The sequence below is a fragment of the Olivibacter sp. 47 genome (genome assembly GCF_030372825.1).
GTDB lineage: Bacteria > Bacteroidota > Bacteroidia > Sphingobacteriales > Sphingobacteriaceae > Olivibacter > Olivibacter oleidegradans.
Map to the genome: position 1 here is coordinate 3,279,499 of NZ_JAUCNR010000001.1, position 56,301 is coordinate 3,335,799.

Sequence of the window (56,301 nt, forward strand, 5' to 3'; positions counted from 1 at the left end):
TCATCATACCGTGAATGATCAAAGTGATCGTTTACTATTTCCCCAAATGCGGTACCACAAAGATATGCCTTTACAGCGTGTAGATTGGGACACTGCACTTGAACGCACGGCCGCAGTATTTAAAACGTTCATAAAAAAGTATGGTCCAAACAGTGTTGCCTTTTATGCGTCAGGCCAATTTCTAACCGAAGAATATTATGTGCTGAATAAATTAGTGAAAGGCTTTATTGGAACCAATAACATTGACACTAACTCGAGACTATGCATGAGTAGCGCCGTTGCGGCTTATAAAATGACGTTAGGTGAAGACAGTGTACCGGTGTGTTATGATGATATCGAGTTAAGTGATTGCATTTTGGTTGCAGGGGCGAATCCCGCATGGTGTCACCCCATCATTTGGCGTAGAGTTGAGAAACACAAAGCCGGCAATCCAGCTGTTAAAATTATTGTCATAGATCCGCGTGTTACTGATAGTTGCGCTATAGCCGATCTGCATTTGCAGATACAACCAGGTACAGATGTTACACTATTCCATGTCATTGCAAAACTCCTCATCGAGGCGGGCAAAGTGGATTGGAACTTTATTGAGTCGCATACTGACGGTTTTGAAGAATTAAGGGACCTAGTTTTGACAATTTCCGTCAGTGAGGCATCGGATATATGTGGTATCAGTGAAGACTATATCTATAGGGCCGCTGAGTACATTGGATCTGCCAATGCATTTTTAAGTATGTGGACAATGGGCTTGAATCAAAGCGTCGTGGGGGTCGATAAAAACGTCAGTTTACTGAACTTACACCTACTGACAGGTACAATCGGGAAACCTGGCTCCGGTCCTTTATCGCTTACCGGCCAACCGAATGCTATGGGTGGACGGGAAGTAGGTGGTTTAGCTAATTTACTTCCGGCACACAGGGATCTAAATAATCCGCAACACAGAGAAGATTTGCAGGTCTTTTGGGGAGGAAAAACAATTGATTCAAAGCCCGGGCTTACCGCTACTCAAATGTTCGATGCGCTCAATGAAGGTACATTGAAGGCTATTTGGATTAGTTGCACGAACCCGCTAATCAGCTTGCCGGACGTGCGGAAAGCAGAGCAAGCTCTCAAAAATGCGAAATTTGTAGTAGTACAGGAAATAAGTAGTAAATCGGAAACACTTGCGTATGCAGATGTGATTTTACCTGCTGCCGCTTGGAGCGAAAAGGAAGGAACAATGACTAACTCCGAGCGTCGCATTACTTACCTCCCCAAGGTAAATAGGCCTCCAGGTGAAGCCTTATCTGACCAAGAGATATTTTGCCGATTTGCAAAAAAAATGCAGTTCAAAGGATTTGATTTCCCTGATGCTGAAGCTGTTTATCTAGAACATGCCCAATTAACAAAAGGAATGAATATCGATATCAGCGAATTGACTTATGATATCTTAAGGAGCAATAGAAGTATCCAGTGGCCATACACAGAACAAAAGTCAACACCCCGCCTTTTCACAGACCTTAAGTTCTATACCAATAATAAACGAGCAAAAATTTATGCTGCATCAACCTCATTAGGAAGTGAAAAGCCCGACGACGATTATCCCTTTATTCTCACGACAGGAAGAATACGCGACCAATGGCATACAAGAAGCAAAACCGGAAAAGTAAACAAATTAAACCAGCACATAGCTCGGGCTTACCTCAGTATACATCCTGATGATGCGCGAGAATTGGGATTAAGGGAAAACGATATTGCTCATGTAAAGTCGCGTAGAGGAGAAACAAGTGTGCCTTGTAAACTAGATAAAGGGATAAAAAAAGGTGTGGTTTTCTTGCCAATGCATTGGGGAAAAATATTGAACAGTGACCTTAATCGAACCAACAATTTAACGAATAATCTATTAGATCCCATTTCAAAAGAACCGGATTTTAAATTTTGCGCCGTTCGTATTGAGAAATTTTTCAAACCAAAGCAACGCATTGTGATCGTTGGAGCCGGAGCCGGGGCATTTGGTTTTATTAAATCTTATCGTGAAAAAAATCAGATCGACGAAATTATCGTTTTCAGCAAGGAAAACACCTCATTCTATAATAGGGTTATGTTACCGGATTACATTAGCGGTGAACAAAACTGGGAGCAGTTGTTGAAGATGAGCGAAGAGGAAGAGAAAGATTACAGAATAACACTTCTTAAAGGGATAACCGTCACGGGGATAGATCGTGAATCAAAAAAGGTAACAGATTCGAGAGGTGTAAAAACACGCTATGATATACTTATTTTAGCAACTGGAAGTAGACCAACGCTCCCCAAGGGGGTTCCGCTTTTGCAGGGAATATTTACGATGCGTAGCCGCTCCGATGCAGATGAATTCAAAAGCTATTTACCACCAAATGGACATGTTGTTATTGTAGGAGGTGGACTGTTAGGGCTGGAAATGGCAGCATCGTTGCGAAGTATACACCTAAGCGTCACGATTGTTCAACGTGTGTCCCGTTTCCTAAATAGGCAACTTGATACACTGGGGAGCCAGTTATTACATGAAGAAATGGTCGATCAAGGCTGCGACATTTATTATGAAGATGAAATTCAACTATACTACGGGAGCAAGTATTTAACGGGTGTGGGCTTAAAAAGCGGACGGAAGATTGATTGCGACGCCCTTATATTCGCAATAGGTACCACACCTAATATTGAATTAGCAAAAGATTGCGGCTTGACCTATAAACGTGGAATAACCGTAAATGGGCGCATGGAAACGAATGATCCCGCTATATTCGCCATTGGAGAGATTGCAGAATACGAGGATACGCTATACGGTATCACAGCCGCTGCCGAGCAGCAGGCGAACGTCGTAGCCGACTATCTAAATGGCGATGTTGCGCGTATCTACCAGGGTAGTTTATTTATGAACATCATCAAAATTCACGGCTTTCATCTATGCAGTATTGGCCTGCCAACCGCGCCGAGCGGGCAGCCAGGCTATGAGGAAGTGACTTTTACAGATCGGGCCCAGCGCTATTATAAAAAATGTGTTATCTACCAAGACCGCTTGGTCGGTACTATACTGATAGGTGACAAATCGGAATTTTTGGAGTACAAAGATTTAATAGAAAAGAAATTAGAACTGGGTGAACAAAGACTGAAGTTATTGCGAAGCGGAAAAACGGCAGAAACGGTAATTGGTAAATTAGTTTGTAGTTGTAATAATGTTGGCGAAGGCAATCTAAAACAGAAAATCAACGAAGGAAGCCGGGATTTGAATTCGCTATGTACTAACTCAGGTGCCGGATCAGGCTGTGGATCGTGTAAGCCGGAGGTAAAGAGGATACTCTCCGAGGTGCTTGAAATGCACGCAATAATATAAAACAAATGAAAGCAAAGGAACAATATATCGTCAAAATAAACTTGCCGGGAGGAATCATTTCTGCCGGCAATTTATTGCGTGTTCTTAAAGTTCTCCAAGAACTCGGAATCGAGACCGTTAGTTTCGGTAATCGCCAACAATTACTTTTTAGCGCTGCTACTGAACATTTGCATCATCTCCGGCTCAATATCCCCAACACCATCATGGAGGTAAATGGAGATGATTATCCAAACATCGTCAGTTCGTACGTTACAGAGGAAGTCTTTGCTCCTATCGGATGGTTAAGGGAAGGTGTTTACAAGGACATCTTGGATTCGTTCAATTATCATCCCAGATTGAAAATTAATATCGTTGATCGCCATCAAAACCTGATTCCTTTTTTTACCGGGAATTTTAACTTCATTTCTTCGGATATTAGCAACCACTGGTATTTACACGTTCGTTTTCCGAAAACAAATAAAATCTATCCTTGGCCTTCTCTTATTTATTCAGCTGATATCGCGGAGATAAGTCGTCTATTGGAGCTTATTATCATGGATAACGATCATCTTTTTTATAATAAGCCGAATGCAGATGGGGATCAGCTTGTGCAAATGCTAAACAGAATGGCGGATTTTCATACGCAGTACTATGATCTTCCCATGACGCACACCGATTTTCATCTTCCTTTTTATGAGGGGATCAATTATTATGGTGAACATAAGCTTTGGTTAGGCATATACAGAAGGTGGGAAAATTTTTTTGTAGACTTTTTAATCGAGATCTGTACCTTGTGCATGGATTGTAGAATAGGCCAGTTATATACAACACCTTGGAAAACAATTTTGATAAAGAATATCCTTCCATCCTACAGGATTCGATGGAGTGTGTTGTTAAACAAATATCGTATCAATGTACGGCATGCCTCCAATGAGTTAAATTGGCAACTGGAAGATCGTTCAGACGAGGCAAAAGAGCTAAAGTGGTTGCTGGTAAAGGCATTTGAAGAGGCTGATCTCCGGACGTCGAAACTTTGCTTTGCTATTAAAATCAGTAAGCAGACAGGACTTTTTGGTTCCATTATCATACAAAAAGAAATTTCGGAAGAAACGTTATATCATGTAATGCATACATCTAACTTCAACCCGAATTCCAAAGAATTTGTTAATTATGGAAGTGCCGGTGATATAAAAGAATTAGGTGAACTTCTGATCCGATTGTGTAATGTCTATTATGAGATGCATAGTACATTACGGCTTTCTGTTACTCCAAAAAAGGAAGTAAATAGTAAAAAGAACGATGCTCCTGCGCAAATTTATCAATGTAAGCACTGCTTTACCCGATATGATCCCTTATATGGTGACTCGATAAATTCGATTAGTCCGGGAACCTCATTTGATTTGTTAGTAGATTATAATTGTCCGACTTGTGACGCGCGTAAGGCGGAGTTTGAACGCGTCTTTTAATAATGAACTAAATAAGGAGTCAACAAGAAGATCGGACGTATATAGAAGCCCAATCACTGCAAGTGATCGGGCCTAGAGCTGAATAAAATACTTATTTGCTTTCGTTTTTCTTAGCGGTAACTTCGTTACGAATATCTTGCGCTAAGGTTTTTGTTTGCTGTAATGCTCCACGTAATCTAGTACCCGCAGCCTTGTTTCCCTTTTCATAGAAAGCTACCGCATCTTGTTCTGCTGCAGCAATCAATTCCTTTAATTCATTGAATTTTTGCATTTTTGCTTAATATTTAAACAGAAACAACCATTGTTTCTGCAAGGCTGCGAAAGTAGGCAAAAAAAGCATATTCTCTAAATATTGCATAAAGAACTTTAAATTAAGTCAAAGAAAAGTTGTTTACTGGTTGACGTAATCCATTAATGAAAATTTTACTGATTTCCTTTTGCTTTTCTACGATTTCTTCCGGATTGTAACAGTCGCTCAATGTCATCCTGCAAACTCGCGCGTTAGCACCTAAATTTAGTCCGTACAATAGTTCAGCATATAGTGTCGCAATGGATTGTAATGGAAAATCTTTGAGCTCACCGCTTCTAAGCCCCCTCCTTAAAATGAGGGTAAGCTGCTTTACGTCTGCGGATTTAATCATTGTCAAAACAGATTCGGGTAAACCCGAGTACACCCCATCATAACCATAAATCAGTTGTGTGTGGTTATACTTACCCCTCGTTCTTTCTCTTATTTCCAGGAGCTTATAAATTGAAGGTAAAACACGCATACCCTTGGGGATAAGCCGATTAATCTGTTCGCGTTCCTCTTGCAAAGTATGTTTTACAATTTCGGCAATTAGCTCGATTTTGTTTGAGAAATAAAGCGTCATTGTTGCGCTCGAGATACCAACGGTTTGTATAATTTCAGCCATTGTTGTCTTGGCAACGCCGTAGTGATTAAAACGTTCAACAGCTGTATCGATAATTCTCTCCCGAATGTTTTTATTGTAAATCATATCTCTATTCTCTTTTAAAGTTTACTCAAATATCTTACAGTTTGAACAGACTATAAAGGCTCTTTTGACGCTATTTTTAGTCTAAAAGACGCCTAAATTGACTATATTCTGAATGAGGTCGGTGCCAATCCTACCTGTTTTTTAAAGAATTTTCCGAAAGTGGATTGATCGGCAAAATTCAATGATTGAGCAATTTCACTAATACTTAACTTAGGATCAGCCAGTAGCATTTTTGCTTCTTTTATTACGGCCTCGTCAATAAAAAAACCAGGTGTTTTTCCGGTAACCTGTTTAACTGTTTTGCTTAAATATTTACGTGTGATAAATAATAAGTTTGCATAAAACTGAACTCCCCTCTCCTTTTTGTAATATTTTGATACTTCTTTAAAAAAAAGAAGCACCAGATTCTCTTTGCGACGAAGCTTTATCTGTGTTCCAACCTTATTCCGATGGTAGGCTTGAGTCAGTTCATATATAAATTGTGAAAACGTATTGGTTAAGACCTCTTCTTGGAACAAATGATCGGATTTTGGATAATTAATTTGCTTCAACCGTTTTAGTAGCCAGTCTAATGTTGTCAATTCGTCTGCTCCTACCGCTATGATGGGAGATGGCTCAGGTGCGAAAATTTCGAGAATCTGCGGATGGCTGTAATGAAGACCCAGACTTAAGAAAAAATCGGGACAGAATGCAATACCAATGGCTTCACTCTTTGGCAGAATGGCAGACACCTCAATCAAAGCGGATGGAGGAATAACACATAACTCACCTGCTGTTGCGTGATATTCCTTTCGATTCAGCTTAAAGTAAATTTCGCCTGCTTTGACGACGAAAATATAGAAAAATTCACTTCTTATGGGACTGTTCAACATAACAGCTTCATGTAAATCTTGCATTTCATGTACAGAGAAACGAAACTTGAATGAATCTAACTCATCAAGAACTGCAGTCGAGGACTGGTGAAATAAGGACAATTCTTTTTCCATAATCGGTAACCTAATAAAAAACATTGCAATTTAACTATTTGACTTTTCAAATAAAATAGTCAGATTAAAAAAATTATCTTTACTGCTTTAGTCAGTCCATTGTCAGACATGCTCTTCAAAAAATGATTTTCACTGGATATAAAAAAGTTGTTGATTAATATTGTAAGAAGTCGAACGAAACGAAAGCTATGGAAGCAATTGTAGATTATTACAAAACGGTACTCGATACAGGAACTAAGCTTCTTTTATTAAACTTGATAGTTTTAGTGCTTAGCGTTTTTTTTCTTACGGTAAAAAAAACGCCGTTTTCATTTGGTTTTATACTTATAATCGTACTTTTTTCATTTCTGTTTGCCGGTATCGGAATAGGATTTTACAAAGATGCGTTAAAGAAAGTTAGTCAAGAAACAAAAGAGATCATCCGTTACGATATGGAGATAAGGAAGGCAGAAGTTTTCCGCAAAGAGAGTAGAACGAGGGTAGTTATTGAAATGTGTGTTGCTGTATTGGCCTTATTTTTATTACTACGCGCCAAACCGGAATCCGGAAAACAGGGGGTTGCTATTGCATTGATTTTATGTGGTGCGCTGATGTTTGTTTTTGATATTTATGTCTCGTCCCGATTAACCGATCATATTGCCGATCTAAAAATTCTTAAGCACAATTCGACAATTAATGAAAAATGAAGCAGATAGTTGGATTCAGCCCGATCTAGCTATTTTTTTTATCGTTCAACAAGCGATTTACAGCCTCTGCAAATGAACCTGCAGGGGTGACTTTTCCTAAGTTAACGAAGAAAATTTCATCTGCATTTTCAATCGTATTTAATCGATGTGCTATAATAACTAAAGTAGTATGCGCTGGCAGTTTTCTCAGGATTTTCTCGAGCAATCGTTCTGTAATCGTATCAATATTGGCTGTCGCTTCATCTAGTATAAGAATGTCAGGATTTCTGAGTACCGCACGAATGAATGCGATCACCTGTTTTTGCCCCAAGCTGATACCATCTTCCTGGGATGTAATAGGCGTATCCAAGCCGCTCTCAAAAACAGCAATTAAGTCTTCTAATCCTCGATCCTTGATCAATTCATGTAACGCTGTGCTGTCATAAGTCGCATACAGTTCATTTCCATAAAGAATATTTTCGCCTACCGTGCCGGTAAACAAAAACGGCTCTTGCAGAATAAAGCCAATTTTTTTTGACCGCTCTGAAGAACTGTATGCTCTAATGTCCTGACCATCGAGAAAAACGTGTCCCTCTGTGGGGTCATATAAACGTGCCATTAGGGATGCTGTAGTCGTTTTCCCACCTCCCGTTGGTCCTACTAGTGCATACGTCTTTCCACGTAATAGTTTAAAATTGATATCATGCAAAATTTCCTTGCCATTTGGGTAAGAGAAGTAGACATTGTTAAACTCCAATAAACAGTCTTTCGAATTAGTGCCAGTGCTTGGTATTACGTTTAAATTGGTTTCCAACGATAATATCCGAGCTATTCGGTCCCAACCAGCCATGGCAACCTGAAAACTTGACCACAAAGAGGCCAGTTGTCGCAATGGATTGTAAAAATTAACTACATAAGCGAGATAGCTTACTAATAGTCCAATCGTTAATTCGTTCACGCTAATCAGATAGATTCCGTATGTTAAGACAATTAGCTGTGCTATGCTAGAAAAAAAACTATAAATAGGCAAGAAGATGTTGTTAGCTAAACCCGCTCGGAAGGCGGTGCGATAGTTTTGTTGATTGACTTCTTGAAACCTTTTTTTATAGTAGTCACGACGGTTAAAGGCAATGATAACTTTAAAGTTCCCTAAACTTTCCTGTATTTCCGCACTCATATCCCCTGCTGCTCTCAGGCTTTCCGCATTCCGTTTTTTTACCCAGGGAGATACAACTTTGGTAAAAATGAGAATGAATAAGGCTGGTGCTAAAGCGGCTAAGCCCAACTGAATATTAATGATCAGCAGAAAGACGCCGGCACCAAACATAATGACCATGCTACTGATAAACTGCGTGAGGGCCTGAGAGAAAAACTGATTAAGTTTATCGGTATCGTTGTTAATGCGGGAGATTAGATCGCCTGCTTTATTCTGATTAAAGAAGGCTATCGGTAATTGTAGCAACTTGTTGAATACAGCATTACGTAGCGTGAATAGTAATCGCTGCCCAACACCGCCCATAAGTTTTGTTTGAAGGTAACTGGTTAAGAGCAGTATGAGGTACATAATCAGCAAAATACCCGAAAACAGTAGTACTCCAGGGTACTGTTTTGTTACCACATAATGATCAATCGTATACCCAATAAAGAATGGACTCAGTAGATTCAGAAAGGAATTCATTAACATAGCCAAAAAAGCCAATATCAGTTTCCCTCGCTCATGCATAACCAGACCAAAAATGCCTTTGAAAGCGGCCATGGACGATTCCCGCTTACCGGATCCACTTTCATCATGTAAGTTATAGTTCATAATCGCTCGTACTTTGCTGTGAGGTAAAAATCTGTACATACTCGGGACTTGAGCGCATTAATTCTTGGTGTTTTCCGATGGCGATAATTTCACCTTCCATTAACAGTATAATTTGATCATAATGCTCGGCGGTTGTGACTTTCTGTGTGACGGAGATCAACGTTAAATTTGGATAGTTTTCGTTGATATTTCTCAATATATTTTTCTCCGTTAAACTATCTACACGTGCTGTAAAATCGTCTAAAAGTAATATCTGAGGATGGAGCGATAATGCTCTTGCTAACATGATGCGCTGTTTCTGCCCACCTGACAGATCCGAACCTCTTTCTGATAGCATGGTGTCCAGCTTATTCGGCAGACTATTTACGAATTCATTCAGCTCAGCAGTTTTAACGGCCATTTGCAAGTACTCATTAATTACGGTCTTGTTGAAGGCGATGTTTTCGCGAATACTCATATTAAACAGAATACTGTCTTGAAAAACAAAACCTACTTCATCATGAAAATACGTTTCTTCGTATTCTTCTATTGAATGCCCATTGAATGTGATCGTTCCTGCATCTTGCTTTGAGAGCCCCATTAACAAATAAAGCAGTTGCGTCTTTCCTGCGGCAGTGGGGCCAATAATAGCTGTTTTTGATCCCGGCTTTAAGCAAAATGAAATATCTTTTAGTATCGGTTTCTGCTCAATATTTAGGTAGACAGATTGGAAACAAATCTCTCCATTTACGCCTTCTTTTAGATTGCCGTTTTTCTTATTCGTAGGCGCCTCCAAAACCGTTCGTATCCGATCATAAGAAGCCGTAGCCTGTGCAATCACGTTACTCATGAATCCAATTACTAAAATTGAAAAATAAGAAGCGCTAAATAACTATTAAAGGCAGCAAAATCACCAAGACTCATACTTGTGGTGATAACAAAATGCCCTCCTAGTAACAAAATAATCAAACCTGCCATATTGGCGGTAAATACGATAACCGGAATTAGACTTGCAAAAAGCTTTAAAATAGAAAGTCCATAATGCTTCGCTTGCTGATTACTAGCTAAGAATTTATCATACTCGAGTTGTTGGGAATTGACAACTCTTATAATTGCAGCGCCCAAAATGCTTTCGTTGATTGTTTTGTTCAATCGATCGATTACACTCCTACTTTGGATAAAAAGTACCCGTACTTTTCGGAGTATCCAAAAGAATGTTCCGCCGATAATCGGTATAATGGCGATAACCGCCAGTGCCAATTCCCACTTTATAGTAAACAATAAAATGCTAACGCCTATTATAATAAAAATTGAGGAGGCGATGGAGACAACCGCCTGGGCAATGAACAACTTAATTGAATCAACGTCGGCGGTAAGGTTTGTCAGCAATTTTGATGGATTAGCAGCCTTAATATAAGAAAAATCCTGCGCGGCAATTTTTTCTGTTATTTGCCTTCGTAAATCTCTTGCGACACGTTCAGAGGTAAAGGTTTGTATGATGATCTGCAAATAAGAGAAGATGAAAACAATGAAAACCACCAAGCCGAAACGTATAAATGTTTGGTAGTAAGAAAAACTTTGATTGTTATAAGCATCAATACCTTCACCTATTATTTTGGGAATCCATAGGTTTAAACCGTTACTTATCAAAGCGAGAAGCATCAATAATAAGAGCAAAAGCCTATATGGCTTAAGTAAAGTTAGGAGACTTGTCTTTTTTCCGGTGTTCATTAATTCTATCTATGATAGATTTATTCTCCTTATGCTAGTTTACTTGAGGAGTCAGCCATATCTTCCGTATATGACGTGCGTTTGTATCTGCCTGCTCATTAGGAATTAAAAGCCTTGTATGATCAGAAGTATATTGTATACCGGCTAACCCAAAGTAATAATCGTATGGAATGGGTTCCGTTCCCTGAACATACCTGATGAGAAATTGTTTAATTTCAGGATAACTTAATTTCTCTATTTCATCAAATAATTGGTCATCATTAAAATAGCTATTTTTTCCAAAACGTATTCCAAGGTCATGAGTTAGGTTTTTCAAACCGTATCCGCCGTCTGATAGATGTAAAAGATAGATGTCTAGACAAGCGGCAATCAATGCTCCCTTTTGATAGACGTTACCATATTGATTGGCATAAGTGCTTGCCGCGTGTTTACTTAGTTCTGTGAATGACAACTTATCATTGTAATTTTTTCGAGAATCAACAATTTTTTCCGATAATTTATCTAAAAACTCCTGCTCAGAGTTAAGGCCATACTTAACCTGCACATGATGAGCTGTATATTCAGTAGTGCCTTCGTATAGCCATAAATGCTTAGATAGGGCAACATGGCTGTAATTAAACTCTTTAACTTCCTTCGATGCTATAGTTAAAGGGGTTATTATATGAAAAAATTCGTGTGACGACACGTCTGTCACAATTTTTTTTAATTGATTGGCCGGCAACTCCGGAAGGTAGTAAAATGATGATGTGGTATGTTCCAAAGCCCCTGCAAGTCCCGGTTTAAATGAGTGTTTTATCTTTGGGTCTTTAAAATAATACAGAAACGCGTAACGGTCAGCTGGAAGCTTACCTCCTAAATAGCCTTTTGCCGCCCTAAGTAAATCGCCAAGCCAGGATATAATCTCTTTTGCATGAATTTGTTTATTGGGAGAATAAACTGAAACTAATACGTCGCAATTGCCTACTTTCAATGATGCAGTATCAGCAATTCCATACATAATGGGTGTATCATAAAGATCGTCAATGTTTTCCATTTTAAACACATCTTGCTGAATATTTGATGATATGGGCAGGCTACTTGACGATGCAAAGAAATTATTGGGCTTATCAATGGTTATTTGAACGGGAATCTTCGTATGATGTTCTAAATATCCAAAAAAGCCCGGAGCATTGATTATGACGTTTCTCCCTTCTTCAATGTTTGTAGCAGCCATTGGATAAATATCATGTGGTGTATCAGCATCAAAAATGTCATTTACGGTGTATTTTATTGTATGCAAACGTCTAGCTTTTGATATTTTCCACTGATTGTCATTAAGTCGTGCAACGCGAAGTTTTTTACCCCGTCTGTCAAATGCCGCTACATTTGAGATAAATTTGCCATAATCACTTATTGCGTAGGTGCCTGGAATAATCTTTGGAAAAGAAAATATGACTTCTTTATCTTGTGATTTCGGTGGAATGAGAGAAACCTCGACTTTATCCTCCTTCGTCTGATTAAGATTAACAGCATATTGATAGTGTTGTGCGAGTGATTGTTTTATAGGATGAAAAAACAAAAAACAACTGAAAAAAAATACTTTAACGATTACCGCTATTTTGTTCATGTGATTGACGCATTAAATTTTTCTTTGGAGTAATATTACCATCGAATGTTACAACTTAGGCAGCCTAAAGCTTACCTTGGAAAATGAATATTTAAGGGTTATCCGTCGTTAAGTCCATCGCGGTATCTATTTCCCGACCAGTGTTTTCTTTCAGTATCACACAAGTTACCAAGCCAATTAATACCATAGCCATACTGAAAGGAAAAATATAGTTCATCCCCAGTCCTTTAGCTACTAAGCCTATTAAAGGGCCGGTCACACCTAACGAAATGTCGATGAATAAGCCATAAGCCCCTAAAGCTGATCCTTTGTTGGATGCAGAGGCACGACTTACCGCCTCTACTCCTAGAGCAGGAAAGATCAGCGAGAACCCTAAACCGGTAAATGATGCTCCTAACACAGCAATATGAGGATTCGTAGCTAACCAAAGAATTAGCAAGCCCATACTCTCTACAGCCATACTTACAATAGCGACCCGAAGCCCTCCAAATCGATTTATACTTTTTGCAAATAACAATCGACCTAAAACAAAGAATAAACTGAATGCCGTGATACAGATAGCCGCTTGATTCCATCTATTAAAGGCATAATAGAGTGTGATGAACGTAGATAGCGTACCAAATCCCATTCCGGCTAAGGCCAATCCACTTCCATATGGGCTAACTGTACGTAGCACCTTCAAAAATGGTTTTCGGGGAGTATCCTGATCACCTTTAAGTGCAGGTTTTCTAACAGCTGTAAGGAGGCCTATTATTGCGGTCGCTATGGTTAAGGCGCCTAAGCTCCAATTGCCAACATAACCGGCCATCCAGACTCCCAAAGGAGCCCCAATAGCCATCGAACTGTAGTTGGCGATGCCATTATAAGAAATAGCCGTTGCTGTATGCTTCTCTCCGGTTCTAAGCATGGCCCAGTTAACGGGGCTAGCTCCTACCATGCCCTCTCCACATCCGGTTACTAATCTGGATATGATAAGAATAGATAGACTTAAGAGCGGTTTATCCGCTAAGGTAAAAGATGTTATTAAGAGAATGCCGGTAAGTAGGAAACAAATCATGCTAGCAATTACAGCAGGTTTCGGCCCCCGGTTGTCGACAATATGGCCTGCGTATGCACGCATAAGAAAAGTCATTATATATTGTATACTGATAACCGCTCCCGCTATCACGGTATTGAAACCCAGTTGTTGATGGATAAATATCGGTAATACGGCCAATGTTAGTCCGATCGAAAAATATCCATAGAAAGTCAGCAGTACATAATTTGCAATAATAAAAGAAGGCTTTTGGGACAAGCTCTTAAGGGAAGAATGATTCATAACACAAAATAGTCAATAGCTCAAGCTCCGTGCAAAAGTAAAAGTTTTTTGATCAAAACAGGGTCCTAGTTACCGAAATAGCTAATTATGACATCCATATGTAAAATACTTGTTGCCGTTTCCTTTGTCGGATACTCCTGCGGGGAGAAGGTTTCGCATAGGGCTACTGATTTTGTCAAGTACAAAAGCCCCCCTCCCACGTTGGAGAGGAAGGCCACTGTTTCGGCTGGATACCGGTTATTAAAAAATAAAGGTAGCCAAACCTCAGTATATTACTAACAGCTTAAAAACGCGAATGTTTCGTAGATGCCCAATCAATAATTGCGAGAAATCTAAACCTTGTGAAGATTTATTCGTTACTCTAAAAAAGCAATAAGTTATGGATAGTATCAATAAGCAACAAGAAGAAAGTAATAAAAAAGATTTACACGGAAAAGAGGCTATTGAAAAGGTTAAAGAGCTGGTAAATATAGCCGAGGCTTGTTTTTTTTGCACAGACTTGAATAAAGTAGGCGTTCCTTTATCTATTAGGCCGATGGCGGTGCAAAAAGTTGATGATGATGGAAACCTTTGGTTCTTAAGTGCAAGCGATAGTCATAAAAATGAAGAGGTTCAAAGAGATCCTTTCGTACATTTACTTTTTCAAGGCTCAAAATATGCCGACTTTTTGAATATTTATGGTTTAGCTTCCATTGTTAACGACAGAGAGAAAATTAATGAACTTTGGAATCCCTTACTGAAAACCTGGTTTACGGAAGGAAAAGACGACCCGCGAATAAGGGTTATCAAAGTTGAGCCTACAGAAGCGTATTATTGGGATAATAAACATGGTAATGCTGTGGCATTTGTGAAGCAGTCAGTCGGCTCAATTCTAGGTAAAACGCTGGACGACTCGATTGAAGGAAAGTTGGATCTTTAGAACAAAAGAGCGATGGGTTCCAAACAGAGGAGAAATCAATGTTGTTTAATGCGGTAATCCTTTATTTGCATTTTTATTTTTCCTGTTTTGGTTTCCATCGCTCTCATTTTCTTTCGATCGATTTTTGTGTCCTTTCCCATAAAGTTAAACGGTATTTTGAGTCGTTCGATAGCAAACGTTGTTTCGACATAATTAGGAAGTATATCTTTATTACTGGCGTAGCTCATTAATAGTATATAAGAACCGTCTTTCCGTGTATTTATTTCTGATTCCACGATACGTTTCGCTTGAACATCCATATATAGCGTAGCCATTGCTAAATCGGAGCGTTTGTCGGTGGGAATCACATTAACTACTTTCAAAAGCAAACCCTTTCTTTTCTCCGTACCCCGGTCGACGGTTATAAACGGATATTTAAAAATCTCCGACATTGAAAAATCCAACCCACGCTTTGGTAGCATAACGAAATCCGTTGAGGAAAATCCCATCTTTTCCCCTTTCGAATAAGTTATTTTTGCAGATTTAGTGGGCATACGAATGAATGGTACATCTAAATCAAAGATCACGGTTGCAGAGAATTGTTGAACGGCATCCATCCTCTTTTTTATGGTCAGCAGATCTGTGTCTATTTCTTGGCCAAAAATAGGTTTGACTAACCATAAGAAAAACAATACAAAAATAACGCGAATCATCCGATATCTTTTTTATTAAAAATGTATGTGCCGATTAAGACCATTAACAAACTGTACAATATGAGCAAAAAGTTGTTGCCAATAATACGTGTCCAGTCAAGTTCATATACAAAAAGCTGTTGCCATGTATCTATCAGTTTTGGAAAAAACAAATTATTGAAACTTGCATTGCCAAAGTCTACCTTTAAAAGTAGATTTGTAATAACAAGAAATAGTGCAGATACAAGCCATGTCTTTGAAGAATCCTTTATCAGGATAGCAAGGGTCATGCTTGTAACATTGTAGAAAATCATAGCAATTGCACCTGAAATAAATGAAAAGCATATTCGTCTAAAAGCATCTCCCGATTCGAAAAAATTTAAGGTGTTAATATAAACGATTAAATCTCCTTTACCGAAAATTGCATAAGCAAAGGCGAAAGTCGTTAACATCATAAAAGTAATCACAAGGATTGTAAACAAGATAGCCATTGCATATTTGACTAAAATGAACTGCTTTTTTCTAACTGCCTGCAACATAACAGACTGCAGTGTTCCGTCTTTATATTCATCAGTAAGAAAACCAGACGTAATTATCATGAGAATTAATGGCACATTGAACCAAAGTGAATTAAGAACGATGTACATAATGAGGTTACCGTTCAGTAATGAACCCTCAAAATAAAATGATTGCTTTAATGACTCTAGAAGCAAATCCAAGACCGTGCTTCCCTGATAGTACGCGATGAGCAGAATCAGCAATTCTATTAATATAATGGCTCCCAAAGCATAATAGGTTTTGCTTTGCTTCACAATTTTCAACAATTCGGCACTGAAAAGTGATTTCATCATAGAGTTCCCTTTATTAATTGTTCCAGGGTTAAATCCGGAATACAAGCTGTGACTTGTACTCCTTCACTTAACAATTCGTTCAACAAACCGGTAATTTCCCCGCTATTGCAAACTACTTTCACTTCATTAACGCCAAAGACGGTCTGATACTTCCTAAGTACTTCGGAAGATTCGATATTATTTGCTAATATTGAATAGCTATAAATGTATTTACTGATTAAATGTTTTGTAGTACCTGAATTTACAATTTTCCCATTGTCCATTATATATAACGAGTGACAACACCTACTTAACTCACTCATGAGATGAGAAGATAAAAGAATGGCAATTTTTTCATATTGGGCTAACGATAGAATAAGGTCAATAAGAGATGCCACACCGAAAGGGTCTAGCCCGGAAAAAGGTTCGTCCAAAATCAAACAGCCCGGATTGTTTACCAGCGCAATAGCAATGCCTAGCCGCTGTTTCATTCCTAGGGAAAAATTACCTACAGGATCTTTTCGATCTGTAGGTAGGCCTACTTTTAAAGGTAATCCCGAATGCTGTCGGGATCAGCTTTGGCACCTTGTATGCCGGCAAATATTTTCAAATTATCATAGGCGTTCAGATAGTTATATAAGCCAGGTCTCTCAATGATGGCACCAATAGATTTGGATCGAGGTGATTGAAGAATTATTTCACCGCTATCAGCCCTGATCAAACCGGTTAATATTTTAAAAAGTGTAGTTTTCCCGGCACCATTACGTCCCAACAACCCGCAAATCTCCCCTGGGGCAACCTGTATACTGACATTATCTAGTGCAATTTTTGAGCGATAAGATTTAGACAGATTCTTTCCTATAAGCATTATAGACCATGTTTTTATTCAATGTATTACCTAAGTCGCGGAAGTTGAAACGCGGTTCATAATACTTCTCCATAAATGTACGCGACCAGAAATATCTTTTAAACAGGAAGAACGGATCACGTACCATAAACTGAGGTATGAAATGAAACCACTTAATTCCTATTTTATTATAATAAACCTCTACCTGGTTCCGAAGACCTAATTCAGCAGCAGCAACAAGTACTGCATTTCGCTGACATTTGGAGCCGCTGTAGTGTCTGGCTAATTTAGGGGTAAAACCGTGTACATAGAGATGGTCTTTTATTCTTTTGTAATTTTGAAATCTCGACCAAGCGTCCATAATAACTAAAAAAACATGGCTAAAAGCAAATAAAAGGCACCCCAACCAAAATAACGTTTGAATAATACCTCCCTCTATATAAGCACTTTTCAATTTTAACCAATAGAAATACGATTCAAGTAGAAAAAGAAAAACTGAGCAATGTAACAAAACGCCGACATTCCAATAAGAAAGCAGCCAGCTAGGCTGTTTAGGTAACGAATTCTGATTTAACATGTTACATTAATTAAACTCTTCACAAATCTTTAGCTGGGATCAAACTATAAGCACTACGCATTGCAGCATATGACAGGGGCATCAAAATTACACAAACTCCTTTACTTCTGCTTTTAGTTAAGTTTTTCAAACATAGATAAATTTGCTTTTTTTCACAAGCATTCACTTTTTTTGTGTTCAAGTTGTTTCTGTAAAACCATGTATACCCAGATTAAAGCTCCTGTGGATCAATACGGAAAACTAACTTTCCCCATAGATACAGCGGGTAAACCACCCATCTGTTCAAAATGGGTCTGCCTCCCTGCAACGGCTTCGTTAGCCAATAATGCAAACAGGACGGCCTCTTTTGCATCGGGATTAATTCCCAGCTCTTTCGTCGTTCTTGCTTTTTTGTTTAAGAGTCGCTCAATTTGATCTACCAACAAAGGGTTGTACATACCGCCCCCACTAAGGTATAACGTATAGTTCTCGCCTTTTTTTATGGATGAAATGATTGCCTGTGCAATACCTTCTGCCGAAAACTGTACAAGCGTTGCCATGATATCATAATCATTCAAACCTTGCTGCTCTGAACGTTCAATTGCCCGATTTAAATAAGCCAAACTAAAAAGCTCTGGCCCCGTGGTTTTCGGAAAAGGGGCTCTAAAAAAGTCGTTGTCCAATAAAGCTTTCAAAAGGCCTTCATTGATCTTTCCGGCAGAAGCTATCGTCGCGTCTTTATCATAATATCTTCCAGGAAATTTAAGCTGAATATATTGATCCATTAATGTATTACCGGGGCCTACATCCGTCGAAAAGCCGCTTTCCGAAAAGTTGGCTGGTAAGTAAGTGAAGTTTGCGATCCCCCCTATATTAAGCATAATTCTATTCTCTTTCGGGTGAGAGAAGATCAAATAATCCCCATACACAGCTAATGGGGCACCTTCCCCACCACCTGCAATATGTTTTTGTCGAAAATCACTAATGGTGATAATACCGGTATTTACTGCTAAATGATCTGCATCGCCTATTTGGAGCGTGGCGTTGCCATACTTTTGATTTCCATGCATATGCTTCGGTGCGTGAAAAATAGTTTGACCATGGCTGGCAATAATATCAATGTCGTCAGCTTCAAGCTGCCATTCTTTTAAACAAGCAGAGACGAGCGAAGCATAATAGCGGCCGATATAAGCGTTTAACAAGGTGATTTTCTCTAAGTCGACCATCTTCTTTGCAAACACTGATTTTAAGTCTTCTTTAAAAGCAGTGTCATAATCCTTTGTTACAAAATGCAACACCTTCACCTGAGTTTCCGGTCCGTAACCTTTGAATTGACACAACGCAATATCGAGCCCATCAAAGGAAGTTCCTGACATAAGGCCAATAATATTTCGTTCTTCTTTAGCCGCTATTTTATAGAGTTTCTCGATATTTTTATTCATAAAGCCATAGAAACTGATCCAAGGAAACGAATATAGAATTTTCGTGATAAATTTTGCAAGTAACCGGAAGAAAGACAAAGCATCACGTCGAAATGTTATAAAATGTTAATTCTGCTCCGCTTTTTTGTATTAGTTATCAATAGGTTATAAACTTGTCATAAAATCACCTTACTGCTAAAAATGAGGAACCATGAATAGGTTGTTAATCCTTTTTATCCTTTGTTTCCAACTTCACCCACTTGCTTATGCGCAACCAAGTAAACAGCAAAAACGAAATTTGATGGCTTTCAGCAAATTGTTTGGATATGTTAGGTATTTTTATCCGGCCGACGAACTGCAAAACGATTCTTGTTGGAATGCAATAGCCATATACGGAATACAGCGTATGCTCACGGTAAAGAACGACAAGGGTTTAATAGCGGAACTGCGTGCTTTATTTTGCCCACTTGTGCCCCAAGCTAAAATTGATTTCTCAGACAAAATCGATAGCTTTACGTTAACAGATACGGTCAATAATTGTAAAGATCGATTAGTTTATTGGCAGCATCAGGGCTTCGGCCTAAATTCAAACATGTCCGTCCCTTTTAGAAGTATACGGGTAAACAGTAAAATAGAATACGACCAAAACAAAAGCCCCTTAAGTTACTTTTCGGTTACAAAAGTACTTCAATTGGAGAAATACAAAGGGAAGCCTTTTGTATTCACCTTGGATATTACAGCTAAACCGACGTCGGACAATTATAAAGACAATTTATTTGCAGGCCCTTGTTTATCGTCGGAAGACCTAGAGGAACTAAATACAGAACGAAAAGCAATTGCTGAAGTGAAAGAAAGTTTCATATTTCGTGGAACGATCGACAGAAACTTACCCCTTATACAATTTGGATGTTACATTGATCCATCCGTCGAAAATGTACAAATAAATAGTCCGCAACTATTTATACATAATTCCGACAACAAGTTAATTCCTATAGATCTCGATTTAGCAGAATTAATTGATTTTTCAGGGGATTTAAATATTGAACGTACGAAATATGCGTTTATGATAGGAAAAGTACGTCATGAGCCGCTCTTTAATAGGGAAATTAAGGCAGGTGAAGTAATAAGGAAGGAGCTAGTGTCTGATATCAGTGTCCTTATTCCGCTTTCATTATATAGTAATGGTATACATACCTACCCGGTTGTTGACAGCGCTACGCTTGACCGATTTCAAAAGAAGGCAAGCGTAAAGTTCTTAGGTCAGGATGAAAAAGCAATTGAAACACGACTAGCTTGTCTTATTCAAGCATGGAACGTACTCAAGCATTCCTTCCCTTACTGGAAAGAAGCTTCTGCTGCTCCCGATTCAATATTTGAACGATCGCTCGAAAAAGCATTTTTTGATGTTGATAAACAGGATTTCTTAAGCACCCTTCAATTATTAACCGTCCCCTTAAACGACGGGCAAATGTATGTGGACCTTTATAATGAAACAAAAGATGATGCAACAGCCAGTGTACCACTACTTGCGACATCCATAGACAACAGGATTTTCGTTAAAATGGTGATGGATCAGGATCTTTCAAAACGCGTGCAAATAGGCGATGAAATTATGAATATAAACGGACGATCCGCAATGGAGTATCTTAGAGAAAAAGAAGATTTAATATCTGGATCTCAACAGTGGAAACGATCAAAAGGATTAACAATATTATTCAACGGCCCGAAACACAGTTCGTTAAAAATGAAACTACGAACGGCGGAAGGTGAGAAAAGGATTCAAATTCCAAGAAGTGAAATGTCGAGAGCGCCTCAAAACAATTCTGTCTCATTGTATCAAAGAGCAACAGGGTGGATTAATAAAGCATTATATTATGTTGATCTTACTTCTGATAAGTTTGGAACAAACCCTTATATTCTGCAAGAAATGGATGAGGCAAAGGCGATCATTTTCGATATGAGGGGCTATCCTCCTGCAACGATTTCTTCAGCTCAAATGCTTAATCAAATTCAGGAACAGCTTACTACTTCAGAAATTATAGGTCATCGCATTTATGTTCCACAAATTCTCTATCCAGACTATCAGAATGTGCACTATAAAGTACTGACGCATTTAATTCATCCGGCGCAAAAAAGGTGGAAAGCAAAAGCATACTTTCTAACGGATGCTAATGCAATAAGTGTGTCGGAAACCTATCTTAGCGTAATAAAGGATCATAAACTCGGAACTATTATTGGTCAAGCTACCGCGGGTGCAGATGGAGCTGTTAATATTTTGCTCTTGCCCCATGGTTATAGGTTACGCTTTTCAGGAACGTTGGTAAAAACGAATACAGGTAGTAAACATTATTTAGTAGGAGTCATACCTGATATAGAGGTGAAACCTACGCTTGAGGCGCTAAAAGAAAGACGTGACGAAATACTGGAACGAGCAATAGAACTCGCTGAACAGGACATTCAATCGGCTGCAATAGGTAAGTGAATAACGTACGTATCCGTAATATCATCGATACCAGGTGAAAACAGATGAAAATCGATTAATAATATCTTATTATTGAAGATTAATCCGATATTTAAACACAAAAAGCTAACATATGAAGATTAATCATCAATTCCTTTGGCTTTGGTTAATTCTTTTTTTCGCTTGCTCGAATAGCAAAAGTATAACAGAAGAAAGTAAACCCTTAAAGCTAAAATGGAAAATACTTGAAAGCTCCTCTGCAAAACTCACAGAAAGTGAATCAGCTTTCACCATTATTAATACGGGTAAGCGTTCATTAAAACAGGGGAATTGGAAACTCTTTTTTAATATGGGCTCTTTACGATTGAGTGATAGCGATACCAATCACGTTGAAATAGCGCACATCAATGGTGATGTCTTTTCAATTGCTCCCGATTCCACTTTCCCGGAGATTAGACCCGGTGATTCGATCGTTATGCAAGTGCTTTCACGTAAGATCCGCAATATTACAGATTTTCCAAATGGTTTTTATGCAGTATTTAATCCTGATTCCACCAAGGGAGTTAGTTTGTCTTTAGCATTGGACACACCAAAATATATTAAAAAGCAGGAAATAGCACTGAATGCCAAAATCTATGAAGAAAATACCAAGATTGTATCCGTAGACAGCATGTCGATTCCGCCTGTGTTTCCGACTCCGGAAAGTTATTACCGAAAACCGGGAAGCTTTACGTTTAATGAAGAGTTGAAAATTTATGCTGACTCTAGCATATTAGGGGAAGCAGAGCATTTAGTAGAACTATGTAAATTGCTGAATTGTAACGCGATATTAACTAATAGCCGTAACCAAGCGACGATACGGTTTGAAAAGAAGGCGCTCAACACGCCGGAAGCTTACGAACTTACCATAACACCTCATGACATTAGCATCTATTCGGGCGATCCTAGGGGAGCGTTTTATGCTATACAGTCCATTAAGACGCTTATAGCACCGGAATATTATAAGGGTACGCAAAAAAATATTAGCTTACCTTGTGTTAGTATAATAGATCGACCAAGATTTAAACATCGGGCTTTCCAGTTGGATGTTGGACGGAACTTTCAACCGAAAGAGCAAATTTTTAAGCTTTTAGATTTAATGGCCCTGTATAAGTTGAACGTTTTTCATTTTCACTTAGTTGAGGATGAAGGCTGGCGCTTAGAAATTCCCGGCCTACCCGAACTCACAGAAGTCGGCGCGTTCAGAGGCCACACCTTAAACGAATTGGATCACCTTCTTCCCTCCTATGGCTCCGGTCCTTTTAAAACGAACACAGCAGGGAGCGGATATTACAGCCGAAAGGATTATATAGATATCTTACGATATGCTAAGTCTAGACACATCCGCGTAATACCTGAGATAGAGACACCCGGACACGCGCGGGCAGCTATTAAAGCGATGAAAGCCCGTTATGAACATTTTAAAGCACAAGGTAAGGAAGAAGAGGGACGAAAATACCTGCTGCATGACTTGGAAGATCATTCAGATTATCGTTCGGTTCAAGGGTTCAATGATAATGTGATAAATGTTGCTCTGCCATCAACCTATACATTCTTGGAAAAAGTAAGCGATGAGTTGATCAATATGCACAAAGAGGCTGGAATGCCTCTTCAGACCATCCATTTCGGCGGAGATGAGGTGCCTTCCGGGGTTTGGGAGCAATCTCCTGCCGTTAGAAAGTTGATGGCCAACGATCCGACAATAAAATCGGTAGACGATTTATGGTATTATTATTTCAATAAGTTGCAGAGGTTCTTGTCAACTAAAGCATTGTACCTCTCTGCTTGGGAAGAAGCCGGGTTGCGTAAGGTAGCAGACGGGAAGGGAAAGAAAAAGATGATTGTGGAACAGCGTTTCGCCAAAAATAACTTTCATTTAGATGTTTGGAATAATTTAGCCGGGAATGAAGACCTTGCTTATAAACTGGCCAATGCAGGCTACCAAGTTGTGCTTACAAATGTTACCAACATGTATCTTGATTTGGCTTATAACCCTAGCTTTTACGAAATCGGGCAATATTGGGGTGGCTATGTTGATCTGGAGAAACCTTTTCGATTCATTCCGTACAACTATTATAAAAATCAGGTAGAAGACGAAAAAGGAAGAGCTCTTCCCGCTAACCACTTTGTAAAAATGGAACGGCTAACAAAATTCGGCAAGGATAATATTGTCGGAATTCAGGCGCCATTATGGAGCGAAAAAATAGTCAATAAAGATCGTTTGGAATATCTGCTGTTACCGAAATTGTTAGGTTTAGCTGAGCGGGCTTGGGCACCCGATCCTAGTTGGGCCGTTGATGTTGAGCCGAAGAAAGCGGAAACCTCGTATTTATACGCTTGGTCAGTGTTTCTTAATACCGTTGGCAAAAGGGAATTGCCTCGTCTAGACTTTTACAAAGGAGGCTTTTTGTATAGAATTCCGACACCTGGGTTAAAAAAGATTGAAAACACAGTGTATGCCAATGTTCAGCTTCCAGGTTTAATTATTCGCTATACAACAGACGGTACGGAACCTAATGAAAAAAGTAAGGTATATTCAAAACCCGTTTCCTTTCAAAAAGGGCTCAAATTTAGAGCGTTTAATGTATTGGGAAGAGGGGGGAGAACGGTTTCATGGTAACTGAGAATAGACGCTACCTTGGTTATATGTAGGGAAACAATAACTGGTTGGTTTTATTTTAGCGTAATAAAGAATCTTTAATAAGAAATTTTAAGTGTGGTGCCATGAACAAATTTGCCTTTAGATTTGCTTATAGTAAACTTCTCATTCCAAGACAAGCCAACCATCTCGCCGCTTTTCAAATGTACGTTAGAAACCAAGACATAATGTACAATATTATACATAAGCGCATTTAATTCTTCAAATGTCTTTTCGGAATTTATAATCTCCATTTCTTGCTTTCCAAAATCAGACAAACCATAGGTATAGATGGATTGCTTTGTTCCAAGCTGTCTGAGGCCAAAATAAATCCAATTGTACAGTGGCAGGCGGTCTTCTGAGGCACCAATAGCATTATTTAAATAAAAGTCCTTTTCTAGTAAAAGTGTTCTTCCTCCCATATAAAAACCTAAAGAGTTGCTGCTTTTTAAGATAGCACATACAACTTTACTGAACAATAGATTTTCCTTTAAAGCGTTTTTTCCCGCATTTATAAGCGATATAATAATATGACCGTTATGTTCTGCTGTTTCTTCTATGGCGTTCGGCCAGTAATAATTGTACCTGGCAATCTCATTCACCTCATCATCCGGAATATTGCCACAAATGGGTGCAATAACTATTTGATAATCCGCAATCGTTAATACCATCATTTCCTCTCCTCGCTCATGCTCTACCATTTTGGTCTTAAATTCACTTTGAAGTAACCATAGCACCTCATCAAGTACCATTGTCGCTTCTTTTAATAATACAATTCCTAAAATAATAGCCGATGTTGAACTTTCTATTCGCTTTTCTCTATTTAAAAAACTTAAAATCCCCATAAGAATGCAATCAAAAAGAAATCCAGTGAACTCTCAGCGGCGGTTGTTCGGAGAATGTGTGCTCCTAAACCGTTACTATCGAACTCAAGCAGAAATGAACATCTTCCTTAGATCGTAAGAAATAAGACGTTCGAGATGTTAATTGGTATTTACAGATTTCTTTATTTGGTTTTGTTAATGATTTGTTTAGTTGACGTTGCTAATATAAATTATATACACATTATTTCACAATAATATATGAATATTTGAGAAATAAGATAGAGGAAGTGCATCTATTTTTCTTTCAAGTGCATATCGATTTTCATGATGAGATCATCGAGCCAATTTTTGTAATCCGACAGATATATGAGTTCAAAATTGATGTAATGTACCCAAAGGAGTTCTGTATATTTGAAGCCTAACAAATTGGATACTTTTTCAAAAATGGTTTTAGGTAAACCGCCAGCGACTAATCGGGTTAATTCTTCAGCCAGAACATTCTGAACGTTCTTATAACAGGAGATAACAGTATCGGGAAAGGCTAAGTCGAAACGAATATAGCGTCGCATGATTAAATCGTAAGCTATTGCATGGCGCCCTTTTTCGAAAAGAACCGCTAACTGTTTATAGGGAATGGTGTCTTGCGAGGCGTATATTGTATGAGGTGGTCGAAGTCTAAATAAGGTCTCATGTAAAGTGCCACCACCGTGAGCGGTCACTTGGATAAGTCCCTCCGGCACTCCCAGCTTTGATAGAAACTGAACCGACTCCTCCTTGTTTAAAATGGTGCTCATTAGGTTTACTATGTAATGGTTAATGGTTAGCTAAAGGCTCGTACATAAGGCAATTGAATTATTTCTTCATCCAAATACCTTAATTTTTTGTCACTTCCTTGTACCTCTAATATAGCAAATAATCTTTCATTTTGCTTACGCAACGAAATTCTTGTATACTTTATGTGCCTTTCCTCTAAAAAATGCTCAACATAATGAAGATGCCGAAGATCGCCATCACAAAAGTCAATATTCAGCAACTTACGATTATGGTACATTCCAATTAGATTTTCAATTTTGGTAAACAAGGACAAAACTACAATAGTAACCAACGTAAGCGCCAGAGCTAAAGCGTGGTAACCGATTCCAGCCGCCATACCTATTCCCGCCGCCGTCCAAATAACCGCCGCAGTAGTGAGGCCCAGTACCGATAGTCGATCTTTAAATATAACACCCGCGCCTATAAAGCCAATACCTGTAATAATATTTGCAGAAATACGATCATCACTTCCGGTACCATATTTTGAAACGATCGTGAAAATTGTTGAACCGAGGCAAATTAATACAATGGTTCTAAAACCGGCTGATTTATTGTTGTATTCGCGTTCGAGTCCGATGATACTACCACAAATGATCGAAACGAGAAAGCTCATCATATCGTTAGGTTCAAGTAACCATTCAATTTCAGTTGTTTTCATACTTGCTTTAAACAACCAAGATGTCGAATAGTTTAAAAGCTATGAAACCACCCCAAATTGAGCCAACATTGGTGTTCCGTATTTTTTGCTATTATATCTTCAGCTCTATAATCGAAACCGGTCTCGAATTTCATTTTATCAGATAAATTATATCCAAGCGAGGCAAGCAGTCTAATCTCTACATCCAGTTCTTTTTTCGCATAGGTTGGAAGATATTCGTTGTTAATTTTTAAGTAAAACTCTTTAGGATCTATCTCTAAACCTTCTAATGGCTTTTCAAAACTTAGTCGGTACCGGATTCTGAACGACCATTCATTATCGGTTATGGTTTGGTCACTTCGAAAACGATGGGCAAGTCGAAAGCCTATTTTATTTTGAACATGAGCATATTGTTGAATGAAACGATGGACTAACTTTCCTTCTTCAATTCGAAGGAGATACCCCACACCCACTCCGTCTAAAGGGCTTAGCTTTCTGTTTAATATTGTTTCAAAATCGCTTCTTTCAAAATGAAATCCTTTTTGTGCAGTAAGGTTTGAAGGACCATCTTTTAACAGTTGTCGTATCTCTACTTTTGAATTTAGCTCATATCGGTCACCTAAGCTAAATTCATTATTAATTTGAGGAATAACCCCTAATTGGTAGCGATCCTGCCCACGTAAAGATGAAATGCAAAATAAAAAGAAATACCCGAACAGGAAATGGTTCTTCATTTGTGTTTTATAATCAGAATATGAGATGATTTACGGCACGTTCTACAATTTTAGACAATTTAATTACCTCACCTTGTTTATTAACAAGAATTTCGTAAAAGCTATTGATCTTATCTTCGCTGCTTTTCGCTTTTATAATAAGTTCATAATTTATTATGAGTTCTTCTGTAGTTTCCCTGGTTTGATTACCAACGATTCGCTGAAGTTGAGCAGAAGAGCCTTTCAATTGTACTTGTGTTTTGACAATTCTATAATGTTGAAAGTTAGTTTGTAAGTGGGTTTCAATTTGCTTCCTGGCTATGTCTTCAACCTCTTCAAACTTAATGCCTATCTCGATATCCTGTAAATTCCCTAATGTGTCGAATTCTACACTGTGTCGCTGTCCCTTCCATTTAAGTTTTGCTTCTAACGTAAAACCGCTTAGACCTTCTTCTCTATACCATTTTGCCTTTGCATTCAAATAAGTAGCTTTAATAAAGGATTTTGCTTTTTCAGGCACATGTTCCGCCGCTATCCTGTATTCTCTTTCTAATTTCTCTTGCGCTTCGATAGGCTGTGACAAGATAGAAAAAGCAAGAATAAATAATATTCTTAATCTGCGTGCAATCCCTTTATTTTCTATGCAATATATTAGGGTCATCGATCTATAATTGCTTTAGGTTAAAACACCTAAAATCTGTCGGTGGTTTTTTGTTTATTTCTTTTTACGGCCAAATAACTCACATATAATAGTATTAACCAGATGGGAATCAGTTCAACGGGCGTTTTCATACCCGTAAGCCACATGATAACGAGCACACCAATTAGGAACAATAGGCAGATATAATTTGTAAAAGGATATAGGAACGTTGGGAATTTTGATTTTAGCTGCTCAACATTTTTTGCTTTACGAAAAAACAAGTGGGTAATACTTATCATAATCCAATTGATAATCAACGACGACACCACTAAAGACATAAGAATCCCCAATGCTTGCTCGGGCATTAGTTTATTAATAACAATGCAAATAGCAGCAAAGATAGCCGAAACTAAAATAGCCATTATCGGGACGTGGTTTCTGTTCAGCTTCGACAAAAATCGGGGTGCATTGCCTTGCTTCGCCAATCCGAACAGCATTCTGCTATTGCTATAAACGCTACTGTTGTAAACAGATAATGCTGCAGTGAGTACAATAATATTTAACACATTGGCTATAATGCTTGTAAAAGAGAACGTTTTACCTAAGACTGTAAATTCAAAACCCTTTAAAGTGTCAAAAACAGCAACAAAGGGACTGCTACCGGTCGTAATTTCTCGCCATGGAGACAAGGAAAATAAAATCAGTAAGGCACCGACATAAAAAATTAGAATACGGTAAATTACTTGATTGGTTGCCTTTGGGATGTTTTTTTCGGGGTTCTCTGCCTCTGCTGCTGTAATACCAATTAATTCCAGGCCTCCGAAAGAAAACATAATCAAAGCCATAGCCGTAAGTAAACCTTGGTAATTCCCTCCTTCATCGATACTAAACAGACCTTTTGGAAAGAAACCATCATCATTCCATAAATTACGAATACTTGCTTCTTCTCCGCCCTTCCCGGTAATTAGGAGATAGGTGCCAAAAAGGATCATCGCAATAATGGCAATCACCTTAACAATTGAGAACCAAAACTCAGCTTCTCCGTATATTTTCACAGAGGCTAGATTAATGGCATTTATGACGAGGAAAAAAAACAAACTGGATGCCCAAAGTGGGATTTCAGGCCACCAAAATTGTACATAAATGCCTATGGCGGTCAGCTCCGACATGCTCACCAAGATATACAAGATCCAGTAATTCCATCCCGATGCATAACCTGGAAAGGCTCCCCAGTACTTATACGCAAAATGACTGAAGCTTCCTGATACCGGTTCTTCAACCACCATCTCTCCCAATTGCCGCATAATTAGAAAGGCGATGAAACCTGCTATTGCATAACCGAAGACAACGGCAGGACCTGCCATAACGGCTGCCGGTCCAAATTCCCAAAAATAAGCCGGTACCGATGGCGCCGCCTAAAGCAATAAGCTGTATATGTCTATTTAATAATCCCCGTTTAAGTTCTTGCTGATTTGACGTGTTTTCGTGAAGATTTTCCAAAATCTATTAGTTTTTACTTAGTAAAAAGCAAAGGTAAAAGATATATGCGTTTTGTTGTGATTATTTTGAAATTATCAGCAGTAACGCCGTGTTGCATATGGGTTACTGCCGATGCTTTATGTGGGCAATTCAATGGAAGGTCGCCATGGTTACCGTTAATTGGTTTAAACCAATTAAGTGTCAGCAAGATAATAACTTAAGATAAGTGTCGGACTAAGAAAGTATAATTCTCTTCAGATTAATAATATTTTTAGAGCTCGAGTAGGTAACCAGATAACTGTGTAATTTGTTAGGGTATTTTTCACCATCAATAAAAACGACATCCATGTAACGTGTATATTCATAATCTGCACTTAACCGGATATCGGTCCATGCATTTTGAAAGGGCTTCACTTTAAAATTTGTCATGTTGACTTCAGTAGGCAATTCCTCGGGATGCTCAAGCAAGTACTTTTGCAAATGATCAGGGAAGGCTGATAAAGCTTTAAAATTCTCCATAATAAGTTTGTTTTAGCGATATAAAATTAAATTAAAATGAAACAATATGATTATACATCTTTTACACAAACAGTATGAGAAAAAGAGCGTAGATGTGGCCTTCTTCGTAGCCATGAAGATTAATAAAGGAGTGGCAACGTTTTATTACTGTCCTAAAAAAGGTTCTCCGTTGTTCACTTCTTTGTATAAACTGCTTTCTCCTTTTCTAATTTTTCCTTGACGTTGTGCTGATATTGAAAAAGAAATTACGTTGAATTTTATACCTAAAGCACTTCTCTTCGCTTATTTACGACTTTTTTAGATGCAGTTACTTCACAGCTTTTCCTTTTTTGGATAGGAGTTTGTGCTTGTCTGTCCGGTTCTGGCAATCATTAAGATACGGAATTTTCGATAATCAAAATGATTATAGCGAGGTTGTATTCGTGGCAGATTTTGCGCTTTACGATGCATGAATAGTTTGACGAAGAAAAAAAAAACAGATGAAAATACGAAGCATTTTTGAACCAGGTACCGAGATTCCGAAAAGATTTACATGTTTAGGCTCAAATGTTAGCCCATCGTTCGTATTTGAAGGTGTTCCTTCTGATGCCGAAAGCTTAGTATTGTTGATCGAAGATATAGACGCTTCTCCAGTCCCATGGACGCATTGGCATGTTTTTAATATTCCTCCTGCCACTACGTTAATTGAAGAAGGGCAGGTACCTGCCGGTGGAATTGAAGGTTTGTGCAATAATCATACGTTTGGCTATGAAGGCCCCTGCCCAAAATACTTCAAAGGGATTCATCATTATGTATTCAGATTATATGCACTGGATACACGCTTAGAATTATCGGCAGCCACCGAACCTGCCACAATCAAAGAGCTGATGAAAGAACATATTATTGACTTTGCTGATTTAGTAGGGATTTGTGATAGTGGCACATATATAAATGACTTATCGGATGAAGTAACCGACGCTACAACAGATGAATAAAATTAAAGAGAAAGAGGTAAAAAAAATAGCCGTTCTAAGAGCCAACGCTCTTGGAGATTTTCTTGTTACCCTGCCAGCCATTCATGCTCTTAAACACGCTTATGAAGAGGCTGAGATTGTACTGCTGGGAAGTCCTTGGCACGCCGAATTTCTTGTCAAAAAGCGAACGGTAATCGATCGTGTTGTTGTGGTTCCCCTGTATAAAGGTATTCGGGATGAAGAAGGAAAAGAGGCAGATCAAGCAGAAATAGACCATTTTTTTCAACGTATGCAAGAAGAGAAGTTCGATCTAGCTATTCATTTTCAAGGCAGAGGTATAGCGTCCAATCCCTTTATAAGCAAATTAAACGCCCGCGTGACAATAGGGCATACATGCAGGGAGGCCATAGATACAGATTACTGCATTCCTTTTGTCCATTATCAGCACGAGGTAATGCGCTATTTAGAGCTGATAGATTTAGTGGGGGCATTGCTCTATACTTTAGAGCCCGAAATTACCCTGTTTCCTGCTGAGTATGCCAATGCAAAGGAGATTTTGCAAAATTTGGTTATTAGTCAGCCTTACATCATTGTGCATCCCGGTGCTAAGGATCTTCGAAGGCGATGGCTTCCGGATAAATTTGCACAATTGGCGGACGAGCTTGTAAAAAGCGGGGTTACTGTCCTATTCACTGGCGACAATGAGGATGAACAATACCTTCAGGAAATCATTGCAACTATGCAAAATCAGGCTTTTTACGCCTGCCGCAACGTATCCCTGGGAACGCTCGGAGCACTTTTTGCCAAAAGTGAATTGGTCGTTTCTAACGATACAGGACCGCTTCATTTGGCAAGGGCTGCTGGCGCTAAAACGGTAGGTATATATTGGGCACCCAACTTCGCTAAATGGGGACCGCTATTTACGAAAAAGCACCGATTTGTTATATCGTGGGATATGCAATGCCCTAGGTGCGGTGTCGTTCCGAATGAACCTTACCCTTTTGAACCTCGGGATCTTAATTGTGAACACCTTTTTTCGTTCGTAAGAGGCATTGAAGTAAGTGAAGTTTTAAGGGAAGTGAAAATTTTATTAAATGATAAATAGAAGCAAGAATGTACGAAGAAATATAAATAGACAGTTATGCAAATAATATCGCAAAAGCCATTAAGAATTTTAACCTGGCATATACATGGTAGTTATCTTTACTACCTTTCTCAGGTACCGTGCCAGTTCTATCTACCGGTAATGTCTGATAGACCGGAAGGATACGGCGGTCGCTCCGGAACTTTTAAATGGGGAGACAATGTATATGAGGTACCGGTTTCTGAACTAAAGGACATGGATTTTGATTGCATTTTGTTCCAGTCGAGAAAGAACTACCTCGAAGATCAGTATGAAATTTTAGATGAACGTCAAAGAGTTCTACCTAAGATTTATTTAGAACATGATCCACCGAGAGAGGTACCTACCGATACGCGGCATATAGTAGATGATCCTGAGGTCCTATTAATACATGTAACCCATTTTAACAATCTGATGTGGGACAATAATCGTACACCTACTAGAGTGATCCAACATGGAGTTTTGATCCCTAAAGACGTCAATTATACCGGAGTGCTTGAAAAAGGAGTTGTAGTAATCAATGGCATAGCGAAGCGAGGGAGGCGATTAGGTTACGATATTTTTAAGCAAGTGCAAAAGTATGTTCCTTTAGATCTAATCGGTATGGAATCGGAAGTGGCCGGTGGATTGGGAGAGATAGCGCCTCCTGAGCTACCATCCTTCATTTCGAAGTATCGTTTTTTCTTTAATCCGATACGTTACACAAGTTTAGGTTTGGCAGTCTGTGAGTCGATGATGGTAGGCTTACCAATTATAGGCTTAGCGACTACGGAGATGGCCATGACCGTAGACAATGGAAAGTCTGGGTACATTCATACGGATGTGTCATATTTGATAAATAAAATGCAGTTGTTGCTCGATGATCCACTTCACGCCAAAAAATTGGGGGATAATGCTAGGGAGACAGCAATACAAAACTTTGGAATGGATCGATTCATTCGCGACTGGCTGGACGCGTTCGAACTAGTAATCGAAAAATCAATGCAATTGAGGCAATCTAATCAGACAAATTATTAACAATATATATTATGGAAAATTCACTGCAAGATAAAGTAGTTTTAGTTACCGGAGCTGGTCGTGGTCTAGGAGCAGCAATTTGTAAGAGGCTTTCAAGAGACGGTGCCAGCATTGCATTAACAGATGTAAGAGAAAATGATTTGGTACATACGTCAGCGGAAATATCAGCTGCCGGATGCAATGCACAATCATATGTGATGGACGTAAGTGATGAAACCAGTGTGATAAACGTACTAAAACAAGTAGTAGACCATTTTGGCCGACTTGATGTGATAATAAACAATGCAGGAGTAGATTATACTAAATCAGTGGAAGAATTAAGCCTCAATGAATGGGACCAAGTAATGAGTGTCAATCTTCGTGGCCCCTTTATTGTTTCAAAAAGCGCTTTCCCATATTTGAAAAAGAATGGACAAGGACATATTGTGAATATCGTGTCGACAGCGAGCAAACGAGCTTGGGCTAACGCCTCTCCCTATCACGCGAGTAAATGGGGATTGCTGGGCTTTAGTCATGCCCTACACGTGGAAGGGCGTAAAGAGGGTATAAAGGTCACTGCCGTAATTGCCGGAGGAATGAAAACCCCCTTTCTACTGGAGCGTTTCCCCGACATCGATGTTAATTTGCTACAAGATCCTGAAAATGTAGCCGATACTGTTCGGTATGTGCTATCACTACCAAAAGAAACTGTGATCCCGGAAATTATGGTACTTCCCATGACTGAGACATCCTGGCCATAGGTCGCGCCTTTAGGCGGGCAGTGACTTCATATTGCCCGTCTTTTCTTTTATCCAAATCACTAAGATGCTTCTAATAATTCGACTACTTTTTGCTCCATCTGACTTAAGTCAAAAGGTTTTGAAATAAAAGCACTAATCTCTTTTCTTTTTTGCAAATCATCACCTTTTGCGTGGGCAGACATAATAACTATTGGTTTGTTCTTAGCCAATTGATTTTTAGAAATATCAGTTGCAAGTTCCAATCCATTTCCATCAGGGAGATTTATATCCAGTAAAAATAGATGAGGAATAACAGCCAGCATGGCTTCTTTAAAGCTTTTAATGTTCCCAAAAGTTTTTACCTCTGCATATTCAGATAAGAAAATAGATAATATATCCCTTATATCCGACTCATCTTCAAGAATATAAATCAACTTCTTCATTCGTGTCTACTTTTTACGATCAGCATATATAAGCAATTCTCAGGCCACAATGAAAATCAACCGTTTAAGGCATGCCGTTATGTGTATATTCAGTAGATATCTGTATACTTTATATGTCACTGTAAACATTGTAAAAGCAGGTCCCGCATATAAGCTCAAAAAAGAGGGCACCCGACGAGTTTAATACGGTGGACATAAGAAGATAGAAAAGCAGAAACACAGTTATGCATTTTCCAAATCAGCAATGATCAACTTTTTTCATTTGCATCAAAACAGCCATCACCCTTGGGGCTTTTCCGGATTTCCTACTAATGCACTCAGTTTCTTTGGAATAATCTGCCAACTTATTCCAAATTTATCTGTTAGCCAGCCACAAGCGACTTCGGTGCCCCCTTCTTTGATAAGATGTTTCCAATAATGATCAGTTTTGCGACTTTTCGATCCCTTAGCATCTACGAATCTATCCAATCATCAATTTCCCGGCATAAGTCCTGCAGCTCATTAATAAATTTGGATGTATGATAACCGTCGGCCACTGCATGATGTACATATATAGAAAATGGCAGTAGGGTTTTTTCCATATTTTGATAGTACTTACCAAATCTAATGATAGGAACAAGTAGATCCGAGTCACTGTAAGTGTCTTGGCTAATACTTGTAAAGCTTAACCATGGAAGTGCAGAAATGGGACAGAAGTTAGCAGGACGTCCGGCCTTCACACGAATACCTTTGATATCTCGGTATTGTTCCATGTCGTGCAAAATGGTGGTATAAAAGTCATTAAACCCCGTGTAATAAGGGCTCCATAGATCCGAAAATGTTTTATCGTCCTTGTGAAAAATCGTATATGATGGCACTAAAAAGTTCCAAAGTCCCAAAATGCCATTTTCATCGAAAGCCATTCTAAACGCTTCGTTTTGATTCACCGTTTTTGTTATAAGATAGAGAAACGTAGGATAAAATTTCAGCTGTCTTTTTTTAATGGAATTGAGCAACGCGGTTATTTCCAAGTGATGATTGACATTGTACTTGGTCTTCAATTGATAATAAAAGTAATCAAAATAAGGCTTTCGCGGCCATGTATTGAGGTCTATAGGCAAAAAAGATGCTGTCATTTCACTTATTAATATTAACTTTCTTATTCATGCCCCTAACACTTGGTTTATGCTGTTGATAGAGACTAATAGAATATACAATTAATACAAAAAAATCACCGGATCGTTTTTGCATGTTGTTACTCTCTTCTTAATGCGGCTCCTATAAGTACCTTGGCGATCTGTTGTGAAATGGCATGCCCGCACATTTGGTCCAGCCAAAAATATTCACCTGCCGGATTAATTTCTAAAAAATAATATTCATCATCGGGAGTTACAATGAGATCAATGGCCCCATAGTTCAATTGATAATAATCCATCAAAAGTGTCAGGCTTTTCTTTATTCTCTCCGGCAGCTGAAAAGGTTTCCATTCGTTTATCAAGCTAAGTCCATCTTTACGCCAATCAATCTTTGTGTCTTCCTGCTTTTGGGAATCGATGCTAAAGGCGAAAAACTCGTAGCCTACAATGGTCACACGCAATTCTAGTTTTTTTTCTATCTTTTCTTGGAAGATCATAGGACAATATTGAATGTCTTCCAATTGTTCAATATCCTCAGGATCTAAAAGAGTTGTAAATACAACTTGTTCTATATTATCCTTAACAATTGCAAAAGAGCTTTGCATCTTGGCAACAAACTCACCCCCAACTTGCTGCATAAATTCTTTTATCTTCTGTGGCGAATTACTGATGCAGGTTGCAGGAATCTGCATACCGTATTTATGTGCTATTTTCAATTGTTCTTCTTTGCTATCTAATCGTCGATAGGTGCTGTAACGTTCCATCTGAAAGCAGGGCAACGATTCTACCATTCCATAGAGCGTCCGTTTAACCTCTCCCAATGTCGCGGGTAAATAAGCATCATGGATTAGGTTTTTAAGGTTTCTACCAATGTAATGGCTTCTGCGATACCAAACACCGGTAAGATTGTCGTCCAACAATTGAGCCATTGTTCCTTCTAGCTCAACAGACCACCCCTGTTTGTTGTATGAACTTGTTAAGGAGGCCGTTGTTGGATACTTATCTACATCAAATCGTATTACGTTACCACCAATCTGTTCTATATGATCTGTAACGTTTGCTACACAGGCGTTATCACCTTCGTGGGTAATAATTAATACTTTCTTATTGTTCATTTTTCCTTGCGTGCTCAATTAGTTTTTCTGCTAGTGTTTCTCCGATCTTATAATTTAGTTCTTTTTGGAGCATACCCCATTCACCCTGCGGATTAACTTCAAGGAAGATATAAGCACCTTCCCTATTCCTTATCATATCAATCGCTCCGAAGCCCAGATTTAAGCGTTGCATCATCCTTCGTAATTTATGCTTTATTTCATTTGGCAGTGGATATCGCTCCCAAGATGGAGAGGTCCCCCGAGTGATTCTCCAGTCAGTCTGCATCTCTTTATGCTGAATTTTCCCGGTGAAAAACTCACCATCAACATAAATTATCCGTAATTCATATAACTTGTCTATATACTCTTGAAAGATCATAGGGCAGTAGGATAACTCTTCCAGGTTCTTCAAGTCTTCATCGGCCAGCTTTATGGTTGGAAGAAACGATTTGGCATGCATACTTTTCTCTAAAGCACCATGAAGCTTCATGATCGTTCCGTTTACGCAGGATTTATAGAACGCTCGGATAGTTGCCGCTTCATTACTAATAGTGGTTTTGGGAACCCGTAAACCGACGCTATTCGCAATTTTCAGTTGATATATTTTGTTGCCCCCAACAGCATGGTCTACTTGCATATCATTTATCCAATATAAATCTTTCAAACTATCAAAGAATAACTGTAAATAGGTACGGTACTCTTTCACGAACACAGATCGATAAGTTAGATCCAAATCGCCGGGAACTGTTAAGTCCCATAACTTGCGATACCAAACGGCCGTGATTTGAGAAGATTCAATGGTTAACCCGTTTATATTTAATCGGTAAAGTTGCCGTCCGTTATCCGTAAAATCGTAATGAATTTTATAATTTATCGCAAATTCATCAACATTTAACCGGATTGATGGTACACCCATACGATTTAAGGCGTTTTGAACGATGTCGATAGTATAAAAGTCACTGGAATGGGTAATACATAAGATCATGTCAATCAAAATGGACAAGAGGTCGGCGCCAACCCCTTGTAGATGCTAAGATTCAGATACCTTACAGACCCTCGTCACTGTCCGAAGGGAACTTCAACGTAACATTCCAATCCGGCGATTGATGAAGCTCGGACTTTGGAGATTGCTGATTACCATCCTGATTTTTAGCATTTTGAGCTGTTTGTCCTTCTAAGAATCTGGCAAAGAAGGGTTTCTTCATTTGATTTTTAGTTTCCATAACTGTTAGTTTTTAAATAAATAAATAATAAACAAAAAGTAATACGCATTACTACTTAGTAGACGAATCTTGATGAAATTATGCTACATATATGTTTAAATTATTTAAAATAACCAATAATTACGGTTCTCTTCTTGAGCTTGTCAAACGAAGCGTGTGATTTTTCTGACGGTAGCCTCTGTTGATAAAATAGACACCGGTTAAAGTCGTAAATAACGCTAGCAGCGACATCGTCGTCAATTTTTCGTTTAGTAAAAAGAAGCCAAGCATTAAGGCAATAAGCGGGTTGATGTAAGCGTAGATGGAAGCTAATCCCACTGGTAATTTATCCAAAGCATAAATAAAGCAGGGATATGATAGAAGCGATCCTATCACAATCAGATACACTAAAGCCCAAAAGCTATCACTGGAAACTGGCTGAATTAATTTAAAGTCGTCTAAAAAAAGGCTCATTAGTAGCAGCACTATGCCCCCGATGAGCATTTGCATAGCGGCGTTAACAAGTGGATCAGCCTTTGATGGTTTATATTTTGTGTACACACTTCCTGATGCCCAGGCTAAGGCTGCACCGAAAGCTACGAGCATTCCCGTAAAATAGGATGGATTAGACAAATCACTCAAATTATCGTTGAAAATGAGTATAATACCCAAAGTCCCCATGATTAGTCCTGCGACTATTGCTATATTTGGCATTTTACGATCTACCCCGCTTACAAAACTAACGACAACGATGTACACAGGCATGATAGAGACAATCAATGCAGCTAAACCACTGGGAATAAATTTTTCGCTCCAACCTACAACACCATTACCAAGCGTAATCATCAGTATTCCGGGGATTGCTTGACGTATAAAATTAGTCCTGGTAAGCGCGTTCAACTTGCCGGTTATCTTTAGGAAAAGCAATAGTATTCCTCCTGCCACAACCTGCCTAAATCCGGAAAATAAAAAAGGCGGAATGGTATTCACACCAATGCGCATAGCAAAATAAGTAGTGCCCCATACTATACAAACAACAGCGAGGGCAAAATAAGCTTTAAGTAAATCGTTAGCCATATTTAAGCGGATTTTAACCTAAGTCAAATCTCGATAAAATAATCGAGTGATCAGGGTTACATTTCCGGTAAATTTGAGAGATACAGTTATTGTATGCCTACTTTATATTCTTTGTTAAACCATCCAGATAATAGTGTTCTTCCGCGTGACCAAAGAAATAACTTGTTGGATAATAAAAAAGCTTGCTAAAACCGTTAATAACATTGGAGATGTATACAGCTTTAATATGTTGGACAGCTAGGCTATCCTCCAGCGTATTATAAATGTAGGTAGCAGCTCGTTTAGGAAAATCAGCATATTTCTCGTTGTCAAAAAAAATAAATGCGTAAAGTGTCGTATTAGAGAGTTTATCTGCATTATAGCTTCGGCAATATTGTATAATTTCCTCCTTTGCTACAATGGGATCAATTTTAAAAAGAAACAATGTATAGACCTTAAAATCGAAGGTTTCAATTCTTTTTTTAAGGAAGATAATCGGTCTGTTGCCCAGTTTCGCTGTTTGAAAGGGTGTTTCCAATAATGTATCCGCAATTATTACTAATGTACACTGAGAGAATTTAATGCAAAACTACGAATTTATGTAATCAAAAACCAAGCTCGTTGTTTCAGTCGTTTATATTAAACGGAATTTTATACAACAGTTAGATTGTAGCCTGTCATTGATTTACTATGAAGTACATAGGGGCCAAATGTTCACAAACTTTGTAGCTATTGCAATTCTTTTTTGTTAATTTAACCGATTTAATATTGGGGTAACAAACGATTAACTTCCAAATACACTCTTTATGAAGAATATTGAGGAACTTTTACTTTCACTTATTGCGGAAGACAATCGCTATTATTTCATATACAGTTTAACAGATAAGCTTTTTTGCTATGCTAACACATCATTTGAGTCTTTTTTCGGCATCCGCTCCGGCGATAAGAGTATAAATAAACTCACTCGTATTATTCATCCGGATGATGTCCGGCGTTTGAAAAAATATCTCCCATTTTTACGTCAGGGAAATTCGCTCACCGATTTTGAATTCAGGACGATACTCCCTAACGAGAAAACATGTATCCTTTCTCTATATGCACGTATTGACAATAGTTTAGATAAAGAACTATTTTTAGGTTATGTGACTGACATCACAACAATAAAGGAAGATATAGACTATTTGAATGAGCTGAATGATAAAAAAGACTCCATCCTTCATATTCTATTGCATGATTTAGGTGGGCCTTTGGGCAACATCAAAAATCTATCCCGTTTGCTAAACGAAAGATTGAAATCATTGAACGAGGAAGATATACAAAAGATTATTACGTCTATCGAAAAAAATAGCAAAATGAGCATACAGATTATCAATGACTTTGTCGGCCGTCAGAACCCTTAGTGATTGATCGCATATCCTATATTATTCGAAGAAATGCGATAATCACTCGTATGGAGATGATTGGCAAATGCTATTTAATATACTTCTTCTTGCGCTTCGAGAGTCTTTAATATCCACACCGCCCACGGTGTAATAGCCACCGAAGTCCCTTGGTAATAAACCGGTGAGTGATCATGAAAAAGTAGTTCCTTCCAATAAGGGAAGCCGATAGGTATCTTATACATAGTTTCGTCTTCGGAGAAATTAAAAAGACATAATGTATTATCTCTTCCTCCTTCGTTCACTCGTTGTAGGACAAGAAGCCTATCGATCACATTGACTTGTATATCTTTTTTATTAAAGTTAGAAAAAACCGGATCAGAAAACCGAAGCTTGATCAGTTTTTTGTACCAATCCAATATCATTGCGTGCTTTCCTATTGTTCGCTTATCCCAATTTAATTTGGAGCGTTCGAATACGTCGGGATCTTCCGGTGCTGATACATCCTCTTTATCCATAAACGTTCCAAATTCCTTTCTTCTACCATCCTTTACCGCTCTTATCAGCTGTGGATCACCGTGATTAATAAAATAAGAAAATGGATTTTTTTCACCATATTCTTCTCCCATAAACAACATCGGAATGTAGGGTGATAGAATAACAGCGCCTGCCGTTATTTTGAGTCTTTCAAAGTCCAAACTGGTTGATAGACGTTCGCCTTGCCCTTTATTTCCTATCTGATCATGATTTTGATTAAAGACCACGAATTTACTACCCGGTATACCGGCAGAGGAAGCACCGAATCTTTTCTTTCTCGCTTCCACGTACTCACCGGTGTGTACAAAGCCCTCTTTATATGCTTTGGAAAGCTGTTCTATCTTTCCGAAATCTTGATAAAATTTTTTCCCCTCCGGAAAGACCAGCGTATATAATGCGTGATGGAAATCGTCTAACCATTGTCCATCAAAACCAAGTCCTCCGCTCCCTTGCTGAATTATCCGGGGATGATTGTAATCGCTTTCAGCGATCATATATAATCGGCGCCCCAACTCACGTTCAAGCTCCTTTACATAGGCACAGGCCACCTCCCAGAAAGGAACTGATCCATTATCAAACATGGCATGGATAGCATCAACTCGCAAACCGTCCACGTGGTAATGAACAAACCACTCCGCAATATTTGCCAAAAGGTAATTACGGACACCGTCACTCCATTCCCCATCTAAATTGATCGCCTGGCCCCAAGGAGTCATATACTTATCAGTAAAGTACGGGCCATATTCGCCAAGATAGTTTCCTTCCGGGCCTAAATGATTATAGACTACGTCAATGAAAACAGCTAGCCCCTTTTCGTGACATTTGTTAATCAGTTTTTTGAGCCCCATCGGACCACCGTAAGAATTTTGAACCGAAAAGGGATAAACTCCGTCGTAACCCCAATTTCGCAACCCGGGAAATTGGCAAATAGGCATCAGCTGCAGCGCGGTAATGCCTAAGGTTTTCAAGTCGTCAAGCCTCGATAACACCCCTTCAAATGTCCCTTCATCTGAAAAGGTACCCACGTGTAGCTCATATAAAAGTAATTGGTGGGAAGCAATGCCGCGCCAGTTGGCATCCTCCCATGGAAACCGCGCATGGTCAATTACCTGAGAGGGACCGTGTACACCTTCTGGTTGAAAACGTGAGGCCGGGTCAGGATAATCCTTTTCATTATCATCAGGTTGATAAAAATATCGAATGATACCGGTTGCATCTTTCAGCTTGTAACAAAAATAGCCCTCGCTAGTTGGTTTCATGTTATATTTCGCCTCCTTAGGTGATACAATGTGTAGCACCATTGTTTCCTTAAGGGGTGCCCATACGCTAAAATTTACTTGATTACGATTATATATTGCTCCTATCATGCGGGGTATGAAATAAATCAAAGCCCCAATCTAAAACTGACTGGGGCTTTGCACTTAAATAAAACTAATGAACTATTGAGCAACATTGGCTTCAGACATGGCAATGTCCGTTAATTTCACGTCTGTTTCCTTTTCCTCATTAAGAGTAGTGGCTAGCAATTCCTCCGCTTCCGAATGTTCCATCAATTTGGCATAGGTTACCAGACATCCATAGCTTGCAATTTCATAGTGCTCCACTTTTTGGGCTGCGGATATTAAAGCAGCATCTAACACTTCCCCATTTTCAAATTCTTCCATTATTTCTTCCGCCTCATTCAACAGCCCTTCCATTGCCTTGCATTTTTTTCCCCTTGCTGTTAGACCTATGGAATCAAATACGTTTTTTAATCGCTCCACATGTTCTTCTGTTTGCGATAGGTGTTCCTGAAATGCGTTTTTTAGGGTTTCACCATTGGCTTTGGAGGCCATCTTTTTCAAACCTTTCAAAAGTTGCTTTTCGGCTCCTAGAATATCTCGCAATTCGTCTACAAATAATTCATGCAGATGCGCATTGGGCATTCCTTCTGTGTTTTTTTTTGAATTTGCCATAATCTTACTGTTTTATGTTCACCGATTTTTATTTAATTTACCGCTCTTCTTCTCTATCCCGTCCCTTGTCGACATTTCTATTTTGATGCCTAATTGTAATACCTGCTGCCGGCTTATCCGGACCGCTGGTATATTTTTCCGCCAGTTCATTGTCTTCATCTAACCCAGTAACGGCAAACGCATCACGTAGTCCGCTACTTTCTCGGCCTGTGCCCGAAGGACGTCCTTTTGGTGGCACGAAACTGCCATTTTTATCTTTTCCCATACTTGTTCTGTTTTGATCTCTCATAAGATTAGTTGATAATAGAGTTACAGGATTTGTGCCTAAATAGCGGGTTGGTTTCGTAAAAAAAAGAACAGAAACTCTTCGAGGTTAAAATTGGCTGATAAGATGTGTTTATTACAGCATCCACTGTATGGATGTCGATATTCGTTTTTCATATTATTTTTTATGCATATTTGGCAAGATTTTTTCTATGTCCTAATTTCTGATATAACCGGTAGAAAAACAGCACTTCCCACCGACCAAAACTACCTACAGTGGCGATCTATTAAAGGCCTAGATATTAGTTGTTTTGTGGATATGATTATAGTGCCTTCCTTTGTTAAGTGATTATCTGTTTAAGAAGAAAGAACGGAGGTTGGAAAAGGTGCACTTTCCAATGATGAAAAGTAAAATGAAAGTGAGCGGCGCTGCCGTTGTACCCGACGGTACTAAGTTTATGGCGATTGAATGAATCTACCTATATTTTTTAAAAGGGCTTACTAATCTGCTTGTTAACGCGACGCCGGCACTAAAAATCAAATGTGCTAAAATTAAATGGCCGTAATAACGCTTAATAGAAACTTTTGGTGAATTAGCACTCACCTTAAAAAGAGTTTGCCAAATAAGAATACCGGTTAAACCGCTAATTAGCCCCGCATAAGCGCTATCCTTTACATTAGGCTTCCGCTTTCTTTGTTTCCAAAACTCTTGAAAAACAGTCGCCATTGCAAGTCCCATCGCATAGTGCATACCCCAACCACCCGGCTTAGCTATGTATTTGTATTCTTTTGCAAAAAAATCTGATGTTAGCTCAGCGAGAAGTTTCGGTTCTTTGAAGTTTTCCTCTCGTGAGCCGGAAACAGCATAGCTGAAGATCGTCATTGCTGTGGTGCCGACAATGCTTGGAAAAAAAGCTTTTGTTGGTTTCATATCACAAGTTTATGTTATGTAATAAAAAGCGATATACATGCCGGTTTTCACAGACTGTACGGCCTTCGGTACGTTTTTAGTATATATTTCAGAAACATCATGTGATGGAAGCAGAAATTACCTCTGTCAACGAATATCTTGATACCATTAAAGATTTTAAGAGAAAACAGAACGAAAGGGAAAGCCATGACTTTCTTTTTAGGGGCCAGGCGGCTGATTATCCTCTGGTTTCGAAATTACTTAGATTACGCCCTAAGGGAGATCTTCTGAAAGTTGAGCAACAATTACTTGAAGAGTTTAAAAGGGCAAATTTCTTATTGGTGAAGGAACATCAAGCAATGAATGATTGGGATTACCTCACCCTGGGTCAACATTATGGACTGCCTACACGCCTCTTAGATTGGTCGAATAATGCCTTAACAGCGCTATGGTTTGCTACCGAGCAATATAAGATGGAGCGATCCCGGCAACCCTATGCTACTATATGGATATTGATGGCTACGGAAGCACACTATTTAAATATGAAAGAGAATCATAATCCCTTTACGGTAAATAAGACAAGGTTGTTCCGACCTCGGATCATCAAGCAACGTATCAATAATCAATCAGGTGTTTTTACTGTTCAAAGCACGGAATCCATTAAAAAAAGACTTTCCCTACATCAGGAAGAAGACTTTGCATCTCGGTTACTCAAAATCATGATTCCTGGAAAATGTCAAGAGTCCGTTCGCGATGAATTACACACATTGGGCGTAAATGCCTTTAGTGTTTTTCCAGAGCTTGAAGGGCTTTGTTCATTGCTTCAATGGAAATTTTTTCATTAGTCGCCAACGAATGATTGAGAAGGTATGAACACTGCACGCATACAATTATCTAGTTTATCATTAAAAATGCGGTATGCATACGCTCCTTCCTCCAATGACATCGGGTGTGTCAATAAAAAAGATGGATCTATTTTTCCGTTGCGGATATGCTCAAAAAGCCGAGGGACATAACGTTGCCCGTGCATTTGTCCACCTCGCATTGTCAGACCTTTATTCAAAAACAGACCCATTGGGATTTTATCAACTAAACCGGCATATACGCCCACAACTGATACCGTTCCACCTTTTCTACAGGCCGTTATAGCTTGTCTTAACACCGCCGGGCGATCGGATTGCAGTCTTAAGAATTGCTTGGATCGATCGTAATAATGTTCCATCCCAGTCGTATGGGCCTCCATCCCGACTGCATCGATGCAACAGTCCGGGCCCCTTCCTCCTGTTGACTCCTTCAACGCCTCCAATATATCCGTTGCTTCATAATTTAACACTTCTGCATGGCTATAGGTGGCAGCCGCTGCCAAACGGTAGTCAAATCGATCAATTGCAATAACTTTTTCAGCGCCCATTAAGTAAGCACTCTGTATTGCCATTTGTCCGACACCTCCTGCGCCCCAAACCGCCACGATATCTCCTGGCTTTATGGAGGCCATTTCTGCCGCCATAAAGCCGGTGGGAATACCGTCGGAAACGAAAACTGCCTTGGTGTCAGGTATGTCTTCCGGAATTTTAAAGGCCCCGTATTCTGCAAATGGAACGCGTATAAATTCGGCATGACTACCTGCGTATCCTCCAAATAAATGCGAATATCCAAAAATACCTGCTGTCGGATATTGATAAATCTTTTCTTGTAATCCGGCATTTGGATTCGAATTGTCGCAAAGCGACCAGGTTTGTTGCTTACAATAGTGGCACTCTCCACAGCCGATAACAGAAACAACCACCACCCGGTCGCCTACTTGTAATCCCTTTACCTCTTTTCCGATCGCTACGATTTCTCCTATAAACTCATGGCCGATTACGTCGCCTGCTTTCATGCTCGGGACAAAACCGTTTATAAGATGCAAGTCGGACCCGCAAACCGAACTCATCGTAACTTTAACTATTGCGTCCTTTGGATTTACAATAGTAGGATCAGGTATACGTTCTACCTTGAGGTCCCTAACGCCATTCCAACATAATGCTTTCATATTTATAATTCTATCGTGTCACCTGTTCGGCGAGTGTTTATACATCATCTTAGATTGTTGAATCGAACAACAGCATGCTGTAAATACTTATTCTTTATTCAGTTTGTTCGTCGCTCGTTCTCCCGTTTCCATTATTTGTTTAAAGCCCCTTACTTCATTTGCTATTAAATACTCCAAAGGCTTATTTAGTACTTTTGCAAGCCCTTCTCCTAAAATACCGGCGGGAGGTCTATAGCTAAAGATGACCGTTATTTCGGTACCTTGATTATTTGGAGCATCTTTAAATACCACTTTTCCGGCGTTAAAAATCAGTGGATTACGAATCGATTGCCATCCGATTAGCTCATTTGGTTCATCCTTTACAATTTCCGCATCCCATGTAATCTCACGGTGATACCCTGGTATTTTAGCAGTCCAGGTAGATTTATTCTCCTGAACTTTTACCGATAGAAGATGTTCCATGAATGAAGGAAGATTTTCTAGATTTCTCCAATACTGATAAAGCTCCTCACGAGGCTTATTAATAGTAAAATAACTCCTAACATTAACATTATGTCTTTCAGTGCTATCCAGATCAATCGCATTATATAATAAACACCTACCTGTAATTCCTCTATATATTAAATAGATACTAGGAATTGTCTTCAAAAGGTTGAATTTTTTCAATGAACTTCGCAAAAGCAATGCGCCGAAACCTACTGAAATAATTCGTTCAATGGTATTTACATTTATTTTATCATCATCGCTGTTCATGGTTTCCATATTTTAAGGGTATTTCTGTAAAATATAAAGACGGCTCGTCATACCGCATACGATTCTTGGATGGCAAGTTATTCGGTAAGCATTTTTTGCATGCTTTGGGCATTTAATGCAGCAAAGCCCGATTGGTCGTTGTCGAAATATACATAAACATCTCTACCCTCGTTTTGCCATTCTTGGCATCGATCAACCCATTTGCGCAACTGTTCGTCGGTATAATTGCCCTGATACTTAGCGCCCGGGCCATGCAATCGGATATAAACAAAGTCGGCAGTCACAATAATTGGTGATTGATGACCAGCTAATTCATAGATGCAAAAGGCACAATTCGCTTTTTCAAGTATATGATAAATTCGATCCTCATACCAAGACCCGTCCCTAAATTCAAAGGTAAAGCGATGATCTTTCGGTAAAAGTTTCAGAAAATCGATCAGCCGCTGCTCATTAATATTCCATTTTGGAGGTAATTGAAAAAGTATTGGCCCTAATTTGTCTTTAAGGTGTCCCGCATGCTCAATAAACTCGTCAACAACCTCTTTTTGTACTTTCAGTTTTTTTAAGTGTGTTATAAATCGGCTTCCTTTTACTGCAAATTTAAAATGCGCCGGCACCGCGCGATACCAATTGCTGAACGTTTCGGAAGAAGGTAGTCTATAAAAGGAATTATTGAGCTCTACCGTCGGAATTTTCGTTACGAAGTATGTTAATTGTTCCGATTCTTTTAGTCCTTCGGGATAAAACGGCCCTTTCCAATGTTTGTAGTGCCACCCAGAGGTCCCAATATACGCTACTCCTTTCCTTTTTGCCATGAGATCTCGTTCATTCGAAATATAAAAAGATTTGATTTCCTATCGCTTTCACAAGCCCTTTTTCAACTCCGTCCATTTTCCAACCGCTTTTGGCGCAACGGATAATGCCCAAATTTTTATCATTTAAGGTAATGGATAACTCGTAACACACGCCTTCATGACATGTTTCGGTTATTGGTATTCCCTCGCCTTCGTAATGCACTCCTTCGTAATCGAAGGTTAATGGAATAGGGTCGCTTTCTAGCTGGGCAATGATTTCTTTAAGAAATTTAACGAGGTGCTTACGTTGGGTGGGTGCCTTAGTACTCCACTTATCGCTATCTGCACGTTTATGAGCAAGCTTAAATTTTAAACCGGACATCTCCGTGGAATAGTCGTTCGCATTTAACTTTTTTACGTTTTGATGAGCCAAAATATACCAATGGTATTCCGTTCCTACCGGAACACCCGACCCTTTTGGCGCATGTCCCTTCCGTCGCTTAGTTACTGCATAAAAAATCTCCCAAAGGTCCGGTGTAATCTTTGTTTCTTTCCAGTCACCCTGGTCATATTCCCAATGGTGACTTCTGCCGATTGCCATTCCTGTATATTGCTTGCCGCCATATTGCTTAAAGGCATTATATGATTTGGAAAGATCTTTTTTTCCGGGAGCTTGCCTTTTTTTTTCGATTTCCAACGTAGGTTCTTCGAGCGCTTTCTTCTTCGTTTCCGGTTTTCGCTTTGCTGTTGTTGCCATCTCCTTTATTTTCGCTGAATGAATTTGTGAAAAGTACTCTGTTCGCCATCTGATTTTTTTTCCTGAAAAAGAAAATCCAGTTTATTTTCTTCAAATTCTTCAAAGAAATCTTCCCAGCTTATTTCCTCCAGGTCGTCATTATGCTCACTATGTTCAGGAAAATGGATTCTTAAAATACCTGCATCTTCGCCATTTCCTGTTCCTTTTACTCTGGCCGGGACACCACCCCGTTCTTTTGCCCATTGCTTTATTTCATTGTGATTGCTTGTTTGATTCGATGTGCTCATAGGTATAAAATTTATTTGTTTAAAAATATATTTAATAATAGGTAAACAATTGCTATTCCAGTTTAGACAGCTTATACCAAAGGTAACTGTAAGGAGAGAGTATGAGATTTATTTTTCCGGCAGATTCTTTCATTGATAAGGGGCTGCCCAACACACAGGTTAGCACCGGTTTTTCTTTCGTTAGATCTATTTCCACGTCTGCATTTGTATACGAAAAGTTATTAATGATAAGTATTCCATAGTCATTGAGATCATATCGATAAATGAATATTTGCGGATGATCATTCTTTAAGATTTGAAACGAACTGCAAAAAGCCAGCTTATACTCCTTTCGAGAGGCGATTATTTTTTTGTTTGACATAATATTGAAAATTCGTCATCCATTTCTTTGGAAACATTGATGTTTTGATATCCATAAACTCCTCCATCAATCACTGTCCACTTAAGCTCGGGTGGTGAAACGGAAGAAAAACCACCATTGAATGTATCGTCCCATTGCATAGCTGTTCGCACGCTTTGTCGTTCCTGCAAGTCCAAATCATCTCCCATTCCGATTTCTTCACCATAACGAATTACAGGGCTTCCAGGGAGTGTTAATAGAAGATTCATACTTAAACAAATATGCATTCGATTGTTGTTCAACATAGGAGGCAATCTTCTTCTAATGCCCCTATCATAGATTCGCATAAATGGACAGGGTGCAAAAACTTCCATAACGCGGGCTCGTTCATCGTTTGTTAATCGTTCCAAATCCAATTCATCATGGTTTCGAAGAAAGTTCAGATACTGACCGTGGCCATTTGAGAAGGGTAAGCGTTTAAAAGCGTTTATTAGCGGTTTAGCACAGTGTTCTGCAAGAGCGAGAAACAGATAGTTATTCAGGAAGAAATTAAATAATCCATCAAGTTTTTTCCCTTTGTTAAAAAAACGGGGATAGTCTTCCGGTTCAACATCCGCCTCTCCAATAAGAATCGCGTCTTTATTGATTTTAAGAACAGCTTCCTTCCATCGATCTAGAACGTCATAGGGGTTTCCTTCAAAACGCTCGTCGCCTTTGTTTTTAAGTATGTGTGGAACGGCGTCAATGCGAAAACCAAAAATGCCAAACTGCATCCAGAAGTTTAAAATTCGAAGAATCTCTTCCTGAACTGCGGGATTTGACACGTTCAAATCGGGTTGAAAGTGATAAAAAGTATGGTAGTAATAACGATTCACCTGGTGATTATATTCCCAATTGCTTTCTTCGACAGTCTTGAATACCAAATCTTCCTTGTCATTTTCCGGTTTCTCATCCTTCCATATATAAAAATCGTGAAATCTGCTGCCTCTATCGGATATTGCTTCAAGGAACCAAGGATGTCGATTGCTTGTATGATTAACTACCAAGTCGATAATTATTTTAATATTTCTTTTTGCGGCCGATTTTACCAGTACTTCAAAGTCCTGCAGTGTTCCTAACCGAGTATCAACTGTATAGTAATTAACCACATCATATCCCCCATCCTTTTCGTCTGAGCTATAAAAAGGTACTAGCCAAATACAATTGATACCTAAATATTGAAGATAATCCAATTTAGATATAAGCCCTTGAATATCACCTAATCCGTTGTGGTCAGCATCTTTAAAGCTTCGAACGTCCAACGAATAGATGACAGCTTCTTTTAACCAATGTTGAGAGCATAGGTCTTTCATGTATTAAGAACAGGTGCAGAAACGGTTTTGTTTTTTTCTAATCGAATAACCAGTGCTTCATCCCCACCTACATAGATTTCTTCTTCAAGTGATAGACCCTCAGTCTCGGGTGTTGTTGCTAAAATTACCTCGCCTTTTAAAACGGTCTTGCCTTGTTGTTTAAAATAAGCGGGTCTTGGCGTTAAATTCAATGCGATAAGAAAGGTAGGATATCCTTCGAGCGCTCGTTTATAAATAATCAACTGCTGATCGCTAAATATAGGAACATAGTTGCCGTATTGCAATGTCGGCTCTTCATTCCTCAGCTTGATAAGCTTCCGGTACAAGGTAAGCATACTATAAGGATTATCTTTCTGAATCTCTACATTCTCCCGTTTAAAACGCTTGTCGACTCGAAGCCATGGTTTAACTGTTGAAAAACCGGCGAATTCACCATTGTTCCATTGCATGGGGGTTCTGGCGGGATCCCGGCTTAAATTTTTACCGGGCATATTTAGTCCTTGGGGATCTTGCACTTCATCGCTTGGTATAGGAACATCGTACATGCCAATCTCGTCTCCATAGTAAATTGTTGGCGTTCCCCTTAGTGTAAGTAGTAAAAATGCAGCAACCCTTGCCTGTTGGCCTCCGATACGACTAGCTATACGCGGCTTATCGTGATTGCTTAGAACCCAATTGGGCCAACCATTTTCCGGAATTGCCCCCTCGTATTCATCAATGGCAACAGCAATTTGTTGGGCATCCCACGGCAATGTGAGTAATTGGAAGTTAAAAGGCAAATGCGCACCACTCGAATTAATTCCATAGTAGGTAACTAGCCGTTGGATTGGCAGGTATATTTCACCGATCAACACTTTCTCCTGATACTGTTCGAGTAGCGCACGCATTTGTCCAACTAACTCATGCACTTCCGGCTGATCGGTAGAATATACGGGGAGCAGACGATTATAATTAGCATCCCTTTCTTGAAAATCAGGATTGAGCGGATTATCCCGAAGTTGTTTGTCTTTAATTAAATGCCACATAACATCAACGCGGAACCCGTCAACGCCTTTTTCCAACCAAAATTGCATTACCTCCAACATCGCTTTTTGAACATCTTCGTTTCGCCAATTAAGGTCTGGTTGTTCTTTTAAAAATGCATGATAATAATATTGCTGTGTATCTTCATCCCACTCCCAAGCGCTTCCACCGAATACGCTAAGCCAATTATTAGGAGCCGAGCCATCTGGTTTGGCATCTTCCCAAATATACCAAGAACGCTTTGGTGAATCTTTTGATGACTTGGACTCGATAAACCAGGGATGTTGGCTGGATGTGTGATTAGGCACTAGATCCAATATCAACTTCATGTTTCTCCTATGAAGTTCATCAAGGAGTGATTCCAAATCGTGCATCTCGCCGAATATAGGATGAATCTGTTTATAATCTGATATATCGTAGCCAAAATCAGCCATCGGCGAAGGATAAATTGGTGACAGCCATACCGCTCTAATTCCTAACCATTCTAGGTAATCTAACTGTTGGATAATCCCTTTTAAATCGCCTATACCATCCCCGTTACTATCTTTAAACGAACGAGGATAAATCTGATATATAATGCCATGACGCCACCACAATTGCTCTTGGTACATTGTTAAGAAGAAATAAATTTAAAATCTGTCTATACTAAATAGTAACTCGTCCACCGGTAGCAGGTATCGTTGCCCCCGAGATATAGCTGCTTTCGTCAGACGCCAAAAAAACGTAAATCGGAGCCATTTCAGCAGGTTGGGCCGGACGTCCCATTGGCGTATTTTCACCGAACTTATCCGCATTAGGCATCGTAGAAGGAATTAAAGGCGTCCATACAGGACCCGGGGCAACTGCATTGACTCGTATACCCTTCTTTTGCTCTAGAAATAATTGTGCTAGGTTCGACGTGAAGTTTTGGATCGCGCCTTTTGTAGCTGCATATGCTAATAATATGGGTGTGGGAGAATAGGCATTTACAGAAGTGGTGTTAATAATACTTGCGCCCTTTTTCATGTAAGGTTCCGCTGCCTTGCATAAATAATACATACTATGAATATTTGTCGCGAAGGTGTGTTCCCATTCTCCTTCCGGTATATCCTGTAAGCTTTCTCGTCCCATTTGAAATGCGGCATTGTTCACAAGAATATCTACTTGTCCAAATTCGGTAATCGCCTGTTCAACTAGCGATCGACAATGGGAGGCCTCGCCTATGTCACCTTTTACGAGGAGCGCTTTGGTTCCTGCTTCTTGCACCCATCGGGCGGTGTCCTTCGCATCTTCATCTTCAACATCTGCCAAATAGCTGATGAGAACATCAGCGCCCTCGCGTGCAAAGGCGATTGCAGCTGCTTTTCCAATACCCGAATCGCCTCCTGTAATAATGGCTTTCTTTCCTTTCAACTTACCTGTCCCTCGATAACTTTCTTCTCCATGGTCAGCCTTTGGCTCCATTTCCCGCTCAACTCCGGGTGCCTCCTGCTCTTGTTGAGGGAAGGGCGGTACCGGGTGTTTTTTTTGCGGATCTTGTACATTTTGATTAGAACTGCTCATTACTTTTCTCATTAAGGTTAATAGAAAACAAGAAAGTGCCATTATATGGGTTTTCCTTTCTTGTTGGTTCATTGTTAATTAAGGCATCGATGTTGTATCCATTGCGGTATCAACCGGTGCTGCCATTCCTGAAGTATCATTGGGATGCATGGGTTCTTGTAATGTATCTGTTCCATCCCCAGCTCCCATACCATCGTTTGTATCGCCTTGACGATTACCGCATCCAATAAAAATAAATGCTGCTACTGCAGCTGTAAACAATAACTTTTTCATAAGGATATATTATAAATTCAACTAAACTTTACTTCCATTGCTAAAAAACCGAGCCAAGCATATTTTTTTACTGAAATGAATAAAAAAATAAAATCTATTAGAAGATTACTAACAATAAGACGCGTTGGAGATTGAAAGAATTCCGGATAAATAAACAACTTATCCATTTATTAGTACATCTATAAAACCAGGCCGGAAGATGAGATGCGATTGGTCAATTGTGAGGGTAGCGGAACGGCGTTTGCTATAAGTTTAGAAAGATAAAATGACTATTATATGGATCGGAAAAAGAAAAATGAACGTAATCAGCAACTGAACAATGGTGGGACAGACGAACGGAACGGTATGCTACAGAAAAAGAACCCAGACAAAAAGCCTGGCAGAATTAAGCAACCTGCAATTGAAAAGGAGGCACTTATTATTAATGAAAAAGGGAGGAAATTGTAGAATAGTTTCGTATCGGTTTGTATCCGTTAACTTTTATTTTTCTCCCCTAGTTTGTCCTCATCATTTGCATTCTGCCAGTCTTCTGTATTTTTTGGAACCTCATTTATCTGGTCCTTCTGTGGATCTACTCCCGCTTCATAGGATAAATCGGGCTTGTCCTCTTCTTCCCTCTTTTTAGAGGCTTTGTTTTTTAAAGGGGATAAGCGCTTGTCTTTTCTTATAGCCATTTTTTTTTATTAAGGTAATCACACATATAGCACATAAATTATTCCAAGTAGAACAGCGACAAAAAATGTAGTCATGCTATGTATTCTGTTTTAATCCTTTGAGCGCGCTATGGCTGTAATATCCTGTTTTAATTATGTTCAAATTTGTGATTCTCTTTTTTTAAATGGATAGTTTCCCCGTATCTTTTTATTGAAAAAAGCACCTTTCGAACGGGCGTGGATCAGTTCCTCATAAATTATGGGTGGAACATTGTAATAAAGATACAGCAAGCCAGTAGTGAAAACGATTTGAAGAACTTCGGTGTCTGCATTGTAATGAACGGAATCTATAACAGTGGAGGGCATAGCTATATAATTTTGACTTAGTCACATTTTACGAATAATGTTGGTCGCATTACCTGAACTTGCGTAAGTTCCTTAAAAAGATTTTTAGACAATATCTTTTTCACAAAGGTCTTGGCAATTGAAGTCACAACTAATACATCTATATCCTCTTCATTTATCGCCCGTTTAACTCCTTCAAGGACGGTATCTGCTTCTACTACTAAAAAGTGAATATCAACCTTCTCGATATTTCCCCTAATGTCAAGCTCCCATTCACGCATTCGTTCGTATGCCAACTCTTTTTTTTCCTCATTTGCCACATGAAATACCGTTATATCTAGTTTCCCATCAAATAACTGTTCAACTAGTTTAATGCTTTCTATTTCGTTTTCATGAAAACTCGTCATCACGCCAACATGACGAAGATTTGGCAAGTGCTGGCTTTCGGGAAGTACCAATACAGGCGTATAGCACTGCTCTACTAATCCCTCAGTAAGGTCGCGCGACGCATAATGTAAAATATCTGCATACTGTCCGGACACAATGAGATCAAAGTGTTCGCTTCTGTTTAAATCCAAAAGGAACTGCAAGATGTCACCTTGTATTGCCTCTCCCCTAATGTGGACAAGCGGAAAATCGTTTTTCGCCTGCCTCATTAAGTGTTCAAGCTTTTGATCAATATCCTCTTTATTCTCAGATTTGTCATTTTCGAACGACAAAATAATGAATACCGACCAATCGAAGAGATTCGCTTTCTTTAATACAAACTGCAGAACATAAAAGGTTTTTACTGAGAAATTCAATGGTATTAATACTTTTTTTCTTCCAGACATAATAGTTTGAATATTACCTTATTGTGTTGTCAAACAAATAGATTCGGTTAAGGTTTGAAAGCTATAGCAGATTAGGAGGTTCAGGAAAACTCCTTTTAATCTCGTTATTCATGAGTGAAGTATATTCAATACGGAAAAAGAACAAAAAAGGCGGAGATGCTGTTATAACCTTATAGAATGCTAAACTTATGATAGAAACACAGGAGCAAAAAGATATTTCCAATGCATTTTTTAAAGAAGCATTAAAACTTTTAAATGATAGCGGTAGTCCGTACATGCTAGGTGGCGCCTTTGCCATGTTTCATTATACCGGTATTTTTAGAAATACAAAGGATCTCGATATTTTCTGTAAAAGCAGTGAATATCCAAAATCCTGAAGCATTTCGCCTTGAATGGTTATCGAACCGAATTGACCGATGCGAGGTGGCTAGCCAAAGTCTTTAAGGGAGATTATTTTATAGATATTATTTTCGATACCGTTAATAACATTTGTACGGTAGACGACAGCTGGTACGTACGTGCGAGTACCGGCGAATTTGTTGGTGTACCAGTCAAATTTATTCCCGCTGAAGAGCTGATTTGGTGTAAAATGTATGTTAGGAATCGAGAAAGAAACGACAGTGCTGATATCAATCATACCTTTTTACGATATGGAAAGCATATTGATTGGAAGCATCTTTTAAATCGCCTAGATCAACATTGGCACATTTTACTAGCGCAATTAATAACTTTTCAATTCGTTTATCCGGCCGACTATCGGCACATAGTACCTAAATGGCTTTTTGATGAACTCATAGAGCGAGCGAAAGAGCAATACGAGCTACCGCCTCCCGTTGAGAAGGTATGTAGAGGTCCTTTGATTGATCAAACGCAATATGAGGTGGATATCAAAGAATGGAATTATAAGTCATCTACAATTACAACAATTTAATGATGGGAAAGAAAGTTAAAACCACAATAGCTGCGCTAGCAGATATTCACATTCGAGTGAGTGATAAAGGCCGCTGGGCAGATTGTTTCGAGGAAATAGCTAACAAAGCTGACGTACTGCTAATTTGTGGCGATCTTACCGATACAGGAGATGAAGATGAGGCGACCGTTTTGGCTGCTGAATTAAAATCATGCAATATACCGGTTATAGGTGTATTGGGAAATCACGATTACGAAAAAGGTAGACATAAATTAATTCGTCAGATTCTGCAAGACAGTAATATGGTCATTCTAGATGGCGAAGGTATTGTTATTGATAATATTGGTTTTGCGGGTGTAAAGGGCTTTGGTGGTGGCTTTGACGAATATATGCTATCTATGTTTGGTGAAGAGTCTATGAAATCTTTTGTTCAAGAGGCCGTAAATGAATCGTTGCAGCTGGATCGTGCACTTGCTAGATTGGAGCAAGACAATCCTAATATTCTCAAAATCGCTTTATTACATTATTCACCTATTAAGGAAACCGTAATTGGAGAACCTGAGCAAATTTTTCCTTTTTTAGGCTCTTCGAGACTAGCAGACCCTTTACATAGGAGAAAGGTCTATGCTGCCTTTCACGGCCACGCTCATGCCGGCCAGCTCGACGGTGTGACTTCGGGCGGTGTCCGGGTCTTCAATGTGGCTTTGCCAATACTTAGAAATGAAGATCAAGCCAAGCCCTATTATCTATTAGAC

The 56,301-nt window shown here is 39.0% G+C and carries 62 protein-coding genes (2 of these 62 cut by a window edge); 16 read left to right on the plus strand and 46 right to left on the minus strand.

What is annotated here, in order from left to right; all coding sequences use genetic code 11:
* Both QT327_RS14275 and QT327_RS14280 read left to right on the plus strand, forming a co-directional pair.
* On the plus strand, nt 1-3,343 hold the 3' portion of the coding sequence (locus QT327_RS14275; protein ID WP_289553141.1) for a nitrate reductase. The gene continues 167 nt to the left of window position 1, outside the view; only the last 3,343 of its 3,510 coding nucleotides appear in the window; its start codon lies beyond the left edge, outside the window; it ends in the stop codon at nt 3,341-3,343.
* A 5-nt stretch (nt 3,344-3,348) separates the two neighbouring features.
* The gene (locus QT327_RS14280) at nt 3,349-4,788 is read left to right on the plus strand and encodes a rubredoxin (RefSeq protein ID WP_130855933.1); all 1,440 of its coding nucleotides are present in this window, start codon (nt 3,349-3,351) and stop codon (nt 4,786-4,788) included.
* A gap of 91 nt (nt 4,789-4,879) precedes the next feature.
* Here QT327_RS14280 and QT327_RS14285 read toward each other — a convergent pair whose 3' ends face one another.
* The 3 genes from QT327_RS14285 to QT327_RS14295 form a co-directional block, all read right to left on the minus strand.
* Nucleotides 4,880-5,059 carry a BF3379 family histone-like protein gene (locus QT327_RS14285; protein ID WP_013667009.1) on the minus strand — a complete coding sequence of 60 codons (180 nt, stop codon included), beginning with the start codon at nt 5,057-5,059 and terminating at the stop codon, nt 4,880-4,882.
* Between the two features lie 100 nt (nt 5,060-5,159).
* Entirely contained in the window at nt 5,160-5,786 is a 627-nt protein-coding gene (locus QT327_RS14290; protein ID WP_130855932.1) for a TetR/AcrR family transcriptional regulator, read from the minus strand.
* A gap of 101 nt (nt 5,787-5,887) precedes the next feature.
* Entirely contained in the window at nt 5,888-6,772 is an 885-nt protein-coding gene (locus tag QT327_RS14295) for a helix-turn-helix domain-containing protein (protein WP_165446960.1), read from the minus strand.
* Between the two features lie 188 nt (nt 6,773-6,960).
* On the opposite strand from QT327_RS14295, the gene QT327_RS14300 reads away from it, so the two are divergent.
* On the plus strand, nt 6,961-7,458 hold the full coding sequence (locus QT327_RS14300) for a hypothetical protein (protein WP_130855930.1): 498 nt from the start codon (nt 6,961-6,963) through the stop codon (nt 7,456-7,458).
* Nucleotides 7,459-7,483: 25 nt separating this feature from the next.
* Here QT327_RS14300 and QT327_RS14305 read toward each other — a convergent pair whose 3' ends face one another.
* From QT327_RS14305 to QT327_RS14325, 5 genes are all read right to left on the minus strand, one after another.
* Nucleotides 7,484-9,244, minus strand: coding sequence for an ABC transporter ATP-binding protein (locus QT327_RS14305; RefSeq protein WP_289553144.1), 1,761 nt, complete (start codon nt 9,242-9,244; stop codon nt 7,484-7,486).
* The gene (locus QT327_RS14310; protein ID WP_289553146.1) at nt 9,234-10,073 is read right to left on the minus strand and encodes an ABC transporter ATP-binding protein; all 840 of its coding nucleotides are present in this window, start codon (nt 10,071-10,073) and stop codon (nt 9,234-9,236) included. Before QT327_RS14310 ends, QT327_RS14305 begins: the two co-directional genes overlap by 11 nt.
* 11 nt (nt 10,074-10,084) lie before the next feature.
* The gene (locus QT327_RS14315) at nt 10,085-10,954 is read right to left on the minus strand and encodes an ABC transporter transmembrane domain-containing protein (RefSeq protein ID WP_289553148.1); all 870 of its coding nucleotides are present in this window, start codon (nt 10,952-10,954) and stop codon (nt 10,085-10,087) included.
* 34 nt (nt 10,955-10,988) lie between these two features.
* Nucleotides 10,989-12,560, minus strand: coding sequence for a M61 family metallopeptidase (locus QT327_RS14320; protein WP_130855927.1), 1,572 nt, complete (start codon nt 12,558-12,560; stop codon nt 10,989-10,991).
* A gap of 91 nt (nt 12,561-12,651) precedes the next feature.
* Nucleotides 12,652-13,878, minus strand: coding sequence for an MFS transporter (locus QT327_RS14325; protein ID WP_165446959.1), 1,227 nt, complete (start codon nt 13,876-13,878; stop codon nt 12,652-12,654).
* A 379-nt stretch (nt 13,879-14,257) separates the two neighbouring features.
* On the opposite strand from QT327_RS14325, the gene QT327_RS14330 reads away from it, so the two are divergent.
* Entirely contained in the window at nt 14,258-14,797 is a 540-nt protein-coding gene (locus QT327_RS14330) for a pyridoxamine 5'-phosphate oxidase family protein (protein ID WP_289553149.1), read from the plus strand.
* Nucleotides 14,798-14,832: 35 nt separating this feature from the next.
* Here the strand turns inward: QT327_RS14330 and QT327_RS14335 are convergent, their stop codons facing one another.
* The 6 genes from QT327_RS14335 to QT327_RS14360 all read right to left on the minus strand — a co-directional run bounded on the left by QT327_RS14335 (nt 14,833) and on the right by QT327_RS14360 (nt 19,143).
* Nucleotides 14,833-15,489 carry a hypothetical protein gene (locus QT327_RS14335; protein WP_013667018.1) on the minus strand — a complete coding sequence of 219 codons (657 nt, stop codon included), beginning with the start codon at nt 15,487-15,489 and terminating at the stop codon, nt 14,833-14,835.
* Complete coding sequence (locus QT327_RS14340) at nt 15,486-16,319, minus strand: ABC transporter permease (protein ID WP_130855926.1); 834 nt, start codon at nt 16,317-16,319, stop codon at nt 15,486-15,488. The genes QT327_RS14335 and QT327_RS14340 overlap by 4 nt, the downstream gene beginning before the upstream one ends.
* Nucleotides 16,316-16,789 carry an ATP-binding cassette domain-containing protein gene (locus QT327_RS14345; RefSeq protein WP_289553151.1) on the minus strand — a complete coding sequence of 158 codons (474 nt, stop codon included), beginning with the start codon at nt 16,787-16,789 and terminating at the stop codon, nt 16,316-16,318. Before QT327_RS14345 ends, QT327_RS14340 begins: the two co-directional genes overlap by 4 nt.
* A 53-nt stretch (nt 16,790-16,842) precedes the next feature.
* The gene (locus tag QT327_RS14350) at nt 16,843-17,166 is read right to left on the minus strand and encodes an ATP-binding cassette domain-containing protein (RefSeq protein ID WP_289553153.1); all 324 of its coding nucleotides are present in this window, start codon (nt 17,164-17,166) and stop codon (nt 16,843-16,845) included.
* A complete protein-coding gene (locus QT327_RS14355; protein WP_130855924.1) occupies nt 17,141-17,722 on the minus strand; it encodes a hypothetical protein in 582 nt (193 codons plus the stop codon). Before QT327_RS14355 ends, QT327_RS14350 begins: the two co-directional genes overlap by 26 nt.
* A 227-nt stretch (nt 17,723-17,949) precedes the next feature.
* On the minus strand, nt 17,950-19,143 hold the full coding sequence (locus QT327_RS14360) for an anhydro-N-acetylmuramic acid kinase (RefSeq protein ID WP_130855923.1): 1,194 nt from the start codon (nt 19,141-19,143) through the stop codon (nt 17,950-17,952).
* A 190-nt stretch (nt 19,144-19,333) separates the two neighbouring features.
* On the opposite strand from QT327_RS14360, the gene QT327_RS14365 reads away from it, so the two are divergent.
* Together QT327_RS14365 and QT327_RS14370 are read left to right on the plus strand one after the other, a co-directional pair.
* Nucleotides 19,334-21,604, plus strand: a complete 2,271-nt coding sequence (locus QT327_RS14365; protein ID WP_289553155.1) for a S41 family peptidase — start codon at nt 19,334-19,336, stop codon at nt 21,602-21,604.
* 112 nt (nt 21,605-21,716) lie between these two features.
* The gene (locus tag QT327_RS14370; protein ID WP_130855921.1) at nt 21,717-24,242 is read left to right on the plus strand and encodes a beta-N-acetylhexosaminidase; all 2,526 of its coding nucleotides are present in this window, start codon (nt 21,717-21,719) and stop codon (nt 24,240-24,242) included.
* Between the two features lie 77 nt (nt 24,243-24,319).
* On the opposite strand, the gene QT327_RS14375 is transcribed toward QT327_RS14370, so the two are convergent.
* The 7 genes from QT327_RS14375 to QT327_RS14405 form a co-directional block, all read right to left on the minus strand.
* Entirely contained in the window at nt 24,320-25,105 is a 786-nt protein-coding gene (locus tag QT327_RS14375; RefSeq protein WP_242627180.1) for a DUF4261 domain-containing protein, read from the minus strand.
* A 272-nt stretch (nt 25,106-25,377) separates the two neighbouring features.
* Nucleotides 25,378-25,878 (minus strand): hypothetical protein, encoded by a 501-nt coding sequence (locus QT327_RS14380; RefSeq protein ID WP_130855920.1) that lies wholly within the window; start codon nt 25,876-25,878, stop codon nt 25,378-25,380.
* Nucleotides 25,879-25,904: 26 nt separating this feature from the next.
* The gene (locus tag QT327_RS14385; RefSeq protein WP_013667027.1) at nt 25,905-26,555 is read right to left on the minus strand and encodes an MgtC/SapB family protein; all 651 of its coding nucleotides are present in this window, start codon (nt 26,553-26,555) and stop codon (nt 25,905-25,907) included.
* 32 nt (nt 26,556-26,587) lie between these two features.
* Nucleotides 26,588-27,268 carry a DUF2490 domain-containing protein gene (locus QT327_RS14390; protein WP_130855919.1) on the minus strand — a complete coding sequence of 227 codons (681 nt, stop codon included), beginning with the start codon at nt 27,266-27,268 and terminating at the stop codon, nt 26,588-26,590.
* A gap of 13 nt (nt 27,269-27,281) precedes the next feature.
* Nucleotides 27,282-27,908: a hypothetical protein gene (locus tag QT327_RS14395; RefSeq protein ID WP_130855918.1), complete on the minus strand. Its 627-nt coding sequence runs from the start codon at nt 27,906-27,908 to the stop codon at nt 27,282-27,284.
* Between the two features lie 29 nt (nt 27,909-27,937).
* Nucleotides 27,938-29,251, minus strand: a complete 1,314-nt coding sequence (locus QT327_RS14400; protein WP_289553156.1) for an amino acid permease — start codon at nt 29,249-29,251, stop codon at nt 27,938-27,940.
* A 349-nt stretch (nt 29,252-29,600) separates the two neighbouring features.
* Entirely contained in the window at nt 29,601-29,885 is a 285-nt protein-coding gene (locus tag QT327_RS14405) for a hypothetical protein (RefSeq protein WP_013667031.1), read from the minus strand.
* Between the two features lie 479 nt (nt 29,886-30,364).
* On the opposite strand from QT327_RS14405, the gene QT327_RS14410 reads away from it, so the two are divergent.
* Genes QT327_RS14410 through QT327_RS14425 form a run of 4 tightly spaced genes read left to right on the plus strand, consistent with a single transcriptional unit; the run spans nt 30,365 to nt 33,718 of the window.
* Nucleotides 30,365-30,859: a YbhB/YbcL family Raf kinase inhibitor-like protein gene (locus tag QT327_RS14410; RefSeq protein WP_130855916.1), complete on the plus strand. Its 495-nt coding sequence runs from the start codon at nt 30,365-30,367 to the stop codon at nt 30,857-30,859.
* Nucleotides 30,852-31,943: a glycosyltransferase family 9 protein gene (locus QT327_RS14415; protein ID WP_130855915.1), complete on the plus strand. Its 1,092-nt coding sequence runs from the start codon at nt 30,852-30,854 to the stop codon at nt 31,941-31,943. The genes QT327_RS14410 and QT327_RS14415 overlap by 8 nt, the downstream gene beginning before the upstream one ends.
* A gap of 36 nt (nt 31,944-31,979) precedes the next feature.
* Complete coding sequence (locus QT327_RS14420; RefSeq protein WP_130855914.1) at nt 31,980-32,978, plus strand: glycosyltransferase; 999 nt, start codon at nt 31,980-31,982, stop codon at nt 32,976-32,978.
* 11 nt (nt 32,979-32,989) lie between these two features.
* Nucleotides 32,990-33,718, plus strand: coding sequence for an SDR family oxidoreductase (locus tag QT327_RS14425; RefSeq protein WP_130855913.1), 729 nt, complete (start codon nt 32,990-32,992; stop codon nt 33,716-33,718).
* A 59-nt stretch (nt 33,719-33,777) separates the two neighbouring features.
* Here the strand turns inward: QT327_RS14425 and QT327_RS14430 are convergent, their stop codons facing one another.
* The 8 genes from QT327_RS14430 to QT327_RS14465 form a co-directional block, all read right to left on the minus strand.
* Complete coding sequence (locus QT327_RS14430) at nt 33,778-34,140, minus strand: response regulator (protein WP_013667037.1); 363 nt, start codon at nt 34,138-34,140, stop codon at nt 33,778-33,780.
* Between the two features lie 279 nt (nt 34,141-34,419).
* Nucleotides 34,420-34,608 carry a VOC family protein gene (locus tag QT327_RS14435; RefSeq protein WP_041387554.1) on the minus strand — a complete coding sequence of 63 codons (189 nt, stop codon included), beginning with the start codon at nt 34,606-34,608 and terminating at the stop codon, nt 34,420-34,422.
* A complete protein-coding gene (locus tag QT327_RS14440; protein WP_130855912.1) occupies nt 34,593-35,255 on the minus strand; it encodes a chloramphenicol acetyltransferase in 663 nt (220 codons plus the stop codon). Before QT327_RS14440 ends, QT327_RS14435 begins: the two co-directional genes overlap by 16 nt.
* A 119-nt stretch (nt 35,256-35,374) precedes the next feature.
* A complete protein-coding gene (locus QT327_RS14445) occupies nt 35,375-36,370 on the minus strand; it encodes an MvdC/MvdD family ATP grasp protein (protein ID WP_130855911.1) in 996 nt (331 codons plus the stop codon).
* Nucleotides 36,360-37,334, minus strand: a complete 975-nt coding sequence (locus QT327_RS14450; RefSeq protein ID WP_341273586.1) for an MvdC/MvdD family ATP grasp protein — start codon at nt 37,332-37,334, stop codon at nt 36,360-36,362. The genes QT327_RS14445 and QT327_RS14450 overlap by 11 nt, the downstream gene beginning before the upstream one ends.
* A 61-nt stretch (nt 37,335-37,395) precedes the next feature.
* On the minus strand, nt 37,396-37,572 hold the full coding sequence (locus QT327_RS14455; RefSeq protein WP_130855909.1) for a microviridin/marinostatin family tricyclic proteinase inhibitor: 177 nt from the start codon (nt 37,570-37,572) through the stop codon (nt 37,396-37,398).
* 120 nt (nt 37,573-37,692) lie between these two features.
* Complete coding sequence (locus tag QT327_RS14460; RefSeq protein ID WP_130855908.1) at nt 37,693-38,628, minus strand: DMT family transporter; 936 nt, start codon at nt 38,626-38,628, stop codon at nt 37,693-37,695.
* A gap of 97 nt (nt 38,629-38,725) precedes the next feature.
* Nucleotides 38,726-39,145, minus strand: a complete 420-nt coding sequence (locus tag QT327_RS14465) for a hypothetical protein (RefSeq protein WP_130855907.1) — start codon at nt 39,143-39,145, stop codon at nt 38,726-38,728.
* 268 nt (nt 39,146-39,413) lie between these two features.
* Here QT327_RS14465 and QT327_RS14470 point away from each other — a divergent pair, with 268 nt between their 5' ends.
* Entirely contained in the window at nt 39,414-40,007 is a 594-nt protein-coding gene (locus QT327_RS14470; RefSeq protein ID WP_130855906.1) for a PAS domain-containing protein, read from the plus strand.
* A 74-nt stretch (nt 40,008-40,081) separates the two neighbouring features.
* On the opposite strand, the gene treZ is transcribed toward QT327_RS14470, so the two are convergent.
* The 4 genes from treZ to QT327_RS14490 all read right to left on the minus strand — a co-directional run bounded on the left by treZ (nt 40,082) and on the right by QT327_RS14490 (nt 43,673).
* On the minus strand, nt 40,082-41,890 hold the full coding sequence (gene treZ / locus QT327_RS14475) for a malto-oligosyltrehalose trehalohydrolase (protein WP_130855905.1): 1,809 nt from the start codon (nt 41,888-41,890) through the stop codon (nt 40,082-40,084).
* A 72-nt stretch (nt 41,891-41,962) separates the two neighbouring features.
* On the minus strand, nt 41,963-42,478 hold the full coding sequence (locus QT327_RS14480) for a ferritin-like domain-containing protein (RefSeq protein WP_013667047.1): 516 nt from the start codon (nt 42,476-42,478) through the stop codon (nt 41,963-41,965).
* A 37-nt stretch (nt 42,479-42,515) separates the two neighbouring features.
* Complete coding sequence (locus tag QT327_RS14485) at nt 42,516-42,743, minus strand: hypothetical protein (protein WP_130855904.1); 228 nt, start codon at nt 42,741-42,743, stop codon at nt 42,516-42,518.
* Between the two features lie 474 nt (nt 42,744-43,217).
* Nucleotides 43,218-43,673 (minus strand): hypothetical protein, encoded by a 456-nt coding sequence (locus tag QT327_RS14490; RefSeq protein ID WP_149105708.1) that lies wholly within the window; start codon nt 43,671-43,673, stop codon nt 43,218-43,220.
* A 104-nt stretch (nt 43,674-43,777) separates the two neighbouring features.
* Here QT327_RS14490 and QT327_RS14495 point away from each other — a divergent pair, with 104 nt between their 5' ends.
* Complete coding sequence (locus QT327_RS14495) at nt 43,778-44,497, plus strand: FRG domain-containing protein (RefSeq protein WP_130855902.1); 720 nt, start codon at nt 43,778-43,780, stop codon at nt 44,495-44,497.
* Here the strand turns inward: QT327_RS14495 and QT327_RS14500 are convergent.
* The 10 genes from QT327_RS14500 to QT327_RS14545 form a co-directional block, all read right to left on the minus strand.
* Complete coding sequence (locus QT327_RS14500; protein ID WP_289553164.1) at nt 44,494-45,684, minus strand: zinc-dependent alcohol dehydrogenase; 1,191 nt, start codon at nt 45,682-45,684, stop codon at nt 44,494-44,496. The two genes, QT327_RS14495 and QT327_RS14500, sit on opposite strands and share 4 nt — an antisense overlap.
* A gap of 87 nt (nt 45,685-45,771) precedes the next feature.
* The gene (locus tag QT327_RS14505) at nt 45,772-46,446 is read right to left on the minus strand and encodes an SRPBCC family protein (RefSeq protein WP_130855901.1); all 675 of its coding nucleotides are present in this window, start codon (nt 46,444-46,446) and stop codon (nt 45,772-45,774) included.
* 68 nt (nt 46,447-46,514) lie between these two features.
* Nucleotides 46,515-47,252 carry a DUF72 domain-containing protein gene (locus tag QT327_RS14510; RefSeq protein WP_130855900.1) on the minus strand — a complete coding sequence of 246 codons (738 nt, stop codon included), beginning with the start codon at nt 47,250-47,252 and terminating at the stop codon, nt 46,515-46,517.
* A gap of 10 nt (nt 47,253-47,262) precedes the next feature.
* The gene (locus QT327_RS14515; RefSeq protein ID WP_130855899.1) at nt 47,263-47,988 is read right to left on the minus strand and encodes a hypothetical protein; all 726 of its coding nucleotides are present in this window, start codon (nt 47,986-47,988) and stop codon (nt 47,263-47,265) included.
* A 5-nt stretch (nt 47,989-47,993) separates the two neighbouring features.
* Nucleotides 47,994-48,275: a hypothetical protein gene (locus QT327_RS14520; RefSeq protein ID WP_013667057.1), complete on the minus strand. Its 282-nt coding sequence runs from the start codon at nt 48,273-48,275 to the stop codon at nt 47,994-47,996.
* 52 nt (nt 48,276-48,327) lie between these two features.
* Entirely contained in the window at nt 48,328-48,636 is a 309-nt protein-coding gene (locus tag QT327_RS14525) for a hypothetical protein (protein ID WP_289553167.1), read from the minus strand.
* On the minus strand, nt 48,618-49,967 hold the full coding sequence (locus QT327_RS14530; protein WP_289553169.1) for an alpha-amylase family protein: 1,350 nt from the start codon (nt 49,965-49,967) through the stop codon (nt 48,618-48,620). The genes QT327_RS14525 and QT327_RS14530 overlap by 19 nt, the downstream gene beginning before the upstream one ends.
* Nucleotides 49,964-51,601: an alpha-amylase family glycosyl hydrolase gene (locus tag QT327_RS14535; RefSeq protein WP_013667059.1), complete on the minus strand. Its 1,638-nt coding sequence runs from the start codon at nt 51,599-51,601 to the stop codon at nt 49,964-49,966. Before QT327_RS14535 ends, QT327_RS14530 begins: the two co-directional genes overlap by 4 nt.
* 34 nt (nt 51,602-51,635) lie before the next feature.
* Nucleotides 51,636-52,532 carry an SDR family oxidoreductase gene (locus QT327_RS14540; protein WP_130855897.1) on the minus strand — a complete coding sequence of 299 codons (897 nt, stop codon included), beginning with the start codon at nt 52,530-52,532 and terminating at the stop codon, nt 51,636-51,638.
* A 78-nt stretch (nt 52,533-52,610) separates the two neighbouring features.
* Nucleotides 52,611-52,805 (minus strand): hypothetical protein, encoded by a 195-nt coding sequence (locus QT327_RS14545; RefSeq protein WP_130855896.1) that lies wholly within the window; start codon nt 52,803-52,805, stop codon nt 52,611-52,613.
* Nucleotides 52,806-53,081: 276 nt separating this feature from the next.
* Between QT327_RS14545 and QT327_RS14550 the strand changes: the two genes are divergently transcribed.
* Complete coding sequence (locus QT327_RS14550; protein WP_165446958.1) at nt 53,082-53,252, plus strand: hypothetical protein; 171 nt, start codon at nt 53,082-53,084, stop codon at nt 53,250-53,252.
* A gap of 26 nt (nt 53,253-53,278) precedes the next feature.
* Here the strand turns inward: QT327_RS14550 and QT327_RS14555 are convergent, their stop codons facing one another.
* The 3 genes from QT327_RS14555 to QT327_RS14565 form a co-directional block, all read right to left on the minus strand.
* Nucleotides 53,279-53,479, minus strand: a complete 201-nt coding sequence (locus QT327_RS14555; protein WP_013667063.1) for a hypothetical protein — start codon at nt 53,477-53,479, stop codon at nt 53,279-53,281.
* A gap of 138 nt (nt 53,480-53,617) precedes the next feature.
* A complete protein-coding gene (locus QT327_RS14560) occupies nt 53,618-53,824 on the minus strand; it encodes a KTSC domain-containing protein (protein ID WP_013667064.1) in 207 nt (68 codons plus the stop codon).
* 17 nt (nt 53,825-53,841) lie between these two features.
* Nucleotides 53,842-54,636: a hypothetical protein gene (locus QT327_RS14565; protein WP_149105710.1), complete on the minus strand. Its 795-nt coding sequence runs from the start codon at nt 54,634-54,636 to the stop codon at nt 53,842-53,844.
* 188 nt (nt 54,637-54,824) lie between these two features.
* Here QT327_RS14565 and QT327_RS14570 point away from each other — a divergent pair, with 188 nt between their 5' ends.
* The 3 genes in view from QT327_RS14570 to QT327_RS14580 are tightly spaced (at most 11 nt apart) and all read left to right on the plus strand, a layout consistent with a single transcriptional unit that may run on beyond the window.
* On the plus strand, nt 54,825-55,013 hold the full coding sequence (locus QT327_RS14570; protein ID WP_289553170.1) for a hypothetical protein: 189 nt from the start codon (nt 54,825-54,827) through the stop codon (nt 55,011-55,013).
* A gap of 11 nt (nt 55,014-55,024) precedes the next feature.
* Nucleotides 55,025-55,567 carry a hypothetical protein gene (locus QT327_RS14575; RefSeq protein ID WP_289553171.1) on the plus strand — a complete coding sequence of 181 codons (543 nt, stop codon included), beginning with the start codon at nt 55,025-55,027 and terminating at the stop codon, nt 55,565-55,567.
* Nucleotides 55,567-56,301 carry the 5' portion of a metallophosphoesterase family protein gene (locus QT327_RS14580; RefSeq protein ID WP_130855893.1) on the plus strand. It continues 15 nt past the right edge of the window, so the window shows 735 of its 750 coding nt (coding positions 1-735); it begins with the start codon at nt 55,567-55,569; its stop codon lies off the right edge, out of view. Before QT327_RS14575 ends, QT327_RS14580 begins: the two co-directional genes overlap by 1 nt.

What these genes read in the sequence shown, in the direction of transcription:
- treZ (WP_130855905.1), bottom strand. Translation starts at nt 41,890, where the DNA reads ATGATAGGAGCAATATATAATCGTAATCAAGTAAATTTTAGCGTATGG.
- QT327_RS14535 (WP_013667059.1), bottom strand. Translation starts at nt 51,601, where the DNA reads ATGTACCAAGAGCAATTGTGGTGGCGTCATGGCATTATATATCAGATT.
- QT327_RS14550 (WP_165446958.1), top strand. Translation starts at nt 53,082, where the DNA reads ATGGATCGGAAAAAGAAAAATGAACGTAATCAGCAACTGAACAATGGT.
- QT327_RS14330 (WP_289553149.1), top strand. Translation starts at nt 14,258, where the DNA reads ATGGATAGTATCAATAAGCAACAAGAAGAAAGTAATAAAAAAGATTTA.
- QT327_RS14360 (WP_130855923.1), bottom strand. Translation starts at nt 19,143, where the DNA reads ATGAATAAAAATATCGAGAAACTCTATAAAATAGCGGCTAAAGAAGAA.
- QT327_RS14305 (WP_289553144.1), bottom strand. Translation starts at nt 9,244, where the DNA reads ATGAACTATAACTTACATGATGAAAGTGGATCCGGTAAGCGGGAATCG.
- QT327_RS14540 (WP_130855897.1), bottom strand. Translation starts at nt 52,532, where the DNA reads ATGAGCAGTTCTAATCAAAATGTACAAGATCCGCAAAAAAAACACCCG.
- QT327_RS14375 (WP_242627180.1), bottom strand. Translation starts at nt 25,105, where the DNA reads ATGGGGATTTTAAGTTTTTTAAATAGAGAAAAGCGAATAGAAAGTTCA.
- QT327_RS14470 (WP_130855906.1), top strand. Translation starts at nt 39,414, where the DNA reads ATGAAGAATATTGAGGAACTTTTACTTTCACTTATTGCGGAAGACAAT.
- QT327_RS14345 (WP_289553151.1), bottom strand. Translation starts at nt 16,789, where the DNA reads ATGAAACAGCGGCTAGGCATTGCTATTGCGCTGGTAAACAATCCGGGC.
- QT327_RS14565 (WP_149105710.1), bottom strand. Translation starts at nt 54,636, where the DNA reads ATGTCTGGAAGAAAAAAAGTATTAATACCATTGAATTTCTCAGTAAAA.
- QT327_RS14490 (WP_149105708.1), bottom strand. Translation starts at nt 43,673, where the DNA reads ATGAAACCAACAAAAGCTTTTTTTCCAAGCATTGTCGGCACCACAGCA.
- QT327_RS14420 (WP_130855914.1), top strand. Translation starts at nt 31,980, where the DNA reads ATGCAAATAATATCGCAAAAGCCATTAAGAATTTTAACCTGGCATATA.
- QT327_RS14500 (WP_289553164.1), bottom strand. Translation starts at nt 45,684, where the DNA reads ATGAAAGCATTATGTTGGAATGGCGTTAGGGACCTCAAGGTAGAACGT.
- QT327_RS14440 (WP_130855912.1), bottom strand. Translation starts at nt 35,255, where the DNA reads ATGACAGCATCTTTTTTGCCTATAGACCTCAATACATGGCCGCGAAAG.
- QT327_RS14510 (WP_130855900.1), bottom strand. Translation starts at nt 47,252, where the DNA reads ATGGCAAAAAGGAAAGGAGTAGCGTATATTGGGACCTCTGGGTGGCAC.
- QT327_RS14390 (WP_130855919.1), bottom strand. Translation starts at nt 27,268, where the DNA reads ATGAAGAACCATTTCCTGTTCGGGTATTTCTTTTTATTTTGCATTTCA.
- QT327_RS14395 (WP_130855918.1), bottom strand. Translation starts at nt 27,908, where the DNA reads ATGACCCTAATATATTGCATAGAAAATAAAGGGATTGCACGCAGATTA.
- QT327_RS14315 (WP_289553148.1), bottom strand. Translation starts at nt 10,954, where the DNA reads ATGAACACCGGAAAAAAGACAAGTCTCCTAACTTTACTTAAGCCATAT.
- QT327_RS14400 (WP_289553156.1), bottom strand. Translation starts at nt 29,251, where the DNA reads ATGGCAGGTCCTGCCGTTGTCTTCGGTTATGCAATAGCAGGTTTCATC.
- QT327_RS14485 (WP_130855904.1), bottom strand. Translation starts at nt 42,743, where the DNA reads ATGGGAAAAGATAAAAATGGCAGTTTCGTGCCACCAAAAGGACGTCCT.
- QT327_RS14460 (WP_130855908.1), bottom strand. Translation starts at nt 38,628, where the DNA reads ATGGCTAACGATTTACTTAAAGCTTATTTTGCCCTCGCTGTTGTTTGT.
- QT327_RS14505 (WP_130855901.1), bottom strand. Translation starts at nt 46,446, where the DNA reads ATGGAAACCATGAACAGCGATGATGATAAAATAAATGTAAATACCATT.
- QT327_RS14445 (WP_130855911.1), bottom strand. Translation starts at nt 36,370, where the DNA reads ATGAACAATAAGAAAGTATTAATTATTACCCACGAAGGTGATAACGCC.
- QT327_RS14300 (WP_130855930.1), top strand. Translation starts at nt 6,961, where the DNA reads ATGGAAGCAATTGTAGATTATTACAAAACGGTACTCGATACAGGAACT.
- QT327_RS14370 (WP_130855921.1), top strand. Translation starts at nt 21,717, where the DNA reads ATGAAGATTAATCATCAATTCCTTTGGCTTTGGTTAATTCTTTTTTTC.
- QT327_RS14385 (WP_013667027.1), bottom strand. Translation starts at nt 26,555, where the DNA reads ATGAAAACAACTGAAATTGAATGGTTACTTGAACCTAACGATATGATG.
- QT327_RS14380 (WP_130855920.1), bottom strand. Translation starts at nt 25,878, where the DNA reads ATGAGCACCATTTTAAACAAGGAGGAGTCGGTTCAGTTTCTATCAAAG.
- QT327_RS14555 (WP_013667063.1), bottom strand. Translation starts at nt 53,479, where the DNA reads ATGGCTATAAGAAAAGACAAGCGCTTATCCCCTTTAAAAAACAAAGCC.
- QT327_RS14415 (WP_130855915.1), top strand. Translation starts at nt 30,852, where the DNA reads ATGAATAAAATTAAAGAGAAAGAGGTAAAAAAAATAGCCGTTCTAAGA.
- QT327_RS14340 (WP_130855926.1), bottom strand. Translation starts at nt 16,319, where the DNA reads ATGATGAAATCACTTTTCAGTGCCGAATTGTTGAAAATTGTGAAGCAA.
- QT327_RS14295 (WP_165446960.1), bottom strand. Translation starts at nt 6,772, where the DNA reads ATGGAAAAAGAATTGTCCTTATTTCACCAGTCCTCGACTGCAGTTCTT.
- QT327_RS14520 (WP_013667057.1), bottom strand. Translation starts at nt 48,275, where the DNA reads ATGAGCACATCGAATCAAACAAGCAATCACAATGAAATAAAGCAATGG.
- QT327_RS14320 (WP_130855927.1), bottom strand. Translation starts at nt 12,560, where the DNA reads ATGAACAAAATAGCGGTAATCGTTAAAGTATTTTTTTTCAGTTGTTTT.
- QT327_RS14325 (WP_165446959.1), bottom strand. Translation starts at nt 13,878, where the DNA reads ATGAATCATTCTTCCCTTAAGAGCTTGTCCCAAAAGCCTTCTTTTATT.
- QT327_RS14280 (WP_130855933.1), top strand. Translation starts at nt 3,349, where the DNA reads ATGAAAGCAAAGGAACAATATATCGTCAAAATAAACTTGCCGGGAGGA.
- QT327_RS14335 (WP_013667018.1), bottom strand. Translation starts at nt 15,489, where the DNA reads ATGATTCGCGTTATTTTTGTATTGTTTTTCTTATGGTTAGTCAAACCT.
- QT327_RS14365 (WP_289553155.1), top strand. Translation starts at nt 19,334, where the DNA reads ATGAATAGGTTGTTAATCCTTTTTATCCTTTGTTTCCAACTTCACCCA.
- QT327_RS14410 (WP_130855916.1), top strand. Translation starts at nt 30,365, where the DNA reads ATGAAAATACGAAGCATTTTTGAACCAGGTACCGAGATTCCGAAAAGA.
- QT327_RS14355 (WP_130855924.1), bottom strand. Translation starts at nt 17,722, where the DNA reads ATGTTAAATCAGAATTCGTTACCTAAACAGCCTAGCTGGCTGCTTTCT.
- QT327_RS14530 (WP_289553169.1), bottom strand. Translation starts at nt 49,967, where the DNA reads ATGAAAGACCTATGCTCTCAACATTGGTTAAAAGAAGCTGTCATCTAT.
- QT327_RS14405 (WP_013667031.1), bottom strand. Translation starts at nt 29,885, where the DNA reads ATGGAGAATTTTAAAGCTTTATCAGCCTTCCCTGATCATTTGCAAAAG.
- QT327_RS14495 (WP_130855902.1), top strand. Translation starts at nt 43,778, where the DNA reads ATGGAAGCAGAAATTACCTCTGTCAACGAATATCTTGATACCATTAAA.
- QT327_RS14515 (WP_130855899.1), bottom strand. Translation starts at nt 47,988, where the DNA reads ATGGCAACAACAGCAAAGCGAAAACCGGAAACGAAGAAGAAAGCGCTC.
- QT327_RS14350 (WP_289553153.1), bottom strand. Translation starts at nt 17,166, where the DNA reads ATGCTTATAGGAAAGAATCTGTCTAAATCTTATCGCTCAAAAATTGCA.
- QT327_RS14570 (WP_289553170.1), top strand. Translation starts at nt 54,825, where the DNA reads ATGATAGAAACACAGGAGCAAAAAGATATTTCCAATGCATTTTTTAAA.
- QT327_RS14525 (WP_289553167.1), bottom strand. Translation starts at nt 48,636, where the DNA reads ATGTCAAACAAAAAAATAATCGCCTCTCGAAAGGAGTATAAGCTGGCT.
- QT327_RS14560 (WP_013667064.1), bottom strand. Translation starts at nt 53,824, where the DNA reads ATGCCCTCCACTGTTATAGATTCCGTTCATTACAATGCAGACACCGAA.
- QT327_RS14430 (WP_013667037.1), bottom strand. Translation starts at nt 34,140, where the DNA reads ATGAAGAAGTTGATTTATATTCTTGAAGATGAGTCGGATATAAGGGAT.
- QT327_RS14455 (WP_130855909.1), bottom strand. Translation starts at nt 37,572, where the DNA reads ATGGAAACTAAAAATCAAATGAAGAAACCCTTCTTTGCCAGATTCTTA.
- QT327_RS14425 (WP_130855913.1), top strand. Translation starts at nt 32,990, where the DNA reads ATGGAAAATTCACTGCAAGATAAAGTAGTTTTAGTTACCGGAGCTGGT.
- QT327_RS14545 (WP_130855896.1), bottom strand. Translation starts at nt 52,805, where the DNA reads ATGAAAAAGTTATTGTTTACAGCTGCAGTAGCAGCATTTATTTTTATT.
- QT327_RS14450 (WP_341273586.1), bottom strand. Translation starts at nt 37,334, where the DNA reads ATGATCTTATGTATTACCCATTCCAGTGACTTTTATACTATCGACATC.
- QT327_RS14310 (WP_289553146.1), bottom strand. Translation starts at nt 10,073, where the DNA reads ATGAGTAACGTGATTGCACAGGCTACGGCTTCTTATGATCGGATACGA.
- QT327_RS14290 (WP_130855932.1), bottom strand. Translation starts at nt 5,786, where the DNA reads ATGATTTACAATAAAAACATTCGGGAGAGAATTATCGATACAGCTGTT.
- QT327_RS14285 (WP_013667009.1), bottom strand. Translation starts at nt 5,059, where the DNA reads ATGCAAAAATTCAATGAATTAAAGGAATTGATTGCTGCAGCAGAACAA.
- QT327_RS14480 (WP_013667047.1), bottom strand. Translation starts at nt 42,478, where the DNA reads ATGGCAAATTCAAAAAAAAACACAGAAGGAATGCCCAATGCGCATCTG.